Source organism: Amycolatopsis sp. NPDC043885, assembly GCF_056435685.1.
The window spans coordinates 170,491-216,331 of record NZ_JBWKEA010000016.1 but is presented as its reverse complement, the minus strand read 5'-3'; the positions used below and the strand labels follow the sequence as shown (position 1 = coordinate 216,331).

The 45,841-nt window shown below is 69.7% G+C and carries 48 protein-coding genes and 2 pseudogenes (1 of these 50 cut by a window edge); 28 read left to right on the top strand and 22 right to left on the bottom strand.

Going from position 1 to position 45,841, the window contains the following annotated elements:
• The first annotated feature begins 598 nt into the window (after nucleotides 1-598).
• The 3 genes from AC069I_RS34265 (at nucleotide 599) to AC069I_RS34255 (ending at nucleotide 1,798) form a co-directional block, all read left to right on the top strand.
• Entirely contained in the window at nucleotides 599-754 is a 156-nt protein-coding gene (locus tag AC069I_RS34265) for a hypothetical protein (RefSeq protein ID WP_478230181.1), read from the top strand.
• 161 nt (nucleotides 755-915) lie between these two features.
• Nucleotides 916-1,257 (top strand): EthD domain-containing protein, encoded by a 342-nt coding sequence (locus AC069I_RS34260; RefSeq protein ID WP_478230180.1) that lies wholly within the window; start codon nucleotides 916-918, stop codon nucleotides 1,255-1,257.
• Between the two features lie 94 nt (nucleotides 1,258-1,351).
• Nucleotides 1,352-1,798, top strand: a complete 447-nt coding sequence (locus AC069I_RS34255) for an SRPBCC family protein (protein ID WP_478230179.1) — start codon at nucleotides 1,352-1,354, stop codon at nucleotides 1,796-1,798.
• 19 nt (nucleotides 1,799-1,817) lie between these two features.
• Here the strand turns inward: AC069I_RS34255 and AC069I_RS34250 are convergent, their stop codons facing one another.
• The 3 genes from AC069I_RS34250 to AC069I_RS34240 are packed head-to-tail and all read right to left on the bottom strand — an operon-like array spanning nucleotide 1,818 to nucleotide 5,312.
• Nucleotides 1,818-2,876, bottom strand: coding sequence for an NAD-dependent epimerase/dehydratase family protein (locus AC069I_RS34250; protein ID WP_478230178.1), 1,059 nt, complete (start codon nucleotides 2,874-2,876; stop codon nucleotides 1,818-1,820).
• A complete protein-coding gene (locus AC069I_RS34245) occupies nucleotides 2,873-4,456 on the bottom strand; it encodes a phytoene desaturase family protein (protein ID WP_478230177.1) in 1,584 nt (527 codons plus the stop codon). Before AC069I_RS34245 ends, AC069I_RS34250 begins: the two co-directional genes overlap by 4 nt.
• 28 nt (nucleotides 4,457-4,484) lie before the next feature.
• Complete coding sequence (locus tag AC069I_RS34240; RefSeq protein WP_478230176.1) at nucleotides 4,485-5,312, bottom strand: arylamine N-acetyltransferase family protein; 828 nt, start codon at nucleotides 5,310-5,312, stop codon at nucleotides 4,485-4,487.
• Nucleotides 5,313-5,387: 75 nt separating this feature from the next.
• On the opposite strand from AC069I_RS34240, the gene AC069I_RS34235 reads away from it, so the two are divergent.
• Nucleotides 5,388-5,975, top strand: a complete 588-nt coding sequence (locus tag AC069I_RS34235) for a TetR/AcrR family transcriptional regulator (RefSeq protein WP_478267250.1) — start codon at nucleotides 5,388-5,390, stop codon at nucleotides 5,973-5,975.
• Between the two features lie 10 nt (nucleotides 5,976-5,985).
• Here the strand turns inward: AC069I_RS34235 and AC069I_RS34230 are convergent, their stop codons facing one another.
• Together AC069I_RS34230 and AC069I_RS34225 are read right to left on the bottom strand one after the other, a co-directional pair.
• Nucleotides 5,986-7,047 (bottom strand): hypothetical protein, encoded by a 1,062-nt coding sequence (locus tag AC069I_RS34230; protein WP_478230174.1) that lies wholly within the window; start codon nucleotides 7,045-7,047, stop codon nucleotides 5,986-5,988.
• 82 nt (nucleotides 7,048-7,129) lie between these two features.
• A pseudogene (locus tag AC069I_RS34225) lies at nucleotides 7,130-8,079 on the bottom strand (zinc-dependent alcohol dehydrogenase family protein).
• Between the two features lie 77 nt (nucleotides 8,080-8,156).
• Here AC069I_RS34225 and AC069I_RS34220 point away from each other — a divergent pair.
• Nucleotides 8,157-8,792: a TetR/AcrR family transcriptional regulator gene (locus AC069I_RS34220; RefSeq protein WP_478230172.1), complete on the top strand. Its 636-nt coding sequence runs from the start codon at nucleotides 8,157-8,159 to the stop codon at nucleotides 8,790-8,792.
• A 1-nt stretch (nucleotide 8,793) separates the two neighbouring features.
• Here AC069I_RS34220 and AC069I_RS34215 read toward each other — a convergent pair whose 3' ends face one another.
• Nucleotides 8,794-9,435: a TetR/AcrR family transcriptional regulator C-terminal domain-containing protein gene (locus tag AC069I_RS34215; RefSeq protein WP_478230171.1), complete on the bottom strand. Its 642-nt coding sequence runs from the start codon at nucleotides 9,433-9,435 to the stop codon at nucleotides 8,794-8,796.
• Nucleotides 9,436-9,497: 62 nt separating this feature from the next.
• Here AC069I_RS34215 and AC069I_RS34210 point away from each other — a divergent pair, with 62 nt between their 5' ends.
• Both AC069I_RS34210 and AC069I_RS34205 read left to right on the top strand, forming a co-directional pair.
• Nucleotides 9,498-9,857: a nitroreductase family deazaflavin-dependent oxidoreductase gene (locus AC069I_RS34210; RefSeq protein ID WP_478230170.1), complete on the top strand. Its 360-nt coding sequence runs from the start codon at nucleotides 9,498-9,500 to the stop codon at nucleotides 9,855-9,857.
• Between the two features lie 93 nt (nucleotides 9,858-9,950).
• The gene (locus tag AC069I_RS34205) at nucleotides 9,951-11,108 is read left to right on the top strand and encodes a serine hydrolase domain-containing protein (protein WP_478230169.1); all 1,158 of its coding nucleotides are present in this window, start codon (nucleotides 9,951-9,953) and stop codon (nucleotides 11,106-11,108) included.
• 313 nt (nucleotides 11,109-11,421) lie between these two features.
• Here AC069I_RS34205 and AC069I_RS34200 read toward each other — a convergent pair whose 3' ends face one another.
• Nucleotides 11,422-12,336, bottom strand: coding sequence for a LysR family transcriptional regulator (locus tag AC069I_RS34200; protein ID WP_478230168.1), 915 nt, complete (start codon nucleotides 12,334-12,336; stop codon nucleotides 11,422-11,424).
• Between the two features lie 72 nt (nucleotides 12,337-12,408).
• On the opposite strand from AC069I_RS34200, the gene AC069I_RS34195 reads away from it, so the two are divergent.
• Nucleotides 12,409-13,377, top strand: coding sequence for a DMT family transporter (locus AC069I_RS34195; RefSeq protein ID WP_478267249.1), 969 nt, complete (start codon nucleotides 12,409-12,411; stop codon nucleotides 13,375-13,377).
• Here the strand turns inward: AC069I_RS34195 and AC069I_RS34190 are convergent.
• Both AC069I_RS34190 and AC069I_RS34185 read right to left on the bottom strand, forming a co-directional pair.
• Nucleotides 13,291-13,752: a universal stress protein gene (locus AC069I_RS34190; RefSeq protein WP_478267248.1), complete on the bottom strand. Its 462-nt coding sequence runs from the start codon at nucleotides 13,750-13,752 to the stop codon at nucleotides 13,291-13,293. The genes AC069I_RS34195 and AC069I_RS34190 overlap by 87 nt on opposite strands.
• A 7-nt stretch (nucleotides 13,753-13,759) precedes the next feature.
• Nucleotides 13,760-15,331, bottom strand: coding sequence for an MDR family MFS transporter (locus AC069I_RS34185; protein WP_478267247.1), 1,572 nt, complete (start codon nucleotides 15,329-15,331; stop codon nucleotides 13,760-13,762).
• Between the two features lie 81 nt (nucleotides 15,332-15,412).
• Here AC069I_RS34185 and AC069I_RS34180 point away from each other — a divergent pair, with 81 nt between their 5' ends.
• Nucleotides 15,413-15,994, top strand: a complete 582-nt coding sequence (locus tag AC069I_RS34180) for a TetR/AcrR family transcriptional regulator (RefSeq protein WP_478267246.1) — start codon at nucleotides 15,413-15,415, stop codon at nucleotides 15,992-15,994.
• A gap of 295 nt (nucleotides 15,995-16,289) precedes the next feature.
• Here AC069I_RS34180 and AC069I_RS34175 read toward each other — a convergent pair whose 3' ends face one another.
• From AC069I_RS34175 to AC069I_RS34165, 3 genes are all read right to left on the bottom strand, one after another.
• Nucleotides 16,290-16,955: a helix-turn-helix transcriptional regulator gene (locus AC069I_RS34175; RefSeq protein ID WP_478267245.1), complete on the bottom strand. Its 666-nt coding sequence runs from the start codon at nucleotides 16,953-16,955 to the stop codon at nucleotides 16,290-16,292.
• A 195-nt stretch (nucleotides 16,956-17,150) separates the two neighbouring features.
• A complete protein-coding gene (locus tag AC069I_RS34170; protein ID WP_478230163.1) occupies nucleotides 17,151-17,798 on the bottom strand; it encodes a TetR/AcrR family transcriptional regulator in 648 nt (215 codons plus the stop codon).
• Nucleotides 17,795-20,068, bottom strand: coding sequence for an ATP-binding protein (locus tag AC069I_RS34165; RefSeq protein ID WP_478267244.1), 2,274 nt, complete (start codon nucleotides 20,066-20,068; stop codon nucleotides 17,795-17,797). The genes AC069I_RS34170 and AC069I_RS34165 overlap by 4 nt, the downstream gene beginning before the upstream one ends.
• Nucleotides 20,069-20,161: 93 nt before the next feature.
• Here AC069I_RS34165 and AC069I_RS34160 point away from each other — a divergent pair, with 93 nt between their 5' ends.
• Nucleotides 20,162-20,797 (top strand): helix-turn-helix transcriptional regulator, encoded by a 636-nt coding sequence (locus tag AC069I_RS34160; RefSeq protein WP_478230161.1) that lies wholly within the window; start codon nucleotides 20,162-20,164, stop codon nucleotides 20,795-20,797.
• A 6-nt stretch (nucleotides 20,798-20,803) separates the two neighbouring features.
• Here AC069I_RS34160 and AC069I_RS34155 read toward each other — a convergent pair whose 3' ends face one another.
• Nucleotides 20,804-21,373 carry a helix-turn-helix transcriptional regulator gene (locus AC069I_RS34155; RefSeq protein WP_478267254.1) on the bottom strand — a complete coding sequence of 190 codons (570 nt, stop codon included), beginning with the start codon at nucleotides 21,371-21,373 and terminating at the stop codon, nucleotides 20,804-20,806.
• 402 nt (nucleotides 21,374-21,775) lie between these two features.
• Here AC069I_RS34155 and AC069I_RS34150 point away from each other — a divergent pair, with 402 nt between their 5' ends.
• The 4 genes from AC069I_RS34150 to AC069I_RS34135 are packed head-to-tail and all read left to right on the top strand — an operon-like array spanning nucleotide 21,776 to nucleotide 24,938.
• On the top strand, nucleotides 21,776-22,294 hold the full coding sequence (locus AC069I_RS34150) for an Arc family DNA-binding protein (RefSeq protein WP_478267243.1): 519 nt from the start codon (nucleotides 21,776-21,778) through the stop codon (nucleotides 22,292-22,294).
• Nucleotides 22,295-22,345: 51 nt separating this feature from the next.
• Nucleotides 22,346-23,191, top strand: coding sequence for a DUF4097 family beta strand repeat-containing protein (locus AC069I_RS34145; RefSeq protein ID WP_478230159.1), 846 nt, complete (start codon nucleotides 22,346-22,348; stop codon nucleotides 23,189-23,191).
• Between the two features lie 11 nt (nucleotides 23,192-23,202).
• On the top strand, nucleotides 23,203-24,153 hold the full coding sequence (locus tag AC069I_RS34140) for an ATP-binding cassette domain-containing protein (protein WP_478267242.1): 951 nt from the start codon (nucleotides 23,203-23,205) through the stop codon (nucleotides 24,151-24,153).
• Nucleotides 24,150-24,938: an ABC transporter permease gene (locus tag AC069I_RS34135; RefSeq protein WP_478230157.1), complete on the top strand. Its 789-nt coding sequence runs from the start codon at nucleotides 24,150-24,152 to the stop codon at nucleotides 24,936-24,938. Before AC069I_RS34140 ends, AC069I_RS34135 begins: the two co-directional genes overlap by 4 nt.
• Before the next feature lie 374 nt (nucleotides 24,939-25,312).
• Here the strand turns inward: AC069I_RS34135 and AC069I_RS34130 are convergent, their stop codons facing one another.
• Genes AC069I_RS34130 through AC069I_RS34120 form a run of 3 tightly spaced genes read right to left on the bottom strand, consistent with a single transcriptional unit; the run spans nucleotide 25,313 to nucleotide 28,377 of the window.
• Nucleotides 25,313-26,737, bottom strand: coding sequence for an alpha/beta hydrolase (locus tag AC069I_RS34130; protein WP_478230156.1), 1,425 nt, complete (start codon nucleotides 26,735-26,737; stop codon nucleotides 25,313-25,315).
• A 23-nt stretch (nucleotides 26,738-26,760) separates the two neighbouring features.
• Nucleotides 26,761-27,480 (bottom strand): ABC transporter permease, encoded by a 720-nt coding sequence (locus AC069I_RS34125; RefSeq protein WP_478230155.1) that lies wholly within the window; start codon nucleotides 27,478-27,480, stop codon nucleotides 26,761-26,763.
• Between the two features lie 15 nt (nucleotides 27,481-27,495).
• A complete protein-coding gene (locus AC069I_RS34120) occupies nucleotides 27,496-28,377 on the bottom strand; it encodes an ABC transporter ATP-binding protein (protein WP_478267241.1) in 882 nt (293 codons plus the stop codon).
• Between the two features lie 118 nt (nucleotides 28,378-28,495).
• On the opposite strand from AC069I_RS34120, the gene AC069I_RS34115 reads away from it, so the two are divergent.
• Both AC069I_RS34115 and AC069I_RS34110 read left to right on the top strand, forming a co-directional pair.
• On the top strand, nucleotides 28,496-29,599 hold the full coding sequence (locus AC069I_RS34115) for a sensor histidine kinase (RefSeq protein WP_478233250.1): 1,104 nt from the start codon (nucleotides 28,496-28,498) through the stop codon (nucleotides 29,597-29,599).
• Nucleotides 29,596-30,198, top strand: a complete 603-nt coding sequence (locus AC069I_RS34110) for a response regulator (RefSeq protein ID WP_478230153.1) — start codon at nucleotides 29,596-29,598, stop codon at nucleotides 30,196-30,198. Before AC069I_RS34115 ends, AC069I_RS34110 begins: the two co-directional genes overlap by 4 nt.
• Here the strand turns inward: AC069I_RS34110 and AC069I_RS34105 are convergent.
• A complete protein-coding gene (locus AC069I_RS34105; RefSeq protein WP_478267240.1) occupies nucleotides 30,195-30,764 on the bottom strand; it encodes a helix-turn-helix domain-containing protein in 570 nt (189 codons plus the stop codon). The genes AC069I_RS34110 and AC069I_RS34105 overlap by 4 nt on opposite strands.
• A gap of 68 nt (nucleotides 30,765-30,832) precedes the next feature.
• Between AC069I_RS34105 and AC069I_RS34100 the strand changes: the two genes are divergently transcribed.
• From AC069I_RS34100 to AC069I_RS34085, 4 genes are read left to right on the top strand one after another with little or no spacing between them, the layout of a single operon-like run.
• Nucleotides 30,833-31,426 (top strand): class I SAM-dependent methyltransferase, encoded by a 594-nt coding sequence (locus AC069I_RS34100; RefSeq protein ID WP_478267239.1) that lies wholly within the window; start codon nucleotides 30,833-30,835, stop codon nucleotides 31,424-31,426.
• Complete coding sequence (locus AC069I_RS34095; RefSeq protein ID WP_478230151.1) at nucleotides 31,423-31,887, top strand: DinB family protein; 465 nt, start codon at nucleotides 31,423-31,425, stop codon at nucleotides 31,885-31,887. Before AC069I_RS34100 ends, AC069I_RS34095 begins: the two co-directional genes overlap by 4 nt.
• Before the next feature lie 13 nt (nucleotides 31,888-31,900).
• Nucleotides 31,901-32,872, top strand: a complete 972-nt coding sequence (locus AC069I_RS34090; RefSeq protein WP_478230150.1) for an alpha/beta fold hydrolase — start codon at nucleotides 31,901-31,903, stop codon at nucleotides 32,870-32,872.
• 46 nt (nucleotides 32,873-32,918) lie between these two features.
• Nucleotides 32,919-33,401 carry a DinB family protein gene (locus AC069I_RS34085; protein WP_478267238.1) on the top strand — a complete coding sequence of 161 codons (483 nt, stop codon included), beginning with the start codon at nucleotides 32,919-32,921 and terminating at the stop codon, nucleotides 33,399-33,401.
• 49 nt (nucleotides 33,402-33,450) lie between these two features.
• On the opposite strand, the gene AC069I_RS34080 is transcribed toward AC069I_RS34085, so the two are convergent.
• The 3 genes and pseudogenes from AC069I_RS34080 to AC069I_RS34070 all read right to left on the bottom strand — a co-directional run bounded on the left by AC069I_RS34080 (nucleotide 33,451) and on the right by AC069I_RS34070 (nucleotide 36,039).
• A complete protein-coding gene (locus AC069I_RS34080) occupies nucleotides 33,451-34,608 on the bottom strand; it encodes a S1 family peptidase (protein WP_478230148.1) in 1,158 nt (385 codons plus the stop codon).
• Between the two features lie 188 nt (nucleotides 34,609-34,796).
• Nucleotides 34,797-35,547, bottom strand: a pseudogene (locus AC069I_RS34075) (TioE family transcriptional regulator).
• A 21-nt stretch (nucleotides 35,548-35,568) separates the two neighbouring features.
• Nucleotides 35,569-36,039, bottom strand: coding sequence for a DUF6194 family protein (locus AC069I_RS34070; protein ID WP_478267237.1), 471 nt, complete (start codon nucleotides 36,037-36,039; stop codon nucleotides 35,569-35,571).
• An 80-nt stretch (nucleotides 36,040-36,119) separates the two neighbouring features.
• Here AC069I_RS34070 and AC069I_RS34065 point away from each other — a divergent pair, with 80 nt between their 5' ends.
• Nucleotides 36,120-36,812 carry a MerR family transcriptional regulator gene (locus tag AC069I_RS34065; RefSeq protein WP_478267236.1) on the top strand — a complete coding sequence of 231 codons (693 nt, stop codon included), beginning with the start codon at nucleotides 36,120-36,122 and terminating at the stop codon, nucleotides 36,810-36,812.
• Nucleotides 36,813-36,975: 163 nt separating this feature from the next.
• On the opposite strand, the gene AC069I_RS34060 is transcribed toward AC069I_RS34065, so the two are convergent.
• Nucleotides 36,976-37,230: a hypothetical protein gene (locus AC069I_RS34060; RefSeq protein ID WP_478233022.1), complete on the bottom strand. Its 255-nt coding sequence runs from the start codon at nucleotides 37,228-37,230 to the stop codon at nucleotides 36,976-36,978.
• A gap of 115 nt (nucleotides 37,231-37,345) precedes the next feature.
• Between AC069I_RS34060 and AC069I_RS34055 the strand changes: the two genes are divergently transcribed.
• Nucleotides 37,346-38,149, top strand: a complete 804-nt coding sequence (locus AC069I_RS34055) for a class I SAM-dependent methyltransferase (RefSeq protein ID WP_478267235.1) — start codon at nucleotides 37,346-37,348, stop codon at nucleotides 38,147-38,149.
• A 60-nt stretch (nucleotides 38,150-38,209) separates the two neighbouring features.
• Complete coding sequence (locus AC069I_RS34050) at nucleotides 38,210-39,775, top strand: adenylate/guanylate cyclase domain-containing protein (RefSeq protein ID WP_478233020.1); 1,566 nt, start codon at nucleotides 38,210-38,212, stop codon at nucleotides 39,773-39,775.
• A gap of 4 nt (nucleotides 39,776-39,779) precedes the next feature.
• Here AC069I_RS34050 and AC069I_RS34045 read toward each other — a convergent pair whose 3' ends face one another.
• The gene (locus AC069I_RS34045) at nucleotides 39,780-40,967 is read right to left on the bottom strand and encodes a cytochrome P450 (protein ID WP_478233019.1); all 1,188 of its coding nucleotides are present in this window, start codon (nucleotides 40,965-40,967) and stop codon (nucleotides 39,780-39,782) included.
• A 50-nt stretch (nucleotides 40,968-41,017) separates the two neighbouring features.
• On the opposite strand from AC069I_RS34045, the gene AC069I_RS34040 reads away from it, so the two are divergent.
• The 5 genes from AC069I_RS34040 to AC069I_RS34020 form a co-directional block, all read left to right on the top strand.
• Nucleotides 41,018-42,094 carry a M20 family metallopeptidase gene (locus tag AC069I_RS34040; protein WP_478230140.1) on the top strand — a complete coding sequence of 359 codons (1,077 nt, stop codon included), beginning with the start codon at nucleotides 41,018-41,020 and terminating at the stop codon, nucleotides 42,092-42,094.
• 212 nt (nucleotides 42,095-42,306) lie between these two features.
• Complete coding sequence (locus AC069I_RS34035; protein WP_478230139.1) at nucleotides 42,307-42,579, top strand: hypothetical protein; 273 nt, start codon at nucleotides 42,307-42,309, stop codon at nucleotides 42,577-42,579.
• Nucleotides 42,580-42,621: 42 nt separating this feature from the next.
• Nucleotides 42,622-44,442, top strand: coding sequence for a glutamine--fructose-6-phosphate transaminase (isomerizing) (glmS, locus tag AC069I_RS34030; protein ID WP_478267234.1), 1,821 nt, complete (start codon nucleotides 42,622-42,624; stop codon nucleotides 44,440-44,442).
• A 27-nt stretch (nucleotides 44,443-44,469) separates the two neighbouring features.
• Nucleotides 44,470-44,823, top strand: coding sequence for a YciI family protein (locus AC069I_RS34025; protein ID WP_478230137.1), 354 nt, complete (start codon nucleotides 44,470-44,472; stop codon nucleotides 44,821-44,823).
• A gap of 5 nt (nucleotides 44,824-44,828) precedes the next feature.
• Nucleotides 44,829-45,841: the 5' portion of an RNA polymerase sigma factor gene (locus AC069I_RS34020; RefSeq protein ID WP_478267233.1), read on the top strand. 169 nt of this gene lie beyond the right edge of the window; only the first 1,013 of its 1,182 coding nucleotides appear in the window; it begins with the start codon at nucleotides 44,829-44,831; its stop codon lies beyond the right edge, outside the window.

The following is a 45,841-nucleotide window of genomic DNA, read 5'->3' as shown; positions in this document are numbered from 1 at the left end:
TCGATGTCCGGAGGGCGATTTCGCGAGGGGGTCGTGAGTGGCGTTTCGGGTGAGAACCCGAAACGCCACTCACGACCAACCCGACCCACGACCAGGCAGCGAGGGAGCCTTCACTCCACCCGTCAACCTCGCCCAAGATCAACTTAAGCTACGTGTCATCGGGCTCTTTGAGGGGTAGGGCAAACGTGTCGGGTGCGGTGGGCGGTCCGCTCATGGCCGCCTTCGATCGTGTCGCGAAAGCCATGTCGACGGCGTAGCGAAGAGCCCCTTCCCTACCGTCAGGGTAGGCAAGGAGGCCTTCACCACCACCTGGGTCGATCACTTCAGCTGACGTCGCGAAGGTGGCTTTCGCGACACGCCACATTTGCCTTACCCCTCAATAGAACCCGAAACGCCACTTACGACCTCTCCTCAAATCGGGCATATGGCCTTGAAGCAGACATTTCGTCACTGGAAAGCGTCCCTTGTGGACACTCAGAGCGCAGCTGACTGCCGCCTCTGCCTTGACTCAGCGAAGGGGTCTTTCACCGCAGCGGCTCGGTCACGCCACATTTGACTTACCCCTCAATAATTCCCTGCGACTCCTTCGACTGGTCCTGTGAGCGCGGCCGCGAGCATCAGTGTCGCTCCGGCGGCGAACCTCCACCTGGACAGGGAATTCCCGTCGATGTTCCAGCCGGTGCGCGGCTGGGCGCCCGACATCGCCGGGCGGGGCGAGGCAACCCGCTCGGCACCTCGTGGTCCGCTGCGATGATGCTCGACCACGTGGGACACCCCGAAGCGAGCGGAGAGCTGCTGAACGGCCAGTACCGTCGATCTCGGTGAGCGGCCGACACCGCCGGTTACACGCGTGCGGTGCTGGACCGGGTAGGCGGTGTGGTGAACTGATCGGCACCGATGAAGGGAGCGCCTGCAGTGATCACCACCATCGCCCTGCTCAAGGCCCGTGATGGCCTCAGCCGGTCCGAGTTCGTCGAATATTACGAGAACCATCACGTCCCGCTCGTCCTCGGCCTCGCACCCGCGCCGGCCCTCTATGCCCGCAATTACCTGCCGGAGGCCGGAGCACGCGGGTTTCCCGCCGACTTCGACGTGATCACACACATGAAGTTCGCCGATGAGGCCACCCGTCGCGCCTGGCTGGCTCTCGTGCTTGCCGAGGATTCCGGGGTCGCCGAGGACGAAGCCCGGTTCCTCGATCGATCCCGGACCCGGTCGTGGACGGTCGAGGAACACTCCAGTGCGCGGGTGGGATAGCGGCGTTCGGGTTTGCCCTTGCCGCCGCAGGGTATCCGCCTCGGGTGAGGCGAGCCGGAAACGAGCCGGCCGGGTATCCAGGGCGGATGGGTTCATGGTCGACGTGAAGACGACGGTAGACACTTCTCCCGAGCGCGTGTTCGAGGTGCTCGCCGACGGCTGGACCTACGCGGCCTGGGTCGTGGGGGCCTCCCACATCCGTGACGTCGACAAGGGCTGGCCGGCGCGGGGAACGCGGATCCACCACTGCGTCGGCTCTTGGCCCCTCCTGCTCGACGACGTCACCAAGGTGCACGCAGTCGACCCGCCGAGGCTGCTCGAACTCGAGGCGCGGGCCTGGCCTTTCGGTACCGCGCGGATCCGGTTGGAACTGCGGGAAACCGCGTCGGCGACCACGGAGATCCTGATGTCCGAGCAGGCGACCCGCGGGCCTGGCCGCGTGCTGCCGGAGGCCGCGCAGGCGCTCTTCCTGGTGCCGAGGAACCGGGAATCCCTGCGACGTCTCGCGGATCTCGCCAAGGGGCGCGAAGCCGCCGATTGAGGACGGACTTTTCAGCCGCTCAACCGCCGGACTGATCCTGATGGCTCGGCCGCCCGAGCCGTACCCGGTCGCGCGGCGGGTCGAGGGGGTGGCTGTCGCCCCGTCGCCCGGCGCGGATGGCGGCGAGCAGTTCCCTGATCGTGGCCGCCGCGTCGTGCCGAGGTCGCCAGCCGAGTTCCTCCCGTGCGTGCCGGGTGTCCACAAGGGACGCTCGGTCGGCGAGCCGCAGCCAGGACGGATGCAGTGGTTGCAGGCCCAGCCGCCAGCTCGGCCAGGCCAGTCCGGTCAGCAGCCTCAGCGGTACGGGAACCCGGAACCCGCCTGCCAGCGCGGCGAGGTCGCGGCTGTCGAGGACGGGCTCGCCGGCGAGGTTGAACGCACCGGTCGCACGGCGGTCGAGGATCGCCCGGATCGCTTGTGCCACGTCGTCGGAGTGCACCACCTGCATCCGCAGCCCTGGCCACAACGGCACCGGCAGCCCTTTGCCGCCCAGCGGTAACGGTGGCGCCAGCGGGCCGAGCAGCCACCCCGAGAACTCGGCCGCGGCGTCCGGCTGCGCGACACCGCACGGACGGATCCGCGCCACCCCGATCCCCGGGTGATCACGGCAGAATTCGTCCAATTTGGACTCGAAGGCCGCTTTTCCGGCGCTGTAGGCGCTTTCGGGGAGCCCGCCGCAGGGCCATTCCTCATCCACCTCGTCCCACCGGTCGGCCGGTGTGTAGGCGGCGACCGACGACGCGCACACGATGTGGTTCACGCCGGCGTCGGCGGCCGCGCGCAGGACGTTCGCGCTGCCCGCCATGTTGGTCCGGCGCATCGCCGGATCGTCGGCGCGCGGATGGATCGCCCAGGCGAGGTGCACCACGGCGTCGGCGCCGTCGAAGATCTCGGTCAACCGCGGCCAGGCGTCGTTCGCGCCGATGTCCTGCTGGACCCAGCGGGCCGACGAGTAGGGCGCGGCCGTCGTGTCGGGGCGGCGGCGTGCCACTCCGAGCACGTCGTGCTCGTCTCCGGCCAGCGCCCGGAGCAGGGCGGTCCCGATGTTCCCGCTCGCGCCGGTGACGACGATCTTCATCGATAGACGGCGCGGTGCGCGGCACGCACTGTCGCGCGGTAGACGGAACCGGCCCAGCCGTCCCGGGCGAGGGCCGCCCTGGCGGCGTTCGATCCGGGTGCGCCGTGCACCGCGCCACCGGGATGCGCCGACGCCGACGCCAGGAAGAGCCGGTCGATCGGGGTGTCGGCCCGGCCGAGACCGGGGACGGGCCGGAAGAAGAGCTGTTGCTGGATGGCCGCGGTCCCGGCGTTGATCGAACCTTCCACCAGGCTGTGGTTCCCTTCCTCCAGTTCGGCGGGCCCGGCGATCGCCCGGCCCGCGATCAGGCCGCGGAAACCGGGTGCGTGCCTCTCGATGACCTCTTCCATCCGGTCCGCGTGGCGGCGCAACCGGGAAGCGGACCAGATCTCGCCCCTCGGCACATGCGTGTAGGCCCAGGCCGATTCGGTCCCGGCGGGGGAGCGGGTCGGGTCCGCGGTGGTCATCTGCCCGAGCAACAGGAACGGGTCGCCGGGCACTCGCCCGCAGGCGAGGTCGTTGGCGATCCCGGCGAGGCCGTCGAGATCCGCTCCGATGTGGACGGTCCCGGCCTCGCCGACTTCGGCGGCGCTCCACGGGATGGGCGAGGACAAGGCCCAGTCCACCTTGATGGTGGCGTCGTCCCAGACGAACCGGTCCAGATCGGACACCAGCCGCGAGGGAAGGTGCCCGGCGCCGACCAGATCCCGGTAGAGCACCGGAGCGGGGACGTCGGCGAGCACCGCCCGGCGGGCACGCACCCGTCGGCCGTCCGTGTCCCGGACACCCACCGCACGGCCGCCCGACAGCGTCACTTCGGTGACCGGCGTGCCACAGACGATCTCCCCGCCCTTGGCGGACAGCCGGTTTACCAGCGCGTCGGTCAGACAGCCGGCCCCGCCTTCCGGGACCGGGAATCCTACGTCCTGACCGAGCATGGTCAGCAGCCAGCCGAAGACACCGCTCCCGGCCTGGTCCGGGCCGAGGTCGGTGTGCATGGCGTTGCCCGCGAGCAGCAGACGGGCGCCCTCGCCGTCGAACTTCTCCTTGCCGAGACCACGGGAGGTCAAGGTCAGCATCCTCATCAGCCGGAGCGATTCCGCCGTGCCGAGCGTCTTGACCAGCCGTGCCCCCGGCCGCACCGGCGGAAAGGGGCGCACGATCGCGTCGAGCAGCGGTTCGCGCAGACGCCGCCAGTTCGCGTATTCGGCCCGCAGCCTGTCCGCGTCCCGTTTGTCGAACTCCGCCACGGAACGCGCGGTGCGGTCAAGGTCACGGGACTGCAGGACGTACCGGTCGTCGGGCAGCACATGCGCCAGCACCGCCGGGGCGTGCCGCCACCGCAGGCCGTGGTCTTCGAGTTCCAGCCCGGCGAGCACCGGTGACGCCGCACCGAGCGGGTAGAAAGCGCTGTAGACGTCGTTGCGGAAACCGGGAGCGGTGAGTTCCTCGGTCCGTACCGCGCCACCGGGCTTGGCAGTGGCCTCGATGACCAGTGTCTCCCAGCCGGCGTCGGCCAGGAGATTGGCCGCGACCAGGCCGTTCGGCCCCGATCCGATCACCACGGCGTCGACTTCCATGATCAGGGCATACCCCGGACAGGCGGGTTCAACCCCTGTCGTCCGACTTCGCCTGGATGGCCAGCCACGCCTCGTGCTGCTCTTCGGTCTTGGCCCAGAGGGCCGCCAGTTTCCCGGCGCCGATGTCCTCCACCGGGATACGGAACTCCCGCAGCGTCTCGGCGAACTCGTCGAGAGAGGACAGCGTGCGGCGTTCGCCGTCGCCGCGTCTGACCGTGCGCGCGCGAAGTGCCAGCTCGCGTCCGTCACGATGATGTTGAGCCACGAGCACCCTGGCGAACGGGGACTCCGGCGACCTGATCTCGTCCCGTTCGGCGAATTCGGTGACCTCGCGGGGCACGGTGCGGAAGTCGCAGGAGTCGACCGTGCCACCGGGATGGTGGTGCATCCGCCAGGTCTCGTCATCGAGGCGCTCGATCCGGAACGGCAGTTGTCCTTGCCGATACGTGCCTTCCCGCACCGGAAGGGGTTCGAGGAACGCGTCTCCGATCCCGGTGTCGGCGAGCCAGGTCTCGCCCTCGACGTCGACCAGCAGGGCGATGTGGTTGCCCCATTGGCCTTCGCCGCGAGTCGAGCGCAGGACGGCGGCTTCCACGACGGTCACCTCGAATCCGGCCGCTCGCAGCAAAAGGGCGAGCGCGCCGTTCATCTCATAGCAGAGCCCGCCCCGCCGACGGCGCGTGAACTTGTCGATCAACGCTTCCGGGTCGAGCAGGATCGTCTTGCCGAGCTGGAGGTCGAGGTTCTCGTAGGGCACTCGCAGCCGCCACGCGCGGTGCAGGTTCCGGAGCGTGGCCGGATCCGGCCGGACGGGCTCGCGGTACTCCAGCCGGTCGAGGAACGCGTCGAGGATCATGCGGCTCTCCTTGGGTAAAGCGGCTCTAAAATTAGAGTAGCTCTAATTTTGATGTCGATCCAGTACGCTCGCGTCATGACCGAGCCGGTGGGTTTGCGGGAACGGAAGAAATGGCGCACCCGGAAGGTGTTGATCGAGACGGCGTACCGGCTCTTCGAACGGCAGGGCTACGACCGGACGACCACCGCCGAGATCGCCGCGGCCGCCGAGGTGTCCACCGCGACGTTCTTCAACCACTTCGCGACGAAGGAAGACCTGGTCCTCACCGGCGACGGCGAGCACATCCTGCGCGTGGGCCTGGACGTGCTCGCCGCGCGAGGGGCGGGCGAGACACCTGCAACGCTTCTGCGGCGCGCGATGCTCGGGATGCTCGCCGAGGCGGGCGCTGGGCTCCGCGATCCGGCCGCCGCGCCCGAGCGGATCCGGCTGGACCTGATCACGTCGGTGCCGTCGTTGCGCGCGACGATGCTGCAGCGGGCCTTCGACGCTCAGGAGCGGCTTTCGGCCGCGCTGTGCCAAGCCTGCGAGATCGACGAGCTCGACGCCGCGGCGCTGGTCGGCTCGGCCACCGGGGCGGTCTTCGCCGCCGGGCGAACGGCCCTCCGCCTCGGGACTCCGCTCGACGAGGCGATGCGGCGGGCGATCGAGCTCGCGACGGCCTGACCGGGCGGCTTCACGAACGGTGCCAGGCGATCCCGCGATATGCGGAGCTGTCCGCCGCGAAGCCGTAGCCGATGATGACGGTGCCGCTCGCGTTGATGTGCTGGGCCATGATCGCCGTGATACCGCGAGGGGACGGGAGCGGGAAGGGTGTCGTGTCCGCGTCCCAGCACACCGGCCGCGTCGTTTCCCGGCTCTCGGACTCGCCGACGACGGTCCCGGCTTCGTCGATGTCGAAACACGTACTGGCGACGTCCGAAGGCAGGGGCCGGAGCACGGTGGGCCGTCCATCGCGATCCCAGCGCGCGCCGATGCCGCGCCGGTCCGGGGTCAGGCCCCAGCCGATCGCGACACCTCCTCCGGTGATCCGGACGACCTGTCCCGCGGAGAACTCCGGTTCCCCGGTCAGCAGGACGGTGCCTCCGTCACGGTTCCACACGACCCCGTCGCCGAGGATGGCGCCGGAGTCGGTGATCCCGCACGCCGTCGCGCGGCGGGGCGGGGGCAGTGTGCTGATCTTCCCCGACGATGACCAGCGCACCGCGGTGCGGACGCCCGAGCTGTTTTTGGCCGATCCGACGACTTCGTCCAGGCCGTTCAGGTCCTCCCCCTGCGTCTCGCCGTCCCCGGGCAGGGCGGCGAGTTCGACGGTTTCCCCGCCCGGTTCCCAGCGCAGTGCCCGCCAGCGATAGCCCGGCCACATGGCGTTCCCCAATATCGACCCGCGTGCGTTCACCCGGCACGCCGTGCCGGAGACCGCCCCGTCGGGGAGTTCGAGCGCGTGCACCCGGCCGTCGGGCCGCCAGCACACGGGCCGGAGTTGCTCTCCGGCGAGGAGCGAACCCGCGATGACCCCCGCGGCGTTGACGCTGACCGCGCGTCCGCCGGAACAGCCGTCGAGGATCGGCAACGGCGTGGGATCCTCGTCGCGGTCCCAGCGCACCGGCCGCGACCCCGACTCGCCCACGATCACCCCGGCGTCGTTCACGCAGTAGGCGCCGGTGCTTTCGCCGTCCGAGAGCGGCCGCAAGCCGACCGCAGTGAATCCAGGTCCTTCGGGTATCGGATCGGGCACGAGTGGGCAGCCTAGTGCGACGGCGCACGCGATGGGGAAACTTGCACTGACCGGGTGACACGGCACTCCACAATGGACCGGTCTACGGGGTCAGGACGATCCTGCCGAACACGTCGCCGTCGTCCATCTTCCGATGCGCCAGAACGGCTTTCTCCAGCGGCAGTACCTCGTGCACCACCGCGCGCAGTTCGCCGCCGCGCCGAAGTGTTCCGTGCTCACCGCCCGCCGGTCCGGCTCGGGGATCGAGTCCGCGCTGAAAGCCGCGACCGACAGGGACTTCCGGAAGGTCGCCATCAGCTTCGCGCCGAAGTCCGCCGGGGGCATGCCCGCGACGACGCCGACGACGACCATGCGGCCGTTCGGATTCATCCGGTCGAAGAAGGACGGCATGTCCACACCGGACACGATGTCGATGATGACGTCGTAACCGGCCGGCCCGTCCCCCTCGCCGGACCGGTCGAGGACGTGGGTCGCCCCCAGCTCGCGCAGGCGGTCGCCGCGTTCGGCCGAGGACGTCGTGACCGCCACGGCGCTCGCGCCACCGTGTGCCGCGAGCTGCGCCGCCATGATCCCGATGCTGCCCGCCGCACCGCGCACCAGCACCGACTCGCCCGCCGTGAAATGGGCGTGGGCGAGAGCGAAATGCGCCACCATGCCGGAAGTCCCGACGGCCACCGCGTCGGCGGCCGTCAGGTTCTCGGGAAGGGGGACGATCTTCTCCGCCGGGACGGCCGCTTGTTCGACGTAGCCGCCGCCCTCGCCGGTGAACGCCCAGACGCGCCGCCCGGCCCAGGCCGGATCGACGCCGCCGCCGACCGCCGTGACGGTACCGGCCACCTCGTTGCCGGGGACGAATCCTTCCTGGAAACCGAAACCGGCGAGAGCGCCGCTGCGGATCACGGTGTCGACGCCGCCGACACCGATCGCTTCCACGCTGATCAGCACTTCTCCCTCGGTGGGAACGGGGGAGGGGACGTCGATCACGGCGAGGCCCTCGGGGGCGCCGAACGTCCGGATCTCGACTGCGCGCATTTCGTCTCCTGGTCGTTGATCACTGGTCCGGCGGACGTTAACGGACGCCCCCGTCCGTTTTGGCTAAAGTGAGAGCGGTGACCGATCATTTGTCTCGGATCCCGCGCTCCGACGCCGTGGACAACCGCGAACGCATCCTCGAAGCCGCTCGCGTGCTGTTCGCCACCGAGGGCCTGAACGTGCCGCTGCGGGAGGTCGCGCGCCGCGCCGAAGTCGGCCCCGCCACGCTGTACCGCCACTTCCCGACCAAGGAGATACTGGCGACGGAGGCGTTCGCCGAGCAGATGCGCACCTGTCACGCCGTCGTCGACGAGGGGCTCGCCGACCCGGATCCATGGCGCGGCTTCTGTTCCGTGATCGAGAAGATCTGCGAGGTGCATTCGCGCGACCGGGGCTTCACGGCGGCTTTCGTCTCGGCCTTTCCCAAGGCGGTGGACTTCACCGCGGATCGCGACTACGCGCTCAAGGCGATCGCCGAGCTGGCGGGCCGGGCCAAGGACGCCGGGAAACTGCGCCCCGACTTCGTCCTCGACGACCTGATCCTCATGCTCATGGCCAACAACGGGATCCAGGCCGCTTCGGCGGCCGCGCAGGTGGCGGCGTCCCGCCGGTTCGCCGCGCTCGTGATCCAGGCCTTCCGGGCCGTGCCGGAACGGTCGCCGCTGCCGCCGGTGGCGCGGTTGGCCCTCGCGCTGCCGGGAGTGGGCCGCTGAGTCATTTCCTGCGAGCTTCGAGGCCTTCCAGGATGAGGTCGAGGCCGTAGGCGAATTCCTTCGTGTGGTCGTGACCCGGCCGCTGGGCGTGCTCGGTGATCACCTCGGCCAGATAAGGGAACTCGTCACGCGGCAGGGTGTCGAGGATGTCGTCCGCGACCCCCGGGACGTCTTCGCTCAGCGGGAGGTTCGACTCCTGCAGTACGAATCCGCCGATGTAGCTGTCGATGAGCGAGACGGCGTGCACCGCCATCGGCAGCGTGAATCCCGCTCGCCGAAGGACGCCGAGGACGGCGTCGTGGTGTCGGAGCGTCGCCGGCCCCGGATTCCGGCGGGAGTCCATGAGGCCCAGCGCCCAGCTGTGCCGCGACAGGACCTCGCGTGCGGACGAAGCACGCGCGCGGATCGCGTCACGCCAATCGGCGATTTCGGTGCCGGGCAGCTCGATCGCCGCGAACACCGCGTCGACGACGCCGTCGAGGATCGCGTCCTTGTTCGGCACGTGGTGGTACAGAGACATGGCCTCCACGCCCAGGTGCTGCGCGACCCGGCGCATCGTCATCGCTTCCACGCCACCGCGATCGGCGACTTCGATCGCGGCCTTCAGTACGCGGTCCCTGGTGAGTGATCGGCGAGGCGGCACATTGACAACCTTACAGGTGTAAGCCAACCTTACGAGTGTAAGGCCATCGAGAGGAGAGTCCGATGCCGATGCCGAGATGGTGGGGCCACGTCACCAAGCGGGTGTTCAACCCCCGTGCGATCGCCGCGGGGAAGTACCCGGTGCTGATCCACGTCGGCCGCACCTCGGGAAAGACCCGCCACACGCCGCTCGACGCGCATCCCGTCGACGGCGGCTACCTGTTCGTCCCGGTGTACGGCCCGGAGGCGGACTGGGTGCGCAACATCATGGCCGCGGGGCAAGCGCGGCTTCGGATCGACGGGCGGGAAGTGGACCTCACCGGTCCGCGGCTCGTCGGGGCGGACGAATTCCCCGACGGCGTGACCCGCCCGCCGAAACTGCTCCGCGTCACCGAATTTCTCCGGATGGACCTGAAACCCTGAGACGCCCCCTGTTCGCGGCTAGTACCAGGGAGGTATGCGGCATCGTTCTTCAAGCCGATGCCCGATGCACCGTCGCTTCGTAGTTTTGCCGGTATGAAACGAACTTCAGTGGTCATCGCCGCGATCTGCGCGGCAACGCTCGTTTCCCCGGCCGTCGCGTCCGCGACGCCACCGCTGCAGCGGACACTGCAGCGCGACGCCGACACACTCGTGGCGAACGGTTCACCCGGCGCGCTCGTGGAGGTCAGTACGGCCAGGGGCAGCGTCAAGGTGCGCAGCGGCCACGGCGATCTGCGGACCCGGACACCGGTGCCGTGGGACGGGCATTTCCGGATCGCGAGTTTCAGCAAGACGTTCCTGTCCGCGACGATGCTCCAGCTCGTCGGAGAGGGACGGCTTTCCTTGGGGGACACCGTTGATCGGTGGCTGCCGGGGGTGGTGAGCGGGAACGGCAACGACGGCAACGCCATCACCGTCCGGCAGTTGCTGCAGCACACCAGCGGGCTGCACGACTACATGGCGGAACTCGATCTCTTCACCGAGAAGGGCTTTCTGCGTCACCGGTTCGACGAGCTCAGCGCATCCGACGCGGTGAAGCTGGCGGTCGGCAAGCCGCCGGAGTTCGCACCCGGGACGAGCTGGGGCTACTCCAACACCAACTACGTGCTCGCCGGGATGATCACCGAGAAGGTGACCGGCCGGGACTGGCAGCAGGAGATCATCGACCGGATCGTCCGCCCGCTGAACCTGCGCGAGACCACCCTGCCGTACACGTCGCCGTTCATCCCGGCTCCGCACGCGCGAGGGTACGACCGGTTCGTCGTCGAGGGCTCGAATCCGCCGCGGCTCGGACGGCGGGTGGACGTGACCCTGATGAATCCGTCGATGGGCGGGGGAGCGGACGGATCGATCAACAGCACCACCGAGGACGGCAACAAGTTCCTCCGGGCACTGCTGGGCGGCAGGGTGCTCCCGCCGTCGATGCTGGCGGAGATGAAGAAGACCGTGCCCGCGCCGGGTCTTGGCGCGTACGGGCTCGGTCTGGTGAAGTCGACCGTTTCCTGCGGTGACTACTGGGGCCACGGCGGCGCGCTGCCCGGCTACCTGACGGGCAACGGCGTGACCGAGGACGGCAAGCGCAGCGTGATGGTTTCGCTGAACACGCTCACGCCGTACCACCCCGGTGCCGAACCGCCGGCGGGGAACCCGCTGGATCCGGTGATCGACCACGCCCTCTGCGGTCGCGGCTGACTCGCCTCGTGAGTGGTAGGGACGGTTCTAACCGTCCCTACCACTCACGAGCGGGTGTGACTGCTGGTGGGTGTGGCGACCGTGGGCGGGCAGAAGGTAGCGAAGGCCCCCATCCCTCGGGGAGAAGGTAGCGAAGGCCTCCTTGCCTACCTTGAGGGTAGGGAAGGGGGCCTTCACGGACTCGGTAATCGTCACGTTCGCCCCACATGCACCAGCAGTCACAGCAGCAGCGCGTGAAGGCCCCCTTCCCTCGGCTCAGCCGGGGAAACTAGGTACAGGAAGGAGGCCTTCATGTACCGGGCCGTACTGCCGCTCACGAGCCCCAAGATCTCGCGGCCTCCACCAGGGCCGTGACGCACTCCGCGACAGCGGGCCGCGTTTCCCCCTGAGGCTGCACCGCGTAGAGCTGCCGATGCAGGACCGGTTCGAGCGGGGCGCACACCACCGTCGGCGGCGCGATCGTGGTGGCCATGCCCGGCACCAGCGTGACAGCGCCGAGCCCGGCGACGACGGCGAACTGGGTGCCGAACCCGCTGACCGTATGCCGCACGATCGGTTCGATCCCGCGTTCACGCAGCGTCTGGCGGATCCAGGCGTTCGCCAGCGTCGGCCGGGCCCAGGCGACCCAGATCTCGTCCGCGAGGTCTTCGGCGCGGACCGAATCCGCGCCGGCCAGCGGATGCCCGGCCGGGAGCACGATCATCGCCGAGTCGTCGCGCAGTCCGGTCCAGCGGGTCGCGGGCGGGCGGGTGAGCGGCAGGTTCTCCCAGCTCTCGACGACCACGACGTCGAAGACACCGTCGGCCAGCGCGGGAAGGGCGACTTCGGGTTCGACCTCGTGCAGCCGCGCCTCGATGCCGGGGTGGCGGACGGCGAGGCCGGTGAGCGCCGGCGCGATGAACGTGTGCACCCCGGAGGGGATGGCGCCGATCTCGACCACACCGGTCGTCTCCCCGGTGAGGGAGTCCAGATCCGCGCGGGCGGCGCGGAGTTCGGCGAGCACGCGGTCCGAGCGCTGCGCCAGCAGCAGCCCCGCCGGGGTGAGCCGCACGCCGCGCCCGTGCCGGACGAGGAGCCCGGTGCCTGCCTCCCGCTCCAGTTTGGTCAGCTGCTGGGAGATCGCCGACGGCGTCACGTGCAGCAGCTCGGCCGCCGCGGCGAGCGATCCCCGCCGCCACACCGCGTGCAGCATCCGCAGCCGTTCCACATTGGACAGATCGCCACTCATTAGCCGAGCTTAACCCTCGGGGTAAGAGGATCTCGCTGGTCCTGCCCGCCGCCGTGCGATCGAATCGAAGGCATGCGGCACACCGGATTCTTCGTCGATCCGAGGACACAGGGAGTCCTCGGCGCGCTCGCGATCGCCCTGTCCGCCCCGCTCGTCGCCCTGTCCGGGGTCAGCTCGACGACGGCGACGTTCTTCCGCTGCCTGTTCGCGTTGCCGATCCTGGTGATCTTGGCGCGTTCCAGGGAGCGGGGGCACCGTCCCACCCCGGCCGCACGCCGGCGCCACGTGCTCGCCGGTGTCCTGCTCGGCGTCGACATGGTGCTGTGGAGCGAGGCGATCCTCTCCGTCGGCGCGGGCGTCGCCACGGCGCTGGTCAACGTCCAGGTCGTCCTCGTCCCCCTGGCCGGTCTGCTGTGGTTCGGCGAGCGGCCGCCGCGGGCGTTCTGGCTGTCCATTCCGGTGATGCTGGCGGGGACCGCGCTGGCCGGTGGGCTGGCGGACGGCGGTGCCGTGGGCAGCGATCCCTGGTACGGCACCGTCATGGCGGTGCTGGCGGGAGTCGCCTACGCCGGTTACCTGATCCTGTTGCGTCGCGCCGGATCCGACGGCGGCGGGCGCACGGCGATGCTCGCCACCGCGACCGCGGCGTCGGCGAGCGTTGGCGGGCTTTCGGGTCTGCTCGCCGGAAACCTCGACGTCACGCCGCCGGCTTGGGCGTTGCTGTGGCTGTTCGTGCTGGCCGTGACCGGTCAGGTGCTCGGCTGGCTCCTGATCGGGAAGGCTTTGTCCGCGCTGCCCGCGAGCGGCGGGTCGGCCGTGCTGATGCTGCAACCCGCCGCCGCGATCCTGTTCGGTGCCGCCCTGCTCGGCCAGTGGCCGACCCCGCTGCAACTGGCGGGTTGTGCGCTCGTCGTCGCCGCGGTGGGCGCCGTCTCGTTCCTCGGCGGCCGGTCGTCAGGGAACCACCAGCACCGGCCAGTGCCCGGTCCTGATGAGCTTGGTCGCGACCGACCCCGCGAACCGGTGACCGGCCTTCTGTGAAGCGCCGACCACGACGGTGTCGACCTGGCTGCGGTCGGCGGTGTCGCGGAGCGCGGTGTACGGATCGCCGAAGGTCTTCAGGAAGCTGACCGGCACTTCCAGCTCTTCGGCCGCCGTGCGGATCTGCTCGCGGATCTCTTCGTAGAGCCGCACTGCCGTGTCGTGTTCCACCGTCGCCGCGATTGCGGGACCGAGCGCCGGACGGCAGACGAAGGCGACGATCAGCCTGCCGCCCTCGCGCCGGGCCATGCCGAAGGCGAAGGCGGCCGCCCGCATCGCCGTGTCGGAGCCGTCGACCCCGGCCAGGATGGCCCGCCCCGTGTGGTGCCGGGGCGGGCCGAAACGCTCCACAGTGGACTCGAAGGCCCTGTTCATCGCGCGCCTACCTGACGACCGCGTCGGACGCCGGGGCTGCCGTCTCCACGTCGAGCGTGGTGCGCAGGGTGAGCGGCTTGAGCAGCAGTGCCGCGATCACGCCCACGACACCCACCGCCGCGGAGATCAGGAAGATGTGCGCGGTCGCGTCGCCGTACACGGTGTGCACGATCGTCTGGACCTCCGGCGGCAGCGCCTTGAGGTTCAGCGCGCTGACGCTGCCCGTCGACGCCTGGCCCGCCGGTACGGGCAGCGCGGTGGACAGGTCGGCGGTGACCCGGTTCGCGAGCACCGCGCCCAGCACCGAGACGCCGATGGTGCCGCCGAGCGACCGGAAGAACGTGACCGAAGCGCTGGCCGCGCCCAGATCCCGCAGCGGCACGGTGTTCTGCACGGCGAGGACGAGGTTCTGCATCGTCATGCCGACACCTACGCCGACGATCGCCATCGCGACGCCGACCAGCCACAGCGGCGAGGCGTGGTCGACGGTGCCCAGCCCGAGGAAGCCGATCACCAGGGTGATCGTGCCCGCCACGATGTACGGCTTCATCCGTCCGGTGCGGCTGATCAGGCGCCCGGACACGGTCGACGAGACGAGCACGCCGCCCATCAGCGGAATGGTCAGCAGACCGGCTTCGGTGGGGGAGTAGCCGCGGCCGACCTGGAAGTACTGGCCGAGGAACACCGCGCCGCCGAACATCGCCATCCCGACCGCGAGGCTCGCGATGATCGCCAGCGCGGGGGTGCGCCGGGTGATGATGTGCAACGGGACGACCGGTTCACGGACCTTTCGCTCCACCAGCACGGCGAAGGCGAGGAGGACGACGCCGCCCGCCACCATCACGGCCGTCTGCCAGGACAGCCAGTCGAAGCCGTTGCCGACGAACGAGACCCAGATCAGCAGGACACTCACGCCCGCCGCAATCAGACCCGCGCCGAGGTAGTCCACCTGGACGCCTTCCCGGCGCACGGTCTCCAGCTTCAGGGTCCGCTGCAGCACGATGAACGCCGCCACCGCGATCGGCACGCCGACGAAGAAGCACCAGCGCCAGCCGAGCCACGGCACGTCCACGATCAGGCCGCCGAGCAGCGGCCCCCCGACGGTGGCGACCGCCATGACCGCGCCGAGGTAACCGTTGTAGCGGCCGCGTTCCCGCGGCGGGATGATCGCCGCGATCACGACCTGGACCAGCGCCTGCAGGCCGCCGACGCCGATGCCCTGGAACGCCCGGGCGGCGATCAGCTGCCCGGTGTTCTGGCTGAACCCGCTGATCGTCGAACCGATCACGAAGATCACGATCGCGATCTGCACCAGCGTCTTCTTGTTGAACAGATCGGCGAGTTTGCCCCAGATCGGGGTGGTGGCCGTCGCCGCCAGCAGGGTGGCCGTGACCACCCACGTGTACTGCGTCTGCGTGCCGTTCAGCGAGCCGATGATCAACGGCAGGGCGGTCGACACGACCGTCGAGCTGATCATCGCCACGAGCAGCGCGAGCAGCAGACCGGACAGCGATTCGAGCACCTGGCGGTGTCTCATCGCCCCTGACGGTGCCTCCGCCGTCGTTCCCTCGGTCTTCATGGCGTCCTTTCGAGCGGCAGTTGTTGCTCATTGTGCAAACTTGCACAGTGAGAACTTTATTCCCCTCGCTACGCTGTCCTGGTGGACACCCTCGACACGCTGCGCACCCGCAAGAAGGCGGCGACGCGGCAATCGCTGCACGAGGCCGCGCTCCGGCTGGCGATGGAGCACGGGCTGGACGGCGTGACCGTCGAGGACATCGCCGACGCGGTGGGCGTCTCCCGGCGGACGTTCTCGAACTACTTCGCGAACAAAGAGGACGCGATCCTGCACGCCGACCGCGAGCGCACCGGGCTGCTGGTGTCGCTGGTCGAGGGCAGGCCGCCGGGCGAGAAGCCCTGGCGGGCGCTGCGGGCGGCGTGCCGGGAGCTGTACCGGGCGCACCCCGTCCCCGACCGTGAATGGGTGGCGCAGCTACGGCTGCTGCGACGGCATCCGTCGCTGCTCGCGCGGCAGGCGGGCGATCAGTTCGCTCTCGAACGCGACCTGATCGCGGTGCTGCTCGCCAGGGGGCACGGCCTCGATCAGGAGCTGGCCCGGCTCACCGCGGCGACCTTCCTTGCCACGTTGCGGACAGGGAACGTGCTGTGGCTGGAAGGTCCGGAGGAGCAGCCGCTTCCCGAGCTGGTCGACCGGTTGCTGGGCCGCGTTCAGCTCCGGTGACCGAGGGCGTAGGCCGTCGTCAACCTCGTGAGTGGTAAGGACGGTTAGAGCCAACGGTGTCTTGCGTACCTACTGGAGGTGGCTGCTGGTCGGTCGCGGGTCCGTGAAGGCCTCCTTCCCTACGCTCAAGGTAGGGAAGGAGGCCTTCACGGACACCAGAACGCCGGCAACGGCACGTTAAGGCTGGTCCAGGTCCCCTCGTGAGTGGTAAGGACGGTTAGAACCGTCCTTACCACTCACGAGGAGGTCAGGCAGCGGCTCCCATTTCCGCAGCGTCCGGCCCTTCGGCAGGCGATCAGATCGAGCCGGTGCGCAACGCGAAGGCGACGGCGTGCGTGCGGTTGTGCAGGCCGTATCGAGACATCACCCGGTGGAGGATGTTCTTCACGGTGCTCTCCGAATAGGCGAGTTTGGCCGCGATATCTTCCGTGCCATGGCCGTCGGCCAGCAGGCGGAGGACTTCTCGTTCCCGGTCGGACAGGCCGGACAACGCGAGGCCGTTGGGTACCAGCAGGTCTTCCTGGATCCGTTCGAGCTGGGAGAGCAGGCTGCCCTGCAGGCGCGGCGGCAGCACGCCCGCGCCCTGGCTGACCGCGAGGATCGTCTGCACCAGGTGCTCGCCGTCGAGTTCGCGCCGCGGCAGCAACGCGGCCATGCCGCATTCGATCGCCGTCATCAGCACCTGGACCGGGAAATGGTCGGTGACGATCACGCATCTCGGTGGCGTGGCGAGTGACGACGCGGCGCGAACCTGACGGAGGAACGTGAAAACCCTGTCGCCGATCGAATCCCCGACCGTCACGATGACTTCGGCGGGCCCGAGGTCGGTGCCGGGCAGCACGGCCAGCCGACCGTCGGCGCCGAGGATGCTCGTCGTGCCGAGCCCGGCCAGCAGATCGGGGGCGTACACGGCGACTCTGACGCGATCGGTCGTCCTGCTGATCTTCTCCCCGTGAATCATGGCGAAGTCCCCATCCGAAGCGCTCGGAAACCCTGAAGCGGCCAGGCCGGTCGGCGTCGTTAATGGCTCTCGCTTTGATTAGAAGCTATAACCTTACAGCGTTGTATGTCAACAGCGGCGGCCGCGTCGTCACAGGGCAAGACGCCCGGCAGGCGGGAAAGGTTCACTGCGAAGGTGATCGGGCCAGGCGCTGTGTCACCGGGAGGTGAGGTCGTTCAGTTCGTCCGCGATCAACAGGTCGGGGTCGAACTTCATACCGGCGAAGTGGCCGGCGAGTTCGAGCGAGAGCACGCCGTGCAGCCGGGTCCAGAACGAGAGCGCGCGGTGCAGCGCCGAGGACGGGGCCGGATCGTCGCCCGCCCAGTCGCGATGGCCGTCCAGATGTTCGTCGAACGGGGTTTCCGGCTTGTCCACGGTGATCGCGCGGCACGCTTCGAGCAGCACGGCCATGACCTCGCTCGAGATGGCGGTGGTGTCCTCGGGCGCGTGGTAGCCGGGAACGGGCGTGCCGTAGATGAGGAAGTAGCGCTGCGGGTCGCTCCGGGCCCAGTCCCGGATGGTGACGGCGAGCCCGGCCAGATCGGCGCCGCCGTCGAACGCCGCGCGAACGGTGTCGGCGAGGCTCCGGTACGCGTCGCGGATGAGCGCGGTGACGAGATCGTCGCGGCTGGCGAAGTACCGGTACAGGGCGGGACCGCTCATCCCGACCTGTTTGGCGATCGCGTTGAGCGACAGCGCGGGCACCCCGGCGGCGGCGATCTGTTCCCACGCGTGCTGCTTGATCTCCGCGCGCACCTGGTCGCGATAGCGCTCCCGCGGGCTCTGCCCGTCCGCGTCCGTCATCGGCCCTCCCGCTCTGTCGGTCCGAAGCTTAGTCGGCGCTCCGCGGGCAGGAGCGCCAGTTCGGCCGAAGCCTGCTCGCGCAACGCGCCGGACGACGGCCCGGCGGAGAGGTCCATGGCCAGGGTGAGGCACTCCCTGGCTTCCTCGAAGGCGCCGGCCTCCCGCCAGGCCCGCCCCTCGCGGAAGGCGCAGGTCGCCTCCAAGGCGTCGAAACCGCCTTCCCAGGCGAGCCATCGGCCGGTGCGGTAGTGGCCCGCCGCCTCCCGCCATTCGGCGAGATCGCCGAGCACGTCGCCGATGGCGCGCAGGGTCAGGGCCTTCAGCAGCCGATGGAAACCAGGGTACGTCTCGCCTGCCAGCCGCTCGGCATCGGAAAGCACGGCCCGGTGCACGGCGAGCGCTTCGGAATGCCGTCCGGCGTTGAGCAGCGCGCGCCCGTAGAGGTTTCGTGCCGTGGTTTGCCCGTCCCAGAACGGGAGTTCGCGCGCCAGCTCGTACCCGCGCTTCGCGAACTCGAACGCTTCATCGTCTCTTCCGGTCAACCGCAGCACCTGGCCGAGATAGATGGACGCCCAGGTCCGCTCGACGCGGTCGCCGATCCCGGCGGCGATGTCCAGCGCGCGGCGGTGCGCCGCCACAGCGCCCTCGTCGTCGCCGAGACAGACGCTGGCGGCCCAGCCGACGAAGTTGAGCAGCTTCGCCTCGGCCCCGGCGTCGCCGAGCGCGTTCGCCGCGGCCGCGCCGAGCGAGAAGATCTCCCACCACGGCCGCTGGGCACTCCGCCCGTCGGAGTACCAGTGCAACGCGACGGCGAGGTCCCTGACCTCCCGGTGCATACCTTTCCGTGCCGCCACGCGGTGCGCGGCGACCCAGTTCCCGCCTTCGACGTCCAGCCAGCGGGCGCTCTCTTCCCGTGAGCCGAACCGGCCGGTCTCCGGCGCCTTGGGGTAGAACAGCCTGGCCGCCTCCGCCGCCTTGCCGAGCAGATGGGCGAGCACGGTGTCCCGTGCGGCCGGGTCTTCCTCCGCCTCGAACCGTTCCTCGGCGAACAGGCGGATCAGGTCGTGGAACTGATGCCGCTCCGGTTCCGCCGTGGTCTGCAGGAGGCTGGCGTCGACGAGTTCGTCGAGCTGGTCGCGGACGTCGGCGGGCGACGCGCCGGAGACGACGGCCGCGAGTTCGAGACCGAAGTCGGCGCCGGGCACGGTCGCCAGCAACTGGAACAGCCGCCGAGCCTCGGGCGAGACCGCGCGGTAGGACAGGTCGAAAGCCGAGCGCAGCCGCAGATCGCCCGCCGCGAGCGCGCGCAGCCGGGTGCTTTCGTCGCGCAGCCGCTCGGCGAGCTGGGCCAGGGACCACTGCGGCCGGGTGGCGAGCCGGTTGCCCGCGATCCTGAGCGCGAGCGGCAGATACCCGCACAGCTCGGCGAGTTCGCGTGCCGCGGCGGGCTCCGCCCGCACCCGGTCGGCGCCGACGATCTTGGCGAGCAGGCCGGTCGCGCCGTCGTCCGAAAGCGCTTCGAGCCCGAGCCACCGGGCGCCTTCGAGCCCGGCGAGCGTCCGGCGGCAGGTGATCAGGGTGAGGGAGCCGGGCCCGGTGACCAGCAGTGGCCGGATCTGCGCTTCGTCGGCCGCGTTGTCGAGCAGCAGCAGGACTTTGCGGCCTTCGAGCAGCATCCGCAGCAACGCCGACCGTTCGGCTTCGGAGGCGGGCACCTGCCCCGGCGCGACGTCCAGCGCGCGCAGCAGCCGGTCGAGCGCGGTCCCGGCGCTCAGCGGTCGTTCGTCCATCCCGCGCAGGTCCACCGCGTAGCCCCCGTCCGGGAACTCCGCGCGCCACAGATCCGCGGCGGTCACCGCGAGCGCGGTCTTCCCGACCCCGGCCTGCCCGACGATCGCGACCACGCCACCACCTTCGGCGACCTTCGCGGACAGCTGCTCCAGCTCGCTTTCGCGGCCGGACAGATCCGCGGTGGGCGCGGGCAGCGCGCACGTCGCCGCGGCCTGGGCGGCCAGCGCCGGATTTCGGCGACGTCCCTGTTTGGCGACGGTCAGGAAGAACTCCCGGTCGCCGCCGGTCAGGCCGAGCGCGTCGGCCAGCACCTCGGCGGAGCGTTGCTGGGCGGCTCGCGCGCGGCCGCGCTCCAGCTCGCGGAGGGCACGGACACTGATGCCGGAGGCCTCGGCCAGGCGCCCCTGTGTCCACCCCGCGGCCCGCCGGTGTTCGAGCAGGAGCTTGCCGAACACCGACCGCTTTTCGTTCGCCTCCACCGCGGCCCATTCAACCGGCAGGCTTCCGATGACGAAAAGCTGCCCCCTGCTTCCGCTTGTCCGGCCTTCTCGCGGGCCGGTTACCTGGAAGGCATGTCGACGATCATGACGACGCCCGTCCGCCCGGTCGTGCGGACCGAGGAGATCCGGGTCGCCGTGCACGCCGCCGATCCGCTGGTGCGGGCGGGGCTGCGCAGCGCGCTCGGCGACGGGCCCGGCATCAGCTTGCGCGAAGACCCGGCGCGGGCCGACGTCCTCGTCGCCGTCGCGGGGAACGACCCGCGGCGTATCCCGGCCGGGTCCGCGCGGCTGGTCCTGGTGGCCGATGAGCCCAACCAGGCCGAACTGTGGGCCGCGGTGGAACGCGGGCTCGCCGTCGTCGTCGCGCGCTCCGAGGCGACGCCGGGGCGGCTGCTGCGCGCGGTCGCCGACGCCCACGCCGGCCGGGGCGATCTTCCCGCCGATCAGCTCGGCAGCCTGCTCCGCGGGATTTCACGGCTGCACAAGGAAGTCCTCGAGCCCCGCGAGCTCACGCTCAGCGGTCTGTCGCCGCGCGAGACCGAAGTGCTCCGGCTGCTCGCGGAAGGATTCGACACCGCCGAGATCGCCCGGCGGGTGGCCTACTCCGACCGGACCGTGAAGAACATCCTGCACGGCCTGCTCAGCCGGTTCAATCTGCGCAACCGCACCCATGTCGTGGCGTACGCGCTGCGCGAGGGTCTCATCTGAGCGTCTTCAGATGACCCCTTCCCTGATCGCGTAGGCCACCGCGTGCGACCGGTTCCGCAGCCGTAGCCGGTCGGTGACGGCGTAGATGACGTTCTTGACCGTTCGCTCCGAATAGGCGAGTTCGGTGGCGATCTCCTGCGTGTCGAGCCCGTCGGCCATCAGGCGGAGGACATCGATCTCCCGTGAGGAGAGCGCCGCCCCGGCGGGCCCGTTCGGCGCGAGCATCTCCCGGTGCAGCCGCTCGGCGTGTTCGGCCAGCCTGCCGAGCAGCTCCCGCGGTGGGCCCACGGCGCCCGACGCGGCGACACGGACGCTGTCGGCCACCCGGGAGTCGGTCATCGCCGACCTCGGCAGGATGGCGACCACCCGGCACGCCACCGCCACCGCGAGACCTCCCTCCTCGATCCGGTCGGTCACCAGCACGATCGGCTTGCCGAATTCGGCGGTGGCCGCACGCAACGCGGTGACCGCGTCGCCGGAAAGCCGGTCGAACGCGGCGACGACGACATCGGTTTCGTCCCATGCCCGGTCTGCGGCCACCTGCACGGACGGGCGCGCTTCGAGAAGGTCGACCATTCCGGCCTTGGTGATGGGGTCCAGTGCGCAGACGCTCACCCGAACTGGTCGCATATGCTCTCTTCTGTCCACTGTGGATCTTCGATTTGTCAAGAGCCGCAGGGACAAAAAGCGTTGCCCGCATGAGCGAGTGGTGCTCTTGTACGGTGGGAACCGGGTAGCGGCCCGCCTCGGGTGACCCCCACACTCGATGGCGGGTCGCTTCCTTTCCGCGCGGCTCGTGGCGATTCTGGCCCGCCGTGAACGATCCCGGCAACGCGTACGCCCGCGTCCTGCTTCCCCCGCCAGCGGAGACTGGCCGAAGGGGCAAAAACCGGCTCTGACCTGCATTGACGCCACTTTGGCACATTGTGGCGCCAAATTGGCCTTGCCACGGTGCCATGATGGTGCCATGATGGCATCATGGATTTGACGCCCTTTGTGGACAACGTTCGCCGGGAACTCGCCGTCGCCGCCGAGGCAGGGGGAGCCGAGGCGAGCGCGCTCGCCGAACGCCTGACCGCGCCGCTCGCGTCGGCCATTCGTCTCGCGCTGCTGGACGCGTTGTCCGCCGCGTCGGACGAGATCACCCGTGACCTCGCGCCGGGTTCGGTCGAGGTCCGGTTGCGTGCCGGGGAAGCCAGCTTCGCCGTCGCGCTGCCCGCGGTCGACCAGGCCGAGCCTGTCGCGGCCGCCGCGCCCGAGCCTCCGGCGGCGCCGCTGCCGGAGGACGAAGGAGCGACGGCCAGGATCAACTTCCGGCTTCCGGAACACCTCAAGACACGCGTCGAGGAAGCCGCGGCCGCGCAAGGCCGTTCGGTCAACGCGTGGCTCGTGCGTGCCGCGTCCGCGGCGTTGAACCCGTCGGACCGGGCCACGCCGCCCGTCCCGGCGAGCGGCGGTCACCGCGGTTCGCAGCGGTACACCGGCTGGGTCAGCTAGACCCCGAAGACCAGCACAAACACCGATCACATCACCTTCGAGGGGACAACCATGCCTTCTTTCGCCACCCCGGAACCCATTCTCGCGGACCTCGAGCCGGTCGTCGGCAACGTCCGCATCGTCGCCGGCGACCGCACCGACACGGTCGTCGAAGTGGCCCCGCTCGACGAGAACAACGATTCCGACGTCGACGCGGCGAAGCGGACCGTCGTCGAATTCTCCGGCGGCACACTGACCGTCCGTGCGCCGAAGATGCGCCTGCTCGACTTCTCCAACCGGACGAGGTCGATCGACGTGACCATCGAACTGCCCGCCGGTTCCCGGGTGCAGGGGAGTACCGGGCTCGGTGACCTGACCGTGACCGGGCGGATCGGCGGCTGCCGCTACCGGTCCGGGACCGGGCACATCCACCTCGACCGAACCGGGGAGCTGAAGCTGCACTCCGCGTCCGGGAACATCGTCGTCGAGCACGCCGAGGGCAACGCCGACATCAGCACGAGCTCCGGCCGCGTGCACGTCGGCGGGATCGAGGGCACCGCGGTGGTCAAGAACTCCAACGGGCCCACCACGATCGGGGCCGCCGCCGGTGCGATCCGCATCCGTTCGGCCAACGGCGACATCACCGTCGACAAGGCCGAAAGCGGCGTCGAAGCCAAGACCGCCAACGGTTCGGTCCGGGTGCTCGACGCCGCGAGGGGCACGCTCACCCTCGAGACGTCGTTGGGGGACATCGAGGTCGGCATCCGCGAGGGCAGCGCGGCCTGGCTCGACGTGAACACCCGCTTCGGCCGCGTCATCAACGACATGACCGCCGCCACCGCGCCCGGCGACGCGGCCGACAAGGTCGAAGTCCGCGCCGGTACCTCCGTCGGCGACATCGTCGTCCACCGTTCCTGAAGGGAATACCCATGAGACACCCGGCCATTTCCGCGACCGGACTGCGGAAGTCCTACGGCGACAAGGTCGTTCTGGACGGCATCGACCTGCACGTCCCGACCGGCACCGTCTTCTCGCTGCTCGGCCCCAACGGGGCGGGCAAGACCACCACGGTCAACATCCTGTCCACTTTGGTCACTCCGGACGCCGGTGCGGCGACCATCGCCGGAGCCGATCTGGGCACCGACCCGGACGGCGTCCGCGCCGCCATCGGCCTCACCGGCCAGTTCTCCGCCGTCGACAATCTGCTCACCGGCGAGGAGAACCTGTTCCTCATGGCGGATCTGCACCATCTGCCGCGTCGTGCGGGGCGCAAGCGCGCCGCCGAACTCCTGGAACGGTTCGAACTGTCCGACGCCGCGAAGAAGGCACCGTCCACCTTCTCGGGTGGCATGCGCCGCAAACTCGACCTGGCGATGACGTTGATCGGCGACCCGAAGGTCATCTTCCTCGACGAACCGACCACCGGCCTCGACCCGCGCAGCCGCCGCACGATGTGGGAGATCATCCGTGACCTCGTCGACAGCGGCGTGACGATCTTCCTCACCACGCAGTACCTGGAGGAGGCCGATCAGCTCGCCGACCGGGTCGCCGTCCTCGACGGCGGCCGGATCGTCGCGCTGGGCACGCCCGACGAGCTGAAGCGACGCGTCTCCGGCGGTCATATGCAGCTGAAGTTCCCTGACGCGATTTCCTTGCGTGACGCCACTCGCGTACTTCGAGTGTCCATTTCGGACGAAGAAGCGCTGGCGCTTCGCGTGCCGACCGACGGCACCGTCGCCGCCCTTCGCGCCGTGCTGGACCGCCTCGACGCCGAAGCCGTCGCCGTCGACAGCCTCACCGTGCACACGCCGGACCTCGACGACGTGTTCCTCAGCCTCACCGGTCACCGGACCGACGCCACCAAGGAGATGGCCCGATGAGCACCCTGTCCCTTTCGATGCGCGACTCGGCGACCATGCTGCGCCGCAACATCCGGCATATGCGACGGTATCCGTCGCTCACCCTCATGCTGATCGGCCAGCCGATCGTGTTCCTGCTGCTGTTCGTCTACGTTTTCGGCGGCACGCTCGGGAACGGGCTCGGCGGCGGAGGCGGCAGAGCCGAATACGTCGGCTATGTCACGCCCGCCATCCTGCTCGTGACCGTGTGCAGCGCCGCTCTCGGTACCGCGATCTCCGTGGCGACGGACATGACCGAAGGCATCATCGCGCGGTTCCGCACGATGGCGATCAGCAAGGCGTCGGTGCTGACCGGGCACGTCGTCGGCGCGCTCATCCAGACGACGATCGCCCTCGCCGTGGTCTTCGGGGTCACGCTGCTCATCGGCTTCTCGCCGACGGCGGGAGTCGGCGAATGGTTCGCGGTCGCCGGCCTGCTGTTGCTGCTGACCATCGCGCTCACCTGGCTTTCCGTGGCGCTGGGCTTGGCGGCCAAGAGCGTCGAGACGGCCAGCAACACGCCGATGATCTTCATGCTGCTGCCGTTCCTCGGCAGCGGGTTCGTGCCCACCGACTCGATGCCCGCGTGGCTGCGCTGGTTCGCCGACTACCAGCCGTTCACGCCGGTCATCGAAACCCTTCGCGGATTGCTGCTCGGCACTCCGATCGGCAGCAGCGGCTGGCTCGCGATCGGCTGGTGCGTCCTGCTCTCGGTCGCCGGGTATGTGTGGTCGAAGTCCTTGTTCGCCAAGGAACGCGACCGCTGAACCGGGACCTGAACTGGGGGTCGCCCCGGGCCGGGAACTCCGGCCCGGGGCGCTTGGTCTTTCTCGCGTTTAGTCGACTGATCGCGGGGCTTCGCGCTGAGTGATTCGACGTTTGTGGTCGATTCATCTTTCGGTGTTGTTCGGCGTTTCGCTTCTCGCTTAAAATTACGAACTCGTGTTCGATCTGCCTGTCAGCCACGCCAGCGACGAGCCCTTCGGAATGCCACAGCACTGGCTCGAATGTGCGTGACCGGGCCGATCACGCACGACTGTGTGGATTTCGGGTCATCCAACGCCCCAAAATCCACACAGTCCTGTACGAGAGGGCCGGTCACGACCCGCCCGGACCGGGACCTGCCGCTGACGGACGCGGATCAGCAGGCGAAATCATCCCGCGGTCGCGTCCCGCCGACCAGGAACTCCGTCGCGAGGTCGTTCGCGCACTGGTTGTCCTTGTACAGGTACGCCAGATGTCCGCCCTGGTCGACGGTGACCATCCTGGCCCGGTCGCCGAAGGCTTGACGCAGCTTCCGTGCGCCCGCCGGCGGAGTGGCCGGGTCGCGGAGGTTCTGCACGATCAGGACGTTCGACGGGCCGCGGTCGGTGATCTTCACGGGCGGTTCGATCGGTTCGGAAGGCCAGAACGCGCACGGCGTGATGTTCGCGGCCGCGGCGCCGAACAGCGGGTGGCGGAAGCGGTCGATGGCGACGTTGCGCCGGTAGGTCTCGACGTCCTCCGGCCAGTCGGAGTCGTTGCAGATCACGTGCAGCTGGCTCGCGATGTAGTTGTCCGACGGGTAGCCCGCACTGGACGAGGACGAAGGGACGGGCTTCCCGGTGTCGAGCGCGCGCCAGGTTTCGGCGAGGTGCGGCAGCTTCTTGTCGTAGTAGAGATCGGCGAACGTGACGTGGCGGAACACCTGGCCGTTGTAGCCGTCCGGGCTCGGTGTCCTGTCCAGCCGCGCGGCGAGCTCGAAGTACTTCGCCGTCACCTGCGCCGACGTCCGGCCCAAGCCGTATTCGGGCTTGGAGGCGGCGAACTTCGCGAAGTCCGGGAAGCGGTCTTCGACGCCCTGGCCGAACAGGCGCGAGAAGGAGGCGTCCCAGCCGCCGGGGCCGGTCGCGCTGTCGAGCAGGAACCGGTCGCTGCGCTCGGGGAACAACGACGTGTACACCGAGCCGAGGTACGTGCCGTACGAGATACCGAAGTAGTTCACCTTCCGCTCGCCGAGCGCCTCGCGCACCCGGTCCATGTCGCGGGCGGTGTTGGCGGTGGTCATGTACGGCAGGAGCGGGGCGGTGGCCGAGGAGCCGCATTTCGCGGCGACGGCGGCGACCCGCTGGGCCTCGGTCGTGACGTCGGCCGAGTTCCTGGCGTACGTCGGGATGTTGGTCGGATGCTCCGCGAGGGACAGCCCGCACGTCACCGGCGTGCTGTTGTGGACCCCGCGCGGATCCATCCCGATGACGTCGTAGCTGTCCAGCACCTCCTGCGGGATGTTCAACTTCTTGAGGGTGGCCGGAAAGGCCAGCCCTTCGCCGCCGGGGCCGCCGGTGTTGGTGAGCAGTACGCCGCGGCGCTTCTCCGGTTCGGTGCTCGCCAGCCGGGAGATCGCGATCTCGATGGTCCTGCCGCCGGGGTCGCGGTAGTCCAGCGGGACCTGGATCGTGCCGCACTCCAGTCCGAGGCCCGCCGCCTCTTCCGGGCACGGCCCCCAATTCGGCGCTGTCGACGCGAGCGCCGGGGTCGCCGCGGCCACCAGCACGATGGCGAGAACGGGAAGGAGGGCTTTGCGCATGAGTGTTCCTCCACTTCGGACGGTCATCGGCGCGGCTCCCAGCGGAAGAGCCGCGACGCCAGGACGACGGCGACGACGACCCACGCCAGCGTCGGAGCGAGCAAGAGCAGTGAATCGGTGATGGCCACGCCGCCGTTCCAGGCGTTGACCGCGAGTTCGGTGGCCGAGCCGCCGGGCAGCAGCCGCTTGAGCAAGGTCAGCTCGTCGGTACCGGAGATGCCGACCCAGCTGGCGACGGCGATCACACCGAGACTGACCGGCAAGGTGGTGACCTGGGCGTGCTCGGGGGAGTTGGTCAGGCCCGCGGTGGCCAGGCCGAGGCCGATCATCATGGCGACGCTGGCGAGCACCGCCGCCACTAGCAGGGCGACGTCGGCGGGTGCTCCGGTGATCGCGCCCAGCACGACCATGATCACCGTCACCTGGACGAGCGAGATGACGGTGACCGGCAGCACCAGGCCGGCCAGGATGGACGCGTCACCCGCCGCGGTGGAGCGCAAGCGCTTGAGGAAGAGGTTCTGCCGCCGCGAGGCCAGTGTGGTCACCGCGCTGGTGTAGAGGCCGAACGCGCATACGGTGAACATCACGATCGCCGCGATGTAGCCGAGACTGCCGATCTTGGCGAAGACTTCGTGCTGGTAGACGAAGAACGCGGAGATGGCCAGTGGCATCACGAAGCTGGTGATCAGGACCGAGCGGTTCCGGAAGATCTGGATCAGTTCGCTACGGGCTATCGAAAGCATGAGAGTCCTTTGTGGCTAGTCGTTGTCGATGGCGCGGAACACGTCGTCGAGCCGGGTCGGGCCCGCTTCGAGGTCCCGCAGTTCGACCGCGTTGTCCCGCGCCCACCGCAGCAGGACGTGCAGGTCCTTCTGCAGGCCGAAGGTCTCGATGACGAACTTCCCGTCGTGTTCACGCCTGCCCTGCAGCGGCAACGCCGGAGCCGAGGGCGGCAGGGAGAACCGGATCACGGCGGGCAGCGTCCGCGTGAGTTCGGAGACCGTGCCCTCCTGGTGGAAGGTGCCCCGGTGCATCAGGCCGATGCGGTCGGCGCGCTGCTGGGCCTCTTCCAGGTAATGCGTGGTGAGCACGATGGTCGAACCGTCCTCGCGGAGTTTGTCGACCGCGTCCCACAGCGCGTCCCGGGACTGGATGTCCAGACCTGTCGTCGGCTCGTCCAGGAACACCAGCCGCGGCGAGCCGTACACCGCGGTCGCGAAGTCGAGCCGCCGCTTCTCGCCACCGGAAAGCTGGGACACCTTCGTGCCGGCCTTGCGGGTCAGGTCCACGATGCCGAGGACCCGTTCGAGCCGGTCCGTGCGCCGGGTCAGGCTCCCGATCAGGCGGATCGATTCCTTCACCGTCAGATCCGGGGAGAAACCGCTCTCCTGCAACATGATGCCCATCTCGGGGCGGACGGCGGCGCGGTCCCGCGGGCTCTTGCCCAGCACGCGCACCGTGCCCGACGTCGGGTTCCGGTGTCCTTCCAGGGTTTCCAGGGTCGAGGTCTTCCCGGCGCCATTCGTGCCCAGCAGGGCGTAGAACTCGCCCTGCCGGACCTGGAAGGACAGGTCCTTCACGGCGTGGAAGTGGCCGTACTTGAGGTTCAGGCGGTCAACGTCGATTGCTGTCGAAGTCATGGCACGATTTCAGCCGCTCGGCCGCGCGCCGACCAGTGCGGTCACGTCATGATCGGATATGACGTGGTGTCACTGTTGTCCGCGGCGGCGGAGGGCCGATACTGGACTCATGTCTGATGTGGACAGCGAGCCGGCGAAGGGAAAGCTGCGCAGGCTCAACCTCACCATGTTCTTCCCGCTGCTGGTCGTCGGCGGGGTGATCGTGGTCGTGTCCGACGCGCGGACCTGGTGGCACGCGGTCGTCCTGGGCGTGGGCGTGCTGGCGGCCATGGTGGCCTTCGTGCGGTGGGCGGCGGGCGAGGTCCTGCGGGTGGCGATCCCGTGCCTGGTCGTCACGGCGGCCGTGTGGCCGTTCTCGGTGCTGGTGGCAGGCGGGAGTTCGTCGTTCTTCGGCGTCTTCCTCGTGGGTTCCCTGGTCGTTCCCCAATTGCCCCGCCACCGGATCGCGGCGGCCGTCGCGCTGGTCGCGTACGTCGCGGGGGTGGGTGCGCTGAGATTGCTGGTCTCCCACGAGGACGTCTCCGGTGAGCTGGTCAGCTTCGTGTTCGTCCCCGCGGCGATCACCGCCGTCGTGCTCGGGCTCATGTTCCCCAACAAGCGGTTCTACGACGTCGTCAAGGAGCTCGAAGAGTCGCGCGAGCGGGAGGCGGAATTGGCCGTGATCAGGGAACGCGTCCGGTTCGCGAGCGACCTGCACGACATCCAGGGCCACACGCTGCACGTGGTGAAGCTCAAGGCCGCGCTCGCCAGGAAGCTGGTGGACATCGACGCCGAGCGGGCCAAACAGGAACTGGGGGAGATCCACGCGCTCGTGGCCGACACGATCACCCAGACGAAGGAACTCGCCTACGCCCAGCGCCGGCTCAACCTTTCCGCCGAACTGGAGAACGCGAGGAACCTTTTCGAAGCCGCGGGGATCCGCGTGCGCGTCAACCGGGAGGCGGACGTCGATCCGGCGGCGGGCAGGCTGCTCGGCCAGGTCCTGCGCGAGACCACGACCAACATCCTGCGCCACGCGCAGGCCACCCGCGTGCGGATCACGCTGTCGGAATGGAGCATCAGTATCGTCAACGACGGTGCCCAGCGAGCGCCGCTGCCCGAACTCCGGGGGCTGGCCGCGCTCGAACAGCGTGTCGTCGCGGACGGTGGTGAACTGACGGTGCAACAGGAAGACGGGCAGTTCGTGACGGCCGCGTCCTTCCCGGGCGGGGAGGAACGATGACCACGGTCGTGCTCGCTGACGACGAAGCCCTGCTGCGCAAGGCGATGGCCGCGTTGCTCCCGCTCGAAGGCGAGATCACTGTCCTGGCCGAGGCGGAGAACGGCGAAGAAGCCGTCGAGGCCACCTTGCGGCACGAGCCCGACGTTCTCGTCATCGACCTCGAAATGCCCGGGGTGGACGGGCTGGGCGCGGTCGCGGAGATCCGCCGCACCCGGCCGAACCAGGTCATCCTCATGCTGACCCGGCACGCGAAGCCCGGGGTACTCCGCAAGGCCCTCAAACTCGGTGTCCAGGGCTTCGTGAGCAAGGCCGCCGAGCCGTCGCACATCACGTTCGTCATCGGCACCCTGCATCAGGGCAAACGCTGGATCGACCCCGACGTCTCCGCGCTCGCCGTCGTCGACGACTGTCCCCTGACCGAGCGGGAGCTGGAAGTGCTGCGGGTGACCAGCGAGGGCTATTCCGTCGCCGAGATCGCCGCCCAGCTCCACCTCGCGCAGGGCACGGTGCGGAACTACCTCTCGAACGCCATGCAGAAGACCCAGACGCAGACCCGGCACCAGGCCGCGAGGTACGCCCGCGAACACGACTGGCTCTAGCGCGCCCGCACATGAGCGCGTTCACCCTGCGGTCCGAAAAGGACAAGGGTTTCGACGGCCTTCCCGTCGGGCGAGCCGAGCCAATGCGGCAGCGCGGTGTCGAACTCGGCGGCCTCGCCGGGCGGCAGGACCATGTCGCGGTCGCCGACCACCAGCCGCAACCGTCCATTGAGGACATACACCCATTCGTAACCGCCGTGGGTCTGCGGCGTGGGCTCCGCCGGTTCGGCCCGGCTGGGGATGAGCATCTTGAACGCCTGCACCCCGCCGGCCCGCCGGGTGAGCGGCAGGAACGTCATGCCGTGCCGGTGGATCGGCTGGAGGTGGATGCGTGGATCGCCGGTCCGGGGAGCGCCGACGAGGTCGTCGAGCGGCACGCCGTGCACGCGGGCCAGCGGCAGCAGTAGCTCCAGCGTGGGACGGCGGCCGCCGCTTTCCAGCCGCGACAAGGTGCTTTCCGAGATCCCGGTCGTCGCCGACAGCTCGGCCAGGGTCAGGCCCCGGTGTTTGCGCAGCGCCCGCAGCCGGGGACCGACCGCGTCGAGCACCTCGTCCGTCTCGTCCATGTCGCCGATCTTGCCAGGTCGGCAAGTTTTCGTGCCAATTCGGATGCTCCGGGGCGAAGGTGGCGGTCATGAACGCGACGGAATTCTGGAACGAACTCTACGAACGGAGCGTCGCCGAAGCACCGAAGGTGAACGCGAGACTGGCCGAGATCGCGGGCCCGCTGGCCCCGGGCACCGCGCTCGACCTTGGCTGCGGTGGCGGGGGAGACGCGTTGTGGCTGGCCGCGCGAGGGTGGCGAGTGACCGCGGTGGACATCTCCGGAGCGGCCGTGCGCTCGCTCCAGGCACGCGGCGCGCCGATCACAGCGCTCCGCGTCGATCTCGCCGACGATTTCCCTGACGGCGCCTTCGACCTGGTGTCGGCGCAGTACTTCCACACACCGTTCGAACTGGACAGGGCCCGCGTCCTGCGCACCGCCACGGGCTCGGTGAATCCCGGCGGGCGGCTGGTCGTGGTCGACCACGGCTCCGCCGCGCCCTGGTCGTGGGACCAGGACGCCGAGTACCCCACTCCCGGCGAGGTGGCGGCCGAACTGGAGCTCGACCCGATGGACTGGTCGATCGACCGCGCGGAGGCGGCGGAGCGCCTGGCCACCGGCCCGGCGGGCCGGACCGCGACCGTCATCGACCACGTCCTGGTGCTCCGGCGGGCCGGGCGATGAGCCGTAAACGCGACGCCGGGCCGCCTGCGACGGGTGCCGGGGAAAAGGACGTCCTCGCCGGGTTCCTCGACTATCTCCGCGCCGCGGTCATGGCCAAGGCCGAAGGGGTGCCGGAAGACCGCGCCCGCACTCCCGGCGTGCCGTCCGGCACGAATCTGCTGGGCCTGGTCAAACACCTGACCCACGTCGAACGCCACTGGCTGCTCGGCCACCGCGTCACCGACTGGAAGGCCACGTTCCAGCCGGGGCCGGACGACACGACAGCGTCGATTCTCGCCGCCTACCGGGAAGCCGTCGCCGCGGCGAACGCCGAGATCGCTTCCTGGGACGAACTCGCCGCGACCGGACCCCGCCGGGGATCACGGCGCTGGACGCTGACCCACCTGATCGAAGAAACCGCACGGCACGCCGGACACGCCGACATCCTGCGCGAACTGATCGATGGCGCCACCGGGCGCTGAAACGGAGATCCCCATGTTCCACCGAGCTGCCGCGTTCGTCTCGGCCCTCGTCCTGCTGACGGCCTGCGGTTCGCCCCCGGCCGCCGCCCCGCCCTACGAGAACGTCACCCGCGGCGACGCGGCGTTCGCTCGGCAGTTCCGGCACGAGTTCGCCGACGTCGACGGCGTGAAGATGCACTACGTCACCGGTGGCAAGGGCGCCCCGCTCGTCCTGCTGCACGGCTGGCCGCAGACCTGGTACGGCTGGCACCGGGTCATGCCCGCGCTGGCCGAGCACTTCACGGTGTACGCCCTCGACCTGCCCGGTCTCGGCGACAGCGCGGGCTCGCCGCCCAGCTACGACAAGGCCACCCTTGCCCGCTATGTGCACGGCCTCGTCGCCGGACGGCTCGGCCTGCGCGACGTCCGGATCGCCGGGCACGATCTCGGTGCCGCGGTCGCCTTCCAATACGCGGCGCAGTTCCCCGGCGATCTCACCAAACTCGCGTACCTCGATCTGCCATTGCCTGGCCCCGCGCTCGACGCGACGGCCTACCGGAACCTGAGCTGGCACATCGCCTTCCACTCGCAGAAGACGGTTCCCGAAGCCGTCGTCGGCGACGACGTCCGCGAGTACCTGTCCCTGTTCTATCCGCAGGTCGCCTACTCGGGGACGGCTTTCGGCGGACCAGGGGCGCCGTCGCCGTTCGACGACGCCGAGATCGACGAGTACGCCCGCACCTACACGAGGCCGGAGGTCCTGCACGGCGGTTTCGAGCTCTACCGCACGCTTGCGCAGGACGCGACCGCGAACGCCGGCGCGAAGCCCATCACGACTCCCACCCTGCTTATGACCGCGGAAGGATTGCTCGAGCCGCAGAAGGCCACCCTGGCGCCTCGCGTCGCCGACCTGGCTCGCGCCGTCGAGGTGCCGAGGGCGGGCCATTGGCTCGCCGAGGAGAATCCGGAGTTCGTGAGCGCCGAACTGGTCGGCTTCCTGAAGTAGGACAACGTGGTTGCCCGGGATCGACGGTTTTTGCGATGCTTCCCGCATGTCCACGCTGGAAGTCCTCAACCACCCGTTCCGCGAGCAGTTCGAGGTCTTCCTCGACGAGCACCGTCGTGTTCTCGACGAGTCGCTGGAAGGGCTGACCGAGGAGGAGGCCCGCCGGTCACTCGTCCCCTCCCGGACGACCCTGCTCGGGTTGGTGAAGCACGCGACCTTCGTGGAGAAGGTGTGGTTCGACGAAGCCGTCACCTGCCGCCCGCGTACCGAGATCGGCCTCCCCGCCACGCCCGACGAGTCGTTCATCCTCGGCGAGGAGGACACGATCGCCACGGTGCGGCAGGCGTATCGCGAGGCCTGCGAGGCGTCGCGGAAGGCGGCGGCCGCCCTCGGCCTGGACGACCTGCTCCACGGGAACCGGCGCGGCCCGCTTCCGCTGCGCTGGGTCTACCTGCACGTGCTGCGTGAGCTCGCTCAGCACGGCGGCCACGCGGACATCCTGCGCGAGCAGATCCTCAGTTCCCGGTAGACGACGATGACCGGGGAGCGGTCGCTCCCCGGTCATCGCGCGTCGTTCGTCAGGAACGGGTCAGCGTGACCCCGTACTTGTTCGCCGCGTCCACGACGGGCTGGTAGTAGGAGTACGAACCCGTGGCGTTGGAGCCCTGGTTCCAGCCGCAGTCGTGACCGTCGGCGGGGCCGCCGGAGGTCATGCCCTGCGCGGTGTTGCCCGCGATGTAGGCGCCGCCGCTGTCACCGCCCTCGGTGCAGACGGTCGACTTCGCCAGCCCGGTGGTGGCGACGCTTTCGCCGCTGTAGCGGACGGTCTGGTTGTACGCGGTGATCTTGCCGCAGGTCCAGCCGGTGGTGTTGCCCGCCTTGCACAGCGTGGTGCCGACCGGTGCCTTCGAGCTGCCGGTGATCCGCACCGTGGTGCCCATGCGGGTGTCCACGTAGCCGCGGCCGGTGTCCTCGGCGTCGATGTCCATCAGGCCCATGTCGGCCGACGGGAACTGGGTGGCCACGCCGCGGCCGATGTGGACGCCGTTGCGGTTGAGGATGTCCGGGTTGCCTTCGACGCAGTGTCCCGCGGTGAGCATCACGTTGTTGCCGCTGCTGGTGGTGCCGGGGAAGCCGAGCGAGCAGTTGGTGCCGGGGACGAGGTCCATGATCTGGCCGGGGATGACGTCGGCCTGCGTGGTGTTCCCGTTGGCGACACCGGTCTGGACCGACACGCCCGGCAGCGCCGTGAGACGGCGGACGAGGGCGCTGTCGGCGCCCGGCTGCACGGTGACGACGACCTGGTCGGCCGCGAGTTCCGGACCCCAGGACTGGACCTGCCCGACGTCCTTGCCGATCACCGTGCCGACCTTGGCGGACAGGGCGTTCAGCGCGTTCTCGCCGCGGGCGCCGGTGCGCGGGGTCAGCCCGGCCGAGCGCAGCTCCTTGGCCGAGCCGGCGTCGGCGTTCACCACGAGGGCGCCGGCGTCGTCGAAGTACGCGCCGTCCGTGTGGAGGCCGCGGGTTCTGATGCTGTCCAGCGATGCGATCAGGTTCTTTTCGTGGTCCAGCTTCTGGGCGGCCTGAAGCGGGCTGACCTTGAGCTGGGCGGCGAGCGTTTCGAGCATCGTCTGGTCGTAGGCGGTGACCGGCGCGGCGGTCGCCGGCACGGCGAGCGCGCCGATTCCGGCACAGACACTCAGCAGGGTGAGCATGACGGGTCCGCGAATTCGCATGCGAATTTCCTTCGATAAGGAGGGAACGACGAACCGCCGGAATATGTTCGGAAAGCGCAGGGGACCGGGCGGTTCATCTCGACGTCACGCACAGTACGAGCGCCCGTACGGCATGCCGTAGCGCCGAAAGTAGGATCCGTGATCACGGACCTACTTTCGTATGCGGAAAACGTGGAATGCCCGCGTATTCAATTGCGCGGAGGTGTCATTGGCGCAAAAGTGTCAGTGCGCGCCGGTATGGTCGAGATAGCTCTCCAGCGCGGCGGCACCGGAGAGCAGGGCGCGGCCCCTGGCCGAGAGACGCGAGTGCCAATCGCGCAGCGTCGACTCCAGCGGAACGACCCCGCCTGCCGAACGGACCTGGTCGAGCACCGGCGCGATTCGCTCCAGGAGATAGCCACCGCGTCTGAGCTGATGGGTCAGTTTCGCGTCGCGCACGTCGGCCGCGCTGTAGACGCGATAGCCGGTCTTCGGGTCGCGTTCGGGCCGCAGAAGACCCGCTCGTTCCCATTCGCGCAGGGTGGCGGGCCGGACGCCGAGCTTCCGGGCCAGCGGGCCGACGAACATCTCGCCCCGCTCCTGCGTTACGGGCTCGAGATCGCGGAGCGCGGCCGTGACGGCCTGAAGGGTGCGGCGATCGTCGAGCAACTGGGCGTGGCTTTCGTCGATGAGCCGGAGAGCTTCCTCGACCGCGTCCTGGTTGACCGCCCGCATGATCGACGTCGCCGTCGCGTGGCCATGCCCTGGCACGAGGGCGAGGAACGCGCGCAAGGCTCGCGCGTGCAGTGGCGTGTAGGTGCGATAGCCCTGCGGACCGCGTTCGGCGGCGGGCAGGATGCCGTCCGCCTCGTAATTGCGGACGGCTTGCGTGGACAGGCCGTGCTCGCGCGCCAGGTCGACCGGCCTGAGCCGCTCACGTGGTTGAAGGTTCCGGCCCACCGCCCAACGATATTCGCTCCGCTAGCCGCGAGAGGAATCCGCCCGTCGTTCGTAACGGGCCCGAGCCAGCCGGTACGCGGTTTCCAGCAGTTCGCGGACGGCCGTTTCGGTCTTTGACGCCGGGTTCACCACCGCCACCCAGCCCGCGGTCCCGTACACGGGGTGGGCGATCAGGGTGTCGGTGCCGGAGGCGTCGGCCGGGGTCGTCTCCTTGGGGGTGTGGCCGAGCCGCCGGGTGAACTCCTCCTTGCCGGCGTGGACGTTCACGCGGAACGTGTCCGGGCGGTCCAGCCGCGAGCTCTCGTCGCCGGGGTAGTTCTTGGTCACGATCGTCGCGAAGGGCTGGACGTTCGTCGGGACGACACCGTCGGGCGAGTAATAGAAGAACGCGTCGCCCCAGCTGAGTTCCGGCCATTCGTCGTCAGGGCCGGGGGTGAGGGTCAGGACGCCGTCGAGGCCCGATACGAGGCCGATGATCTCTTCGATGGTCATGTGTTCAAGCGTGGCATTAAAGTGCTAATGGAGGGTTCGAGCGGGTTTTCGACGGAGTGCAGGTGTCAAGTCTCAAATCAATGCGTACGGCGGAGGTCGCGCGCCTGGCGGGATACTCCGTCCAGCAGGTGCGCAACCTCGAACGCGACGGCGTGCTCCCGGCGGCGTCGCGGACGGCCTCGGGCTACCGGACCTACGGCGAGATCCACCTCCGGTCCGCGCTGGCCTACCGCGCGCTCGCCGCCGGGGTCGGGCCGGTCGAGGCCAAGAAGATCGTCCGCGCCGTGCACCGGGATCCCCTCCCCGCCGTGCTCGCGCTTCTCGACGCCGCCCACGCCGGGCTCGACGCCGAACGCACGGATCTCCGGGAGGCCAGGGAAGCCGTCCGGGTGATCTCCCGCGAGCCGATCGAAGACGTGCGCGGGTCGGACTCGATGGGCGTCTCCGAGCTCGCGTCGGCGCTCGGCGTGCGCCCGTCGACGCTGCGGCACTGGGACACGGAACGGCTCGTCGTCCCCGGCCGCGATCAGCGGGGGACGCGGCGGTACACGCCTTCCCAGGTGCGGGACGCGCGGATCGTGCAGCAGCTACGGCTGGCCGGTTACCGCGTCGCGCCGCTTCGTGCCTTGATGCCGGAACTGCGGCGCTCTCGGCGGCTGGAGGACGTCGCGTCCGCGCTCGCCGCCAGGGACGCCGGGATCACGGCGCGCTCGCGGGCGCTTTTCGACGGCACCGCCGAGCTTTCCCGCGTCGTGAGTGGTAAGGACGGTTAGTGCCAAGGGTGTCTTAGGTACCTACTGGATGTGGTGGCAGTTGGTCGCAGGTCCGTGAAGGCCTCCATGTACTTCAGGGGCGAGCAAGGGCGGCGGTGGCAGGGTGGGGCACGTCTCGTGAGTGGTGAGGACGGTTAGAACCGTCCTTGCCGCTCACGAGGTCTCAGCGCGTGCAGCGCCAGAAGACCGTCGCCGTGTAGGGCGAGATGACCAGCTTGAAGTATTCCTCGCAGTCGGTGAACCCGGCCCGCTCCGCCTGGGTCCTGGCGTCGTGGCGGGCGTAGAAGAGCGCGAGGCCGAAGTCGCTCGACCCGTGCCCGACGAATTCCCTGGTCTCCTGGACACTCGCCGCTGCGGGGGTGGCGATCGTGCCCATCATGGCGGCCGCGCCGAGCAGCGCGAGCAACGTTTTCCTCATGCCGGCCACGCTAGGGCCGGAACGGTGCGCGATTCGCCCACTGGATGGACGGTTCCGCGGCCTCCGTCCGTCGCAGCCGGGTTCGTACGGGCCGCGAAACGGCTATCGTCGCGGCATGTCTTCTCGCAAAGTGGGAACCCAGCGGGCCTTTGACGCGGCCGCCGCCGATTTCGCCGCGCTCGGCAGGCATCTCTGGGAACCGATCGGCGCCGCCACGGTGGCGGCCGCCGGAATTGGTGAAGGAGACCGCGTCCTCGACGCCTGCTGCGGCACCGGAGCGTCGGCGATTCCCGCGGCGCGTGCCGTCGGTGCCGGTGGCGTGGTGGACGCGATCGATCTTTCGGGGCCGATGATCGGCGAACTGCGCCGCCTTTCGGCCGAGCTGCCGCAGTTGCGCGCGCACGAGGCCGACGCGACGGCGTGGGACACCGGCGATTACGACGTCGTGCAATCCGCGCTCGGCATCTTCTTCTTTCCCGACATGACGGACGGCGCCGAGCGGCTGATCGGCCGGGCCCGGTCCGGCGGCCGGGCCGTGTTCACGATCTGGCGCCGCGGGTCCATGGTGACGGCCGGCCGCCATCTCGGCCGCGCGGTGGCGGCGGTGACCGATTCCCCGCCGCCGCCGGAGCGTGAGCCGGGCTTGATCGACCGCATCAACCAAGCCGGTCCCTACTCCGAATGGCTTTCCGGGCGGCGTCTGTCCGATGTGGACGTCGTGGTGAACGAGCTGCGGCTGGCCATGACACTTGAGATCGCGTGGCTGGTCGTCATCGGCTCCGGATTCCGCGGACTGCTTGACGACCTCGAACCCGGCGTCGTCGAACAGGTGCGTGAGCGCTACCTCGATTCGTTGCTGGCCGAAGGCGTGACCGAACTCGACGCCACCACGCTGATCGGCTCCGGCACCGTCCGCTGACGACCGCGCCCGCTTCGGTGTACAGTCGTTCACTCAAACCGGGTGAACGGCGGGACACGGGTGCGACCAGACAACAACGACTCCTCTGTTCGGGGCCGAGGGCAGGGGCCGTTCGGCTCTTGGCTGCTCGGCCCGCTCGACCAGGATTCGGCCGTGTTGCGCCGTCGCGTCCAAGGGCTGCTCACCGGGACGCTGATCGCGACCAACGTCATCGGCGCGCTGGTCGTGGTCGGGCTGGCGGCGCTGCTCATGCCCGCGCCCGGTATGTCCGGCGACCTCGTCCGCGTGACCGCGATCGCGGTCCCCGTCTACGTGGTCTCCGCCGTCGTCGTGGGCGCGCTGTGGGGCACCCGCGGCGCGCTGCGGACACTGCGCTGGGCCGCCGACGGCCGGACGCCGAGCGACGAGGAGCGCGTGGCCAGCCTTCGTGTCCCGTTGCGCCTGACGCTGGTCCAGGCGGTGTTGTGGGGCGTCGCGACGGCGGTGTTCGGTGTGCTGGCCGCGCTGGTGCAGCCGCGGGTCGTGCTCACCGAGCTGCTCGTGGTCGCGTTCGCGGGGATCGTCGTCTGCGCGATCGCCTACCTGGCCGGGGAGTTCATCCTGCGGCCGTACGCGGCCCTCGCCCTCGCTGGCACCTCGCCGGACCGGCCGCTCAGCGGCGGGGTCAACCTGCGGATGCTGCTGTTCTGGTGCCTCGGCACCGGGGTGCCGGTGGCCGGGCTGGTGGTCACGGCGGTGCTGGCGTGGGTGCGCGGCGACGTGTCGACCACGAAGCTCGCCATCTCGGTCATCGCGCTCGGCCTCGTCGTGCTGGTCTTCGGTCTCCTGGTGACTGTGTTCACCGCCCGCGCCGTGGTGAACCCGATCCGGTCGGTGCAGCACGCGCTGGGCCGGGTCCGGGCCGGTGACTTCGCCGTGGAGATCCCGGTCTACGACGGCACCGAACTCGGTCTGCTGCAAGCGGGTTTCAACGGGATGGCCGTCGGTCTCGCCGAACGCGAACGCTTGCGCGACCTGTTCGGCAGGCACGTCGGCGAGGACGTCGCGAGCGAGGCGATGCGCACGTCGACCGAACTCGGCGGCACGGTGCGGACGGTGTCGGTCTTGTTCGTCGACCTGATCGGTTCGACGGCGCTGGCCGCCAGCCGTCCGCCCGAAGAGGTCGTCGGCCTGCTCAACCGGTTCTTCGCGGTGGTGGTCGACGAGGTCGACCGCAACCACGGGCTGGTCAACAAGTTCGTCGGTGACGCCGCGCTGGCGATCTTCGGCGCACCTGTTCGGCTGGAGGACCACGCGACCCTCGCGCTGTCCGCGGGCCGGGCGATTTCGCGCAGGCTGGCGGCGGAGGTACCCGAATGCCCGGCGGGGATCGGCGTGGCGACGGGTGAGGTGGTCGCCGGGAACGTCGGCGACCCGCGGCGGTTCGAGTACACGGTGATCGGCGATCCGGTCAACGAAGCCGCCCGGCTGACCGAACTGGCGAAGAACGTCGAAGCCCGGTTGCTCGCTTCGTGGACGGCGATCGAGTCGGCGGCCGAGGGCGAGGCCGCGCACTGGAGGGCGACGGAGGACGTCACCCTGCGAGGCCGCACCCGGCCCACCACACTCGCGACACCCAAGTCCTGACCCGTCAGGCGAATTCGAGCCGCAGGCTTTCGAGGCCGCGCAGCGTCACTTGCTTCACCCAGACCGGATCCGCGGTCCGGTGGAAGGCGCGGCCGGCGCCGAGCAGCGCCTCGAACAGGGTGCGGCCCTCCAGTCGCGCCAGCGGGGCGCCGAGGCAGAAGTGGATGCCTTGCCCCAGCGCGAGATGTCTCGGCGAGGGACGGCCGACGTCGAAGCGGTCCGGGTCCTCGTGCGCGCGCGGGTCGCGGTTGGCCGCTCCCAGCAGCACGACCGTCTGTGCGCCCTCGCCGACGGACTGGCCGCCGACGGTCGTGTCCCGCAGCGCGAGCCGCGTGGTCAGCTGGACGGGAGAGTCGTACCGGAGCATCTCCTCGACCGCGTTCGGGATCTTCGAGCGGTCTTCGGCCAGTTCCCGGTGCTGGCCCGGATGGTTCAGCAACGCGAGGATCCCGTTGCCGATCAGGTTGGTCGTCGTTTCGTGCCCGGCGACCAGCAGGAGCATCGCGGTGATCACCAGTTCGCCTTCGCTGAGCCGGTCGCCCTCGTCGGACACCGACACCAGATCGGAGAACAGGTCGCCGGTCGGCCGCCTCCGCCGTTCCTTCGCCAGCTCGCGGAAGTAGGCGACGAATTCGCGCCGGGCGGCGACGGCCGCGGCGACGGTTTCCTTCGCGATCAGGAAAGAGGGGTCGAGCGCGCGCCCCATGGCGTGCGACCAGCCTTCGAAGCGGTCGCGGTCGGCCAGCGGTACCCCGAGCAGCTCGCTGATGACCACGACCGGCAACGGCTTCGCGACCTCGGTTATCAGGTCGAATTCGCCCATTTCGAGCGCTTTCGACACCAGTTCCTTCGCCAGTTCTTCGATCCTCGGGGCGAGCTGCTCGACCATCCTCGGCGTGAACGCCTTGGAGACCAGCCGCCGCAGCCGCGTGTGATCGGGCGGGTCGAGCGCGAGGAACGACCGGATCACCCGGCCCTGCTCGTCGACCGGCTCGTTCTCGTGCGGATCCGGCAGTACCTCGGGCTCCGAGTGCCCGAACGCGGGGTTCCTCAGCAGCGCCGATGCCTCTTCGAACCCGCTGACCACGAAGAACCGGTCGGCGGCCTCGAACACCGGGCCGCGGGCGAAGACCTGGCGGTAGAACGGATACGGATCGGCTCTGGTCTCCGGTGCGAGCAGGTTTTCGAGCATGATCCCGATCCTATGCGCGACGGCGTTCTCGCCTGCGCGAAAGTATCGGCATGACTGTCGACGCGATGATCGAAGACCTCAGGACCCTCGTCGAGATCGAGTCGCCTTCGGGGGACATCGAGGCTTTGACGGCGTCGGCCGAGGCGCTCGCCGCCCTCGTCGAGGCTCGACTCGGTGGAACGGCGAGCCTGGTGGAGAGCGCGGCGGGACCGCACGTCCGGTGGTCCGGCGGCGGCGAACCGCGCGTGCTGATCCTCGGGCACCACGACACCGTGTTCCCGGTCGGCACGCTGGCCCGCCGACCGTTCGCGGTGACCGGCGGCCGGGTGACCGGACCCGGGGTGTTCGACATGCTCGGCGGGCTGGTGCAGGCGATCCACGGCCTGGCCGCGCTCGGCGACAGGACCGGGGTCGAGATCCTGGTGACGGCCGACGAGGAGACGGGCTCGCACGAATCCCGCGCGCTCATCGAGGAGCGCGCCCGCGCGTGCGGCGCGGTGCTCGTGTTCGAAGGAGCGGCCGACGGCGGCGGCCTCAAGATCGGCCGCAAGGGCTGTGGCACGCTCGAGGTCGTCGTCACCGGCCGGGCGTCGCACGCCGGCCTCGAGCCCGCGGCCGGGGTCAACGCGCTGACCGAAGCCGCGCATCAGGTGCTGGCGATCGCCGCGCTCGACCGGCCCGAGGCCGGGACGAGCGTCACCCCGACGGTCGCCTCGGCGGGAACGGCGAGCAACGTCGTGCCCGCGTCCGCGACCGTCGTGGTCGACGTGCGGGTCGAGTCCGCCGAGGAGAAGGAGCGCGTCGAAGCCGGGTTCGCCGCGCTCACCCCGCGCCTGCGAGGGGCGGAACTCGTGGTGCGGGGCGGGATCCACCGGCCGCCGATGCCCGAGTCGGCGGCCGCGGACCTCTTCGCCGTCGCGCGACGGCTGCTGCCCGGAGTCGCCGGGGTGGCCGTCGGCGGCGGGAGCGACGGCAACCTCACGGCCGCGATCGGCGTCCCGACCCTCGACGGGCTCGGCGCCGTCGGCGGTGGCGCGCACGCCGATCACGAGTACCTGCTGGTCGAGTCGATGGTGGAACGGGCAGAGCTGGCCGCCGGGCTGGTGAAGGCGATCCGGGGCCACTGATCGCCGCGCATTCAGTCGACTGACTGCGGGACTTCGGTCTCGCGGGCGGCAAGGGATGAGGGTCGAGTTTCCTACCCTCAGGGTAGTGAAGGAGGCCTTCACGGACTGGCCGGGCATCCCACCGCCGCATTCAGTCGACTAAGCGCGAGGGGTGACTCGCCAGTTCTTGCCCGATTTCGGGCAAGAACTGGCGTTTCGATAGCCCGATGTGCATGATGGGCTCCGTGGAGGACGCGGACATCGTCGAGCAGGTGGCCTTGTCGACGGGTCTGTCGACGGCCATCGCCGCCCGTGTCGTCGAGGACGTCCTGGCGTTCTACCGGCAGCCGGTCGAGCAGTACGTCCGTGAGCGGCATGCCCGGTTGCAGGCCGATGGCAGGAAGAACCCGGAGATCTTCCCCCGTATCGCCGGCGAGTTGAGCCGTCGTCTCGTCGCGCCTCCCGACCTGTCCGAGCGGCAACTGCGCCGCATCGTCTACGGCTGACGGAACACGCCCGTCCGTTTTCTTTTGTGAGGTTGACTCGTCATGTGCGGAATCGTCGGCTACATCGGCGGCCAGAACGCCGCCCCGATCCTGATCGAGGGGCTGACGCGGCTGGAGTACCGCGGCTACGACTCGGCCGGGATCTCCGTCCTGGGCGGTAAAGGCGCCCAGGTGCACCGGATCGTGGGGCGAGTGCGGAATCTGACGGCCGCGCTGCCCAAGCGGCTCGCGGGCAAGGTCGGCATCGGGCACACGAGGTGGGCGACGCACGGCCCGGCGACCGAGGCGAACGCCCATCCGCACGTCTCCGAGGACGGCCGGATCTCCGTGGTGCACAACGGGATCATCGACAACGCCGACGCGCTGCGCGAGCAGCTCACCCAGGCCGGGGTGACGCTGTCGTCCGAGACCGACACCGAGGTGCTCGCCCACCTGATCGCGCGGTCGAGCGCCAAGACACTGGAAGACGCGGTCGTCGAGGCCGTCTCCCGCGTCACCGGTACTTACGCCATCGCCGTGACCGACACCGGGCACCCCGACCGGGTCGTGGTCGCGCGGAACGGTTCGCCGCTGATCATCGGCGTCGGCGACCGGGAGATGTTCGTGGCCAGTGACCTGTCCGCGCTGGTCCGGCACACCTCGCAGGTGGTGCACCTCGACGACGGCGAGTTCGCCAGCGTCTCGGCCACCGGCTACCGCACCTTCACCGTCGACGAGAGTGACACCGGCAAGGCCGCGACGGCGATCGACATCCAGGCCGACGACCTCGACCTCGGCGGGCACCGGCACTACATGTACAAGGAGATCCAGGAACAGCCGGAATGCCTGGAGCGGATGATCCGCGGACGGCTGGACGACCGGTTCGGAGTGTCCCGTTTGGACGGTCTGAACCTGACTCCCCGTGATCTGCGCGGCTTCGCGAGGGTGAAGATCCTCGGCTGCGGTTCGGCGTACTACGCGGGCCAGATCGGTGCCACCATGATCGAGGACCTGGCGCGGGTCCCGGCCGACGCGGAGGCCGCGTCCGAGTTCCGTTACCGCAACCCCATCATCGAAGCGGACACCCTCTACATCGCGGTCAGCCAGTCCGGCGAGACGGCGGACACCGCGTTCGCCGTCGAAGAGGTCAAGCGCAAGGGCGGCCGGGTGGTCGGCCTCGTGAACGTCGTGGGATCGACGATCGCGCGGGCCTGCGACGGTGGCCTGTACCTGCACGCCGGCCCGGAGATCGCAGTCGCGTCGACCAAGGCGCTCACCAACATGGCCGTCGGGTTCGCGATGATCGCGCTGGCGCTGGGCCGCGTCCGCGATCTGTCCAACGCGGACGGACAGCGCATCGTCGCGGCACTCCGCGCGCTGCCGAAGCAGGTCGCGGCCATCGTCGAGGCGGAGGACCGGATCGCCGAGCACGCCAAGATCTACGCGGACGCGCGGAGCCTGTTCTTCATCGGCCGGGTCCGCGGCTTCCCAGTGGCACGGGAGGGCGCGCAGAAGTTCAAGGAGATCTCGTACCGGCACGCGGAGGCATACCAGACCTCGGAGCTCAAGCACGGCCCGCTCGCGCTGATCGACGAGGAGCTGCCGACGGTCGCGATCGTGCCGTCCGACGACCTCGCCGACCGCAACCTGGCCGCGATGCAGCAGATCAAGGCGCGCAAGGGGCAGGTGCTGGCGATCACCCACGACGACGTGGACTTCGGCGATCTCGACGTGCCGCGGTTCGTGGTCCCGCGATCGGAGCCGGAACTCGACCCGATCCTGCTCACCATTCCGCTGCAACTGCTGGCCTACCACGCGGCGCTGATCCTCGGTCACGACATCGACAAGCCGCGTAACCTCGCGAAGTCCGTCACCGTGGAATGATCTCCTGAGCCGTCGAAGGGGTCCGACATGAGGCAGTACCTGCTCGCCGTCCAGCTCGACGAGAGCGAACGGGACGCGCCCGAGGAAGAGGTCCGGGCGATGCTGGCCAGGACGGGCAAGGTCACCGACGAGATGAAGGCCGCCGGGTCCTGGGTCTTCGTGGGCGGTCTGGAGCACTCGGACGTCTCCACGGTCGTCCGCCCCGAAGGCGGCACGATCACGATCACCGACGGGCCGTTCGCCGAGACGAAGGAACAGCTCGGCGGGTTCTGGGTGATCCAGGTCGACGACCTCGACCAGGCGCTGGCCTGGGCCGAGAAATGCGCGCTCGCCTGCGGGCAGCCGATCGAAGTGCGGCCGTTCGGCGACCCGTCTCGGTGACGCCGATGGATCTCGACGGGATCTACCGGGCGGAGTACGGCCGATGTGTGGCCACCCTGACCCGCCTCCTCGGCGACATCTCGCTCGCCGAGGAGGCGGTTCAGGACGCGTTCGCGACGGCGGTGGAGAAGTGGGCGGAGACGCCGCCCAATCCGGGCGCGTGGATCGTGACCACCGCCCGCAACCGCGCGATCGACCGCCTTCGCCGGGAATCCACCCGCGAGGCCCGGCACGCCCAGGCGCTGCTCCTGCACTCCCAGGACGGGCCGCGGGAGGAGGGGCCGGTCCGCGACGACCAGCTCCGCATGATCTTCACCTGTTGCCATCCGGCGCTTTCGCCGCTCGCGCGGACCGCGCTCACCCTGCGCCTGATCGGCGGGCTGGAGGTGGGGGAGATCGCGCGGGCGTACCTCGTCCCGGAACCGACCGTGGCCCAGCGGATCGTCCGCGCCAAGAAGAAGATCCGCGACGCGGGCATCCCGTACCGGGTGCCGGGGAGCGGTGAACTGCCGGATCGGCTGGACTCCGTGCTCACCGTGCTCTACCTGATCTTCAACGAGGGGTACGCGTCCACGTCGGGCGACCTGCTGCGGACGGACCTGTGCGTGGAGGCGGTGCGCCTGACGAGGGCGCTCGCCGATCTGATCCCCGGCGAGCCGGAGGTGATCGGGCTGCTGGCACTGCTCTTGCTCACCGAAGCCCGGCGCCCCGCGCGGGTGGGGCCTTCCGGTGAGCTGGTGGTGCTCGCGGAGCAGGACCGGTCGTCGTGGAACCGGGAACTGATCGCCGAGGGCCACGAACTGGTGCGGCGATGCCTGCGCCTCGGCCGTCCTGGCCCATACCAGGTGCAGGCCGCGATCAACGCCGTGCACACGGACGGCGAGTCGACCGACTGGACACAGGTGCTGGCGCTCTACGACCAGCTGTGGCGGCTCACCCCGACGCCGGTCGTCGCGCTCAACCGCGCGGTCGCCGTCGCCGAGGTGCACGGCCCGGCGGCGGCACTGGCCGCGATCGA

What these genes read in the sequence shown, in the direction of transcription:
- AC069I_RS34035 (WP_478230139.1), top strand. Translation starts at nt 42,307, where the DNA reads ATGATGGGCTCCGTGGAGGACGCGGACATCGTCGAGCAGGTGGCCTTG.
- AC069I_RS34090 (WP_478230150.1), top strand. Translation starts at nt 31,901, where the DNA reads ATGTTCCACCGAGCTGCCGCGTTCGTCTCGGCCCTCGTCCTGCTGACG.
- AC069I_RS34065 (WP_478267236.1), top strand. Translation starts at nt 36,120, where the DNA reads ATGCGTACGGCGGAGGTCGCGCGCCTGGCGGGATACTCCGTCCAGCAG.
- AC069I_RS34025 (WP_478230137.1), top strand. Translation starts at nt 44,470, where the DNA reads ATGAGGCAGTACCTGCTCGCCGTCCAGCTCGACGAGAGCGAACGGGAC.
- AC069I_RS34125 (WP_478230155.1), bottom strand. Translation starts at nt 27,480, where the DNA reads ATGCTTTCGATAGCCCGTAGCGAACTGATCCAGATCTTCCGGAACCGC.
- AC069I_RS34200 (WP_478230168.1), bottom strand. Translation starts at nt 12,336, where the DNA reads ATGAGTGGCGATCTGTCCAATGTGGAACGGCTGCGGATGCTGCACGCG.
- AC069I_RS34160 (WP_478230161.1), top strand. Translation starts at nt 20,162, where the DNA reads ATGTCGACGATCATGACGACGCCCGTCCGCCCGGTCGTGCGGACCGAG.
- AC069I_RS34060 (WP_478233022.1), bottom strand. Translation starts at nt 37,230, where the DNA reads ATGAGGAAAACGTTGCTCGCGCTGCTCGGCGCGGCCGCCATGATGGGC.
- AC069I_RS34255 (WP_478230179.1), top strand. Translation starts at nt 1,352, where the DNA reads ATGGTCGACGTGAAGACGACGGTAGACACTTCTCCCGAGCGCGTGTTC.
- AC069I_RS34040 (WP_478230140.1), top strand. Translation starts at nt 41,018, where the DNA reads ATGACTGTCGACGCGATGATCGAAGACCTCAGGACCCTCGTCGAGATC.
- AC069I_RS34190 (WP_478267248.1), bottom strand. Translation starts at nt 13,752, where the DNA reads ATGAACAGGGCCTTCGAGTCCACTGTGGAGCGTTTCGGCCCGCCCCGG.
- AC069I_RS34150 (WP_478267243.1), top strand. Translation starts at nt 21,776, where the DNA reads ATGGATTTGACGCCCTTTGTGGACAACGTTCGCCGGGAACTCGCCGTC.
- glmS (WP_478267234.1), top strand. Translation starts at nt 42,622, where the DNA reads ATGTGCGGAATCGTCGGCTACATCGGCGGCCAGAACGCCGCCCCGATC.
- AC069I_RS34055 (WP_478267235.1), top strand. Translation starts at nt 37,346, where the DNA reads ATGTCTTCTCGCAAAGTGGGAACCCAGCGGGCCTTTGACGCGGCCGCC.
- AC069I_RS34130 (WP_478230156.1), bottom strand. Translation starts at nt 26,737, where the DNA reads ATGCGCAAAGCCCTCCTTCCCGTTCTCGCCATCGTGCTGGTGGCCGCG.
- AC069I_RS34100 (WP_478267239.1), top strand. Translation starts at nt 30,833, where the DNA reads ATGAACGCGACGGAATTCTGGAACGAACTCTACGAACGGAGCGTCGCC.
- AC069I_RS34210 (WP_478230170.1), top strand. Translation starts at nt 9,498, where the DNA reads ATGCCGATGCCGAGATGGTGGGGCCACGTCACCAAGCGGGTGTTCAAC.
- AC069I_RS34245 (WP_478230177.1), bottom strand. Translation starts at nt 4,456, where the DNA reads ATGGAAGTCGACGCCGTGGTGATCGGATCGGGGCCGAACGGCCTGGTC.
- AC069I_RS34250 (WP_478230178.1), bottom strand. Translation starts at nt 2,876, where the DNA reads ATGAAGATCGTCGTCACCGGCGCGAGCGGGAACATCGGGACCGCCCTG.
- AC069I_RS34085 (WP_478267238.1), top strand. Translation starts at nt 32,919, where the DNA reads ATGTCCACGCTGGAAGTCCTCAACCACCCGTTCCGCGAGCAGTTCGAG.
- AC069I_RS34155 (WP_478267254.1), bottom strand. Translation starts at nt 21,373, where the DNA reads ATGGTCGACCTTCTCGAAGCGCGCCCGTCCGTGCAGGTGGCCGCAGAC.
- AC069I_RS34140 (WP_478267242.1), top strand. Translation starts at nt 23,203, where the DNA reads ATGAGACACCCGGCCATTTCCGCGACCGGACTGCGGAAGTCCTACGGC.
- AC069I_RS34080 (WP_478230148.1), bottom strand. Translation starts at nt 34,608, where the DNA reads ATGCGAATTCGCGGACCCGTCATGCTCACCCTGCTGAGTGTCTGTGCC.
- AC069I_RS34045 (WP_478233019.1), bottom strand. Translation starts at nt 40,967, where the DNA reads ATGCTCGAAAACCTGCTCGCACCGGAGACCAGAGCCGATCCGTATCCG.
- AC069I_RS34110 (WP_478230153.1), top strand. Translation starts at nt 29,596, where the DNA reads ATGACCACGGTCGTGCTCGCTGACGACGAAGCCCTGCTGCGCAAGGCG.
- AC069I_RS34170 (WP_478230163.1), bottom strand. Translation starts at nt 17,798, where the DNA reads ATGACGGACGCGGACGGGCAGAGCCCGCGGGAGCGCTATCGCGACCAG.
- AC069I_RS34195 (WP_478267249.1), top strand. Translation starts at nt 12,409, where the DNA reads ATGCGGCACACCGGATTCTTCGTCGATCCGAGGACACAGGGAGTCCTC.
- AC069I_RS34135 (WP_478230157.1), top strand. Translation starts at nt 24,150, where the DNA reads ATGAGCACCCTGTCCCTTTCGATGCGCGACTCGGCGACCATGCTGCGC.
- AC069I_RS34070 (WP_478267237.1), bottom strand. Translation starts at nt 36,039, where the DNA reads ATGACCATCGAAGAGATCATCGGCCTCGTATCGGGCCTCGACGGCGTC.
- AC069I_RS34235 (WP_478267250.1), top strand. Translation starts at nt 5,388, where the DNA reads ATGACCGAGCCGGTGGGTTTGCGGGAACGGAAGAAATGGCGCACCCGG.
- AC069I_RS34095 (WP_478230151.1), top strand. Translation starts at nt 31,423, where the DNA reads ATGAGCCGTAAACGCGACGCCGGGCCGCCTGCGACGGGTGCCGGGGAA.
- AC069I_RS34120 (WP_478267241.1), bottom strand. Translation starts at nt 28,377, where the DNA reads ATGACTTCGACAGCAATCGACGTTGACCGCCTGAACCTCAAGTACGGC.
- AC069I_RS34205 (WP_478230169.1), top strand. Translation starts at nt 9,951, where the DNA reads ATGAAACGAACTTCAGTGGTCATCGCCGCGATCTGCGCGGCAACGCTC.
- AC069I_RS34240 (WP_478230176.1), bottom strand. Translation starts at nt 5,312, where the DNA reads ATGATCCTCGACGCGTTCCTCGACCGGCTGGAGTACCGCGAGCCCGTC.
- AC069I_RS34105 (WP_478267240.1), bottom strand. Translation starts at nt 30,764, where the DNA reads ATGGACGAGACGGACGAGGTGCTCGACGCGGTCGGTCCCCGGCTGCGG.
- AC069I_RS34185 (WP_478267247.1), bottom strand. Translation starts at nt 15,331, where the DNA reads ATGAAGACCGAGGGAACGACGGCGGAGGCACCGTCAGGGGCGATGAGA.
- AC069I_RS34145 (WP_478230159.1), top strand. Translation starts at nt 22,346, where the DNA reads ATGCCTTCTTTCGCCACCCCGGAACCCATTCTCGCGGACCTCGAGCCG.
- AC069I_RS34175 (WP_478267245.1), bottom strand. Translation starts at nt 16,955, where the DNA reads ATGATTCACGGGGAGAAGATCAGCAGGACGACCGATCGCGTCAGAGTC.